The 56,404-nt window shown below is 73.2% G+C and carries 52 protein-coding genes (2 of these 52 cut by a window edge); 20 read left to right on the forward strand and 32 right to left on the reverse strand.

Annotated elements, in window-relative coordinates; all coding sequences use genetic code 11:
* A protein-coding gene (locus GFH29_RS14980) for an endonuclease/exonuclease/phosphatase family protein (protein ID WP_153324605.1) crosses the window boundary here: on the reverse strand, window positions 1-251 show its beginning. Its footprint begins 709 nt before the window's first position; 251 of the gene's 960 nt are visible here — the first part of the coding sequence; the start codon lies at window positions 249-251; its stop codon lies beyond the left edge, outside the window.
* Between the two features lie 229 nt (window positions 252-480).
* Between GFH29_RS14980 and GFH29_RS14985 the strand changes: the two genes are divergently transcribed.
* From GFH29_RS14985 to GFH29_RS15000, 4 genes are read left to right on the forward strand one after another with little or no spacing between them, the layout of a single operon-like run.
* Window positions 481-1,728, forward strand: coding sequence for a magnesium transporter MgtE N-terminal domain-containing protein (locus tag GFH29_RS14985; RefSeq protein ID WP_153324606.1), 1,248 nt, complete (start codon window positions 481-483; stop codon window positions 1,726-1,728).
* On the forward strand, window positions 1,721-2,314 hold the full coding sequence (locus GFH29_RS14990) for a DUF1003 domain-containing protein (RefSeq protein WP_228387523.1): 594 nt from the start codon (window positions 1,721-1,723) through the stop codon (window positions 2,312-2,314). The genes GFH29_RS14985 and GFH29_RS14990 overlap by 8 nt, the downstream gene beginning before the upstream one ends.
* A gap of 11 nt (window positions 2,315-2,325) precedes the next feature.
* Window positions 2,326-3,489: an Mrp/NBP35 family ATP-binding protein gene (locus GFH29_RS14995; protein ID WP_153324607.1), complete on the forward strand. Its 1,164-nt coding sequence runs from the start codon at window positions 2,326-2,328 to the stop codon at window positions 3,487-3,489.
* Between the two features lie 3 nt (window positions 3,490-3,492).
* The gene (locus GFH29_RS15000; RefSeq protein ID WP_153324608.1) at window positions 3,493-3,822 is read left to right on the forward strand and encodes a sec-independent translocase; all 330 of its coding nucleotides are present in this window, start codon (window positions 3,493-3,495) and stop codon (window positions 3,820-3,822) included.
* A gap of 18 nt (window positions 3,823-3,840) precedes the next feature.
* On the opposite strand, the gene GFH29_RS15005 is transcribed toward GFH29_RS15000, so the two are convergent.
* Window positions 3,841-4,383 carry a hypothetical protein gene (locus tag GFH29_RS15005; protein ID WP_153324609.1) on the reverse strand — a complete coding sequence of 181 codons (543 nt, stop codon included), beginning with the start codon at window positions 4,381-4,383 and terminating at the stop codon, window positions 3,841-3,843.
* A 145-nt stretch (window positions 4,384-4,528) separates the two neighbouring features.
* Between GFH29_RS15005 and GFH29_RS20835 the strand changes: the two genes are divergently transcribed.
* On the forward strand, window positions 4,529-4,657 hold the full coding sequence (locus tag GFH29_RS20835; protein ID WP_267128522.1) for a hypothetical protein: 129 nt from the start codon (window positions 4,529-4,531) through the stop codon (window positions 4,655-4,657).
* A gap of 19 nt (window positions 4,658-4,676) precedes the next feature.
* Here the strand turns inward: GFH29_RS20835 and GFH29_RS15010 are convergent, their stop codons facing one another.
* Genes GFH29_RS15010 through GFH29_RS15030 form a run of 5 tightly spaced genes read right to left on the reverse strand, consistent with a single transcriptional unit; the run spans window position 4,677 to window position 10,268 of the window.
* The gene (locus GFH29_RS15010; protein WP_153324610.1) at window positions 4,677-6,338 is read right to left on the reverse strand and encodes a class I adenylate-forming enzyme family protein; all 1,662 of its coding nucleotides are present in this window, start codon (window positions 6,336-6,338) and stop codon (window positions 4,677-4,679) included.
* On the reverse strand, window positions 6,335-7,810 hold the full coding sequence (locus GFH29_RS15015) for an aldehyde dehydrogenase family protein (protein WP_153324611.1): 1,476 nt from the start codon (window positions 7,808-7,810) through the stop codon (window positions 6,335-6,337). The genes GFH29_RS15010 and GFH29_RS15015 overlap by 4 nt, the downstream gene beginning before the upstream one ends.
* A 6-nt stretch (window positions 7,811-7,816) precedes the next feature.
* Window positions 7,817-8,200 carry an FmdB family zinc ribbon protein gene (locus GFH29_RS15020; protein WP_153324612.1) on the reverse strand — a complete coding sequence of 128 codons (384 nt, stop codon included), beginning with the start codon at window positions 8,198-8,200 and terminating at the stop codon, window positions 7,817-7,819.
* A gap of 5 nt (window positions 8,201-8,205) precedes the next feature.
* The gene (locus GFH29_RS15025; protein ID WP_153324613.1) at window positions 8,206-9,501 is read right to left on the reverse strand and encodes a hydroxyacid-oxoacid transhydrogenase; all 1,296 of its coding nucleotides are present in this window, start codon (window positions 9,499-9,501) and stop codon (window positions 8,206-8,208) included.
* Window positions 9,498-10,268, reverse strand: a complete 771-nt coding sequence (locus GFH29_RS15030; RefSeq protein ID WP_153324614.1) for an N-acyl homoserine lactonase family protein — start codon at window positions 10,266-10,268, stop codon at window positions 9,498-9,500. The genes GFH29_RS15025 and GFH29_RS15030 overlap by 4 nt, the downstream gene beginning before the upstream one ends.
* Window positions 10,269-10,512: 244 nt before the next feature.
* Between GFH29_RS15030 and GFH29_RS15035 the strand changes: the two genes are divergently transcribed.
* Together GFH29_RS15035 and GFH29_RS15040 are read left to right on the forward strand one after the other, a co-directional pair.
* Window positions 10,513-11,184: a LysM peptidoglycan-binding domain-containing protein gene (locus GFH29_RS15035; protein ID WP_153324615.1), complete on the forward strand. Its 672-nt coding sequence runs from the start codon at window positions 10,513-10,515 to the stop codon at window positions 11,182-11,184.
* A gap of 26 nt (window positions 11,185-11,210) precedes the next feature.
* Complete coding sequence (locus tag GFH29_RS15040) at window positions 11,211-11,798, forward strand: Rv3235 family protein (protein ID WP_153324616.1); 588 nt, start codon at window positions 11,211-11,213, stop codon at window positions 11,796-11,798.
* A 92-nt stretch (window positions 11,799-11,890) separates the two neighbouring features.
* Here GFH29_RS15040 and secA read toward each other — a convergent pair whose 3' ends face one another.
* The 9 genes from secA to ahcY form a co-directional block, all read right to left on the reverse strand.
* The gene (secA, locus tag GFH29_RS15045) at window positions 11,891-14,704 is read right to left on the reverse strand and encodes a preprotein translocase subunit SecA (RefSeq protein ID WP_153324617.1); all 2,814 of its coding nucleotides are present in this window, start codon (window positions 14,702-14,704) and stop codon (window positions 11,891-11,893) included.
* A 90-nt stretch (window positions 14,705-14,794) separates the two neighbouring features.
* Window positions 14,795-16,015, reverse strand: coding sequence for a winged helix-turn-helix domain-containing protein (locus tag GFH29_RS15050; protein WP_153324618.1), 1,221 nt, complete (start codon window positions 16,013-16,015; stop codon window positions 14,795-14,797).
* Window positions 16,016-16,021: 6 nt separating this feature from the next.
* Window positions 16,022-16,711: a response regulator gene (locus GFH29_RS15055; protein ID WP_153324619.1), complete on the reverse strand. Its 690-nt coding sequence runs from the start codon at window positions 16,709-16,711 to the stop codon at window positions 16,022-16,024.
* Between the two features lie 120 nt (window positions 16,712-16,831).
* Window positions 16,832-17,452 carry a ribosome hibernation-promoting factor, HPF/YfiA family gene (hpf, locus tag GFH29_RS15060; protein ID WP_153324620.1) on the reverse strand — a complete coding sequence of 207 codons (621 nt, stop codon included), beginning with the start codon at window positions 17,450-17,452 and terminating at the stop codon, window positions 16,832-16,834.
* Between the two features lie 435 nt (window positions 17,453-17,887).
* A complete protein-coding gene (locus GFH29_RS15065) occupies window positions 17,888-18,604 on the reverse strand; it encodes a ComF family protein (protein WP_228387524.1) in 717 nt (238 codons plus the stop codon).
* 64 nt (window positions 18,605-18,668) lie between these two features.
* On the reverse strand, window positions 18,669-20,477 hold the full coding sequence (locus tag GFH29_RS15070) for an LpqB family beta-propeller domain-containing protein (RefSeq protein ID WP_153324622.1): 1,809 nt from the start codon (window positions 20,475-20,477) through the stop codon (window positions 18,669-18,671).
* Complete coding sequence (gene mtrB, locus GFH29_RS15075) at window positions 20,474-22,114, reverse strand: MtrAB system histidine kinase MtrB (protein WP_153324623.1); 1,641 nt, start codon at window positions 22,112-22,114, stop codon at window positions 20,474-20,476. The genes GFH29_RS15070 and mtrB overlap by 4 nt, the downstream gene beginning before the upstream one ends.
* 9 nt (window positions 22,115-22,123) lie before the next feature.
* On the reverse strand, window positions 22,124-22,849 hold the full coding sequence (mtrA, locus tag GFH29_RS15080) for an MtrAB system response regulator MtrA (protein ID WP_153324624.1): 726 nt from the start codon (window positions 22,847-22,849) through the stop codon (window positions 22,124-22,126).
* 47 nt (window positions 22,850-22,896) lie between these two features.
* Window positions 22,897-24,348, reverse strand: a complete 1,452-nt coding sequence (gene ahcY, locus GFH29_RS15085; RefSeq protein ID WP_153324625.1) for an adenosylhomocysteinase — start codon at window positions 24,346-24,348, stop codon at window positions 22,897-22,899.
* A gap of 265 nt (window positions 24,349-24,613) precedes the next feature.
* Here ahcY and GFH29_RS15090 point away from each other — a divergent pair, with 265 nt between their 5' ends.
* The gene (locus tag GFH29_RS15090; protein ID WP_153324626.1) at window positions 24,614-25,777 is read left to right on the forward strand and encodes an HNH endonuclease signature motif containing protein; all 1,164 of its coding nucleotides are present in this window, start codon (window positions 24,614-24,616) and stop codon (window positions 25,775-25,777) included.
* Window positions 25,778-25,889: 112 nt separating this feature from the next.
* Here the strand turns inward: GFH29_RS15090 and GFH29_RS15095 are convergent, their stop codons facing one another.
* The 8 genes from GFH29_RS15095 to GFH29_RS15130 all read right to left on the reverse strand — a co-directional run bounded on the left by GFH29_RS15095 (window position 25,890) and on the right by GFH29_RS15130 (window position 31,760).
* Window positions 25,890-26,156, reverse strand: coding sequence for a hypothetical protein (locus GFH29_RS15095; protein ID WP_153324627.1), 267 nt, complete (start codon window positions 26,154-26,156; stop codon window positions 25,890-25,892).
* A 59-nt stretch (window positions 26,157-26,215) separates the two neighbouring features.
* Window positions 26,216-26,587: a hypothetical protein gene (locus GFH29_RS15100; protein WP_153324628.1), complete on the reverse strand. Its 372-nt coding sequence runs from the start codon at window positions 26,585-26,587 to the stop codon at window positions 26,216-26,218.
* Window positions 26,588-26,657: 70 nt separating this feature from the next.
* Complete coding sequence (locus GFH29_RS15105) at window positions 26,658-27,602, reverse strand: DUF808 domain-containing protein (protein ID WP_153324629.1); 945 nt, start codon at window positions 27,600-27,602, stop codon at window positions 26,658-26,660.
* Window positions 27,599-28,735: an acyltransferase family protein gene (locus tag GFH29_RS15110; RefSeq protein WP_153324630.1), complete on the reverse strand. Its 1,137-nt coding sequence runs from the start codon at window positions 28,733-28,735 to the stop codon at window positions 27,599-27,601. Before GFH29_RS15110 ends, GFH29_RS15105 begins: the two co-directional genes overlap by 4 nt.
* A gap of 49 nt (window positions 28,736-28,784) precedes the next feature.
* Window positions 28,785-29,816 carry an SIS domain-containing protein gene (locus tag GFH29_RS15115; RefSeq protein WP_153324631.1) on the reverse strand — a complete coding sequence of 344 codons (1,032 nt, stop codon included), beginning with the start codon at window positions 29,814-29,816 and terminating at the stop codon, window positions 28,785-28,787.
* A gap of 7 nt (window positions 29,817-29,823) precedes the next feature.
* Window positions 29,824-30,009 carry a Trm112 family protein gene (locus GFH29_RS15120; protein ID WP_153324632.1) on the reverse strand — a complete coding sequence of 62 codons (186 nt, stop codon included), beginning with the start codon at window positions 30,007-30,009 and terminating at the stop codon, window positions 29,824-29,826.
* Window positions 30,009-31,382 (reverse strand): phosphomannomutase/phosphoglucomutase, encoded by a 1,374-nt coding sequence (locus GFH29_RS15125; RefSeq protein WP_153324633.1) that lies wholly within the window; start codon window positions 31,380-31,382, stop codon window positions 30,009-30,011. The genes GFH29_RS15120 and GFH29_RS15125 overlap by 1 nt, the downstream gene beginning before the upstream one ends.
* 18 nt (window positions 31,383-31,400) lie before the next feature.
* Window positions 31,401-31,760 carry a DUF3499 domain-containing protein gene (locus GFH29_RS15130; RefSeq protein WP_153324634.1) on the reverse strand — a complete coding sequence of 120 codons (360 nt, stop codon included), beginning with the start codon at window positions 31,758-31,760 and terminating at the stop codon, window positions 31,401-31,403.
* A gap of 49 nt (window positions 31,761-31,809) precedes the next feature.
* On the opposite strand from GFH29_RS15130, the gene GFH29_RS15135 reads away from it, so the two are divergent.
* Window positions 31,810-32,262, forward strand: a complete 453-nt coding sequence (locus GFH29_RS15135) for a metallopeptidase family protein (RefSeq protein ID WP_228387525.1) — start codon at window positions 31,810-31,812, stop codon at window positions 32,260-32,262.
* Here GFH29_RS15135 and GFH29_RS15140 read toward each other — a convergent pair.
* The 3 genes from GFH29_RS15140 to GFH29_RS15150 form a co-directional block, all read right to left on the reverse strand.
* Window positions 32,244-33,692 carry a DUF5719 family protein gene (locus GFH29_RS15140; RefSeq protein WP_153324635.1) on the reverse strand — a complete coding sequence of 483 codons (1,449 nt, stop codon included), beginning with the start codon at window positions 33,690-33,692 and terminating at the stop codon, window positions 32,244-32,246. The two genes, GFH29_RS15135 and GFH29_RS15140, sit on opposite strands and share 19 nt — an antisense overlap.
* On the reverse strand, window positions 33,689-36,583 hold the full coding sequence (locus GFH29_RS15145; protein ID WP_153324636.1) for a glycosyltransferase family 2 protein: 2,895 nt from the start codon (window positions 36,581-36,583) through the stop codon (window positions 33,689-33,691). The genes GFH29_RS15140 and GFH29_RS15145 overlap by 4 nt, the downstream gene beginning before the upstream one ends.
* A 103-nt stretch (window positions 36,584-36,686) precedes the next feature.
* Window positions 36,687-36,941, reverse strand: coding sequence for a WhiB family transcriptional regulator (locus GFH29_RS15150; protein WP_153324637.1), 255 nt, complete (start codon window positions 36,939-36,941; stop codon window positions 36,687-36,689).
* Between the two features lie 150 nt (window positions 36,942-37,091).
* Here GFH29_RS15150 and cofD point away from each other — a divergent pair, with 150 nt between their 5' ends.
* From cofD to GFH29_RS15165, 3 genes are read left to right on the forward strand one after another with little or no spacing between them, the layout of a single operon-like run.
* Entirely contained in the window at window positions 37,092-38,087 is a 996-nt protein-coding gene (gene cofD / locus GFH29_RS15155) for a 2-phospho-L-lactate transferase (protein ID WP_153324638.1), read from the forward strand.
* Window positions 38,084-39,091 carry a coenzyme F420-0:L-glutamate ligase gene (cofE, locus tag GFH29_RS15160; RefSeq protein WP_228387526.1) on the forward strand — a complete coding sequence of 336 codons (1,008 nt, stop codon included), beginning with the start codon at window positions 38,084-38,086 and terminating at the stop codon, window positions 39,089-39,091. The genes cofD and cofE overlap by 4 nt, the downstream gene beginning before the upstream one ends.
* A 57-nt stretch (window positions 39,092-39,148) precedes the next feature.
* Window positions 39,149-39,913, forward strand: a complete 765-nt coding sequence (locus GFH29_RS15165) for a DUF3105 domain-containing protein (protein WP_153324639.1) — start codon at window positions 39,149-39,151, stop codon at window positions 39,911-39,913.
* A gap of 89 nt (window positions 39,914-40,002) precedes the next feature.
* On the opposite strand, the gene GFH29_RS15170 is transcribed toward GFH29_RS15165, so the two are convergent.
* Complete coding sequence (locus tag GFH29_RS15170; RefSeq protein WP_153324640.1) at window positions 40,003-41,094, reverse strand: mannose-1-phosphate guanylyltransferase; 1,092 nt, start codon at window positions 41,092-41,094, stop codon at window positions 40,003-40,005.
* 50 nt (window positions 41,095-41,144) lie between these two features.
* On the opposite strand from GFH29_RS15170, the gene GFH29_RS15175 reads away from it, so the two are divergent.
* Complete coding sequence (locus GFH29_RS15175; RefSeq protein ID WP_153324641.1) at window positions 41,145-41,885, forward strand: TIGR03089 family protein; 741 nt, start codon at window positions 41,145-41,147, stop codon at window positions 41,883-41,885.
* Window positions 41,886-41,900: 15 nt separating this feature from the next.
* On the opposite strand, the gene GFH29_RS15180 is transcribed toward GFH29_RS15175, so the two are convergent.
* Complete coding sequence (locus GFH29_RS15180) at window positions 41,901-44,672, reverse strand: FG-GAP-like repeat-containing protein (protein ID WP_153324642.1); 2,772 nt, start codon at window positions 44,670-44,672, stop codon at window positions 41,901-41,903.
* A 251-nt stretch (window positions 44,673-44,923) separates the two neighbouring features.
* Window positions 44,924-46,948, reverse strand: coding sequence for a glycosyltransferase (locus GFH29_RS15185; protein WP_228387527.1), 2,025 nt, complete (start codon window positions 46,946-46,948; stop codon window positions 44,924-44,926).
* Between the two features lie 151 nt (window positions 46,949-47,099).
* Here GFH29_RS15185 and GFH29_RS15190 point away from each other — a divergent pair, with 151 nt between their 5' ends.
* Window positions 47,100-48,425 carry a hypothetical protein gene (locus GFH29_RS15190; protein ID WP_153324643.1) on the forward strand — a complete coding sequence of 442 codons (1,326 nt, stop codon included), beginning with the start codon at window positions 47,100-47,102 and terminating at the stop codon, window positions 48,423-48,425.
* 10 nt (window positions 48,426-48,435) lie between these two features.
* Here GFH29_RS15190 and GFH29_RS15195 read toward each other — a convergent pair whose 3' ends face one another.
* Entirely contained in the window at window positions 48,436-49,473 is a 1,038-nt protein-coding gene (locus tag GFH29_RS15195; RefSeq protein ID WP_153324644.1) for an iron-containing alcohol dehydrogenase family protein, read from the reverse strand.
* Window positions 49,474-49,478: 5 nt separating this feature from the next.
* Window positions 49,479-50,213, reverse strand: a complete 735-nt coding sequence (locus GFH29_RS15200; protein ID WP_153324645.1) for a sugar phosphate nucleotidyltransferase — start codon at window positions 50,211-50,213, stop codon at window positions 49,479-49,481.
* A gap of 140 nt (window positions 50,214-50,353) precedes the next feature.
* On the opposite strand from GFH29_RS15200, the gene GFH29_RS15205 reads away from it, so the two are divergent.
* The 6 genes from GFH29_RS15205 to GFH29_RS15230 form a co-directional block, all read left to right on the forward strand.
* Window positions 50,354-50,629 carry a DUF6752 domain-containing protein gene (locus GFH29_RS15205; RefSeq protein ID WP_228387528.1) on the forward strand — a complete coding sequence of 92 codons (276 nt, stop codon included), beginning with the start codon at window positions 50,354-50,356 and terminating at the stop codon, window positions 50,627-50,629.
* A 50-nt stretch (window positions 50,630-50,679) separates the two neighbouring features.
* Window positions 50,680-51,777, forward strand: a complete 1,098-nt coding sequence (locus tag GFH29_RS15210) for a hypothetical protein (protein WP_153324646.1) — start codon at window positions 50,680-50,682, stop codon at window positions 51,775-51,777.
* Between the two features lie 65 nt (window positions 51,778-51,842).
* Window positions 51,843-53,048 (forward strand): hypothetical protein, encoded by a 1,206-nt coding sequence (locus tag GFH29_RS15215; protein WP_153324647.1) that lies wholly within the window; start codon window positions 51,843-51,845, stop codon window positions 53,046-53,048.
* Window positions 53,045-54,721 carry a class I SAM-dependent methyltransferase gene (locus GFH29_RS15220; RefSeq protein WP_153324648.1) on the forward strand — a complete coding sequence of 559 codons (1,677 nt, stop codon included), beginning with the start codon at window positions 53,045-53,047 and terminating at the stop codon, window positions 54,719-54,721. Before GFH29_RS15215 ends, GFH29_RS15220 begins: the two co-directional genes overlap by 4 nt.
* The gene (locus GFH29_RS15225) at window positions 54,718-55,899 is read left to right on the forward strand and encodes a hypothetical protein (protein ID WP_153324649.1); all 1,182 of its coding nucleotides are present in this window, start codon (window positions 54,718-54,720) and stop codon (window positions 55,897-55,899) included. The genes GFH29_RS15220 and GFH29_RS15225 overlap by 4 nt, the downstream gene beginning before the upstream one ends.
* A gap of 149 nt (window positions 55,900-56,048) precedes the next feature.
* Window positions 56,049-56,404, forward strand: the start of a protein-coding gene (locus GFH29_RS15230) for a phospholipase D-like domain-containing protein (protein ID WP_153324650.1). 1,033 nt of this gene lie beyond the right edge of the window; only the first 356 of its 1,389 coding nucleotides appear in the window; it begins with the start codon at window positions 56,049-56,051; the stop codon falls past the right edge of the window.

The raw sequence follows: 56,404 nt of genomic DNA on the forward strand, positions 1-56,404 counted from the left end.
TTGAAGGAGCTGACCCGGAAGCTGAACTGCTGGTCGGCCAGCGCCTCGGCCTCGGCGAGGCGGCGCAGCTCGCGGGCGCGCCTCTGCTTCGCCGGGTCCGGGGCGCGGACGAAGCGCACCCCGGGCACGATGCGCTGAGGCGGTGGCGGACCGGCGCTCTCGCTGGGGCTCGAGGGAGCATCGGGCGCGGGCAGGACCCGGGCGACGTACTCCTCCGGGGCGCTGCCGCGACTACCGGCCCACACCAGCATCCCCAGGCAGATGCTCGCGACGAGGAGGACGACGAGCGCCGTTCCCGCCGACCGGGCACCGCGTCCCGGATGGGTACTGCGCCTGCGTCCTGACATCCCGTGCACTTCCTCCCGAGCCCCCGCTGCGGAGCCTCACTCTACGTGGCGCGCCGCACCCTCGTCGTGGCCGGCGCGGGACTCGCGCCGGGGAGCGGCGTCCATGCCGCGCGGACCGGTAGCCTGACGCCCTGTGAGCACCACGCCCTCCCGCGTCTATGCGGCACGTCTGGTCGGACTGCCGATCTTCGACCCTCGGGGCGACCAGGTCGGCAAGGTGCGCGACCTCGTGGTCTCGATCCGCTCGGAGGCACACCAGCCCCGTGTCCTGGGCATGGTCGCCGAGGTCTTCGGCCGGCGGCGGATCTTCGTCCCGATGACCCGGGTCACCAACATCGATGCCGGGCAGGTCTACACCACCGGCCTGCTCAACATGCGTCGCTTCGAGCAGCGCTCCACCGAGACGCTGGTGATCGGGCAGATGCTGGACCGGCAGGTGCGGGTGATCCCCACCGGCGTCGTCGGCACGGTGTACGACGTGGCGATGGAGCAGGCCCGCAACCGTGACTGGGTGCTGAGCCGGGTCGCCGTCCAGGAGCCCGCCAAGGGGCTGCGCCGACGCGGCCAGACCTACATCGTGGACTGGCGCGACCTGGAGGGGCTCACCCGCCGCGACGACAGCCAGGGCGCGACCCAGCTGCTGCTGGCCCTCAACGAGATGCGTCCCGCCGACGCCGCGAACACGATCCACGCGCTGCCCGCCGAGCGGCGCGCCGCGGTCGTGGCCGCCCTCGACGACGAGCGGCTGGCCGACGTCCTCGAGGAGCTCCCCGAGGAGGACCAGGTCGAGATCCTCAGCCGCCTGGAGGACGAGCGGGCCGCCGACGTGCTCGAGGAGATGTCGGCCGACGACGCCGCCGACCTGATCGCCGAGCTGCCCCCGGAGACCGCCTCCGCCCTGCTGGAGCTGATGGAGCCCGAGGAGGCCGAGGACGTCCGGCGGCTGATGTCGTACCTGGAGAACACCGCCGGCGCGATGATGACCCCGGAGCCGGTGATCCTCGGCCCGGACGCGACGGTGGCCGACGCGCTCGCCCACGTGCGCAACCCCGACCTGACCCCCGCGCTGGCGGCGCTGGTCTATGTCTGCCGTCAGCCGCTGGAGACCCCCACCGGGCGCCTGCTCGGGGTCGCCCACATCCAGCGGCTGCTCCGCGAGCCGCCCTCGACCCTGGTCGCGGGCGCCCTCGACGACTCGATGGAGAACCTGCGCCCCGCGGCCACCATCGACGAGGTCGCCGCGCACCTGGCGACCTACAACCTCGTCGCCGCGCCGGTCGTCGACGAGAACGGCCACCTGCTCGGCGCGGTCACCGTCGACGACCTGCTCGACCACATGCTGCCCGAGGGCTGGCGCGACCAGGCGGTGCGCCGTGGCTGAGTCCCGCGGCACCCGCTCCGCTCGCCTGGACACCCCGCGCGAGACCCGGCGGACCCTGATGCGGCGCCCGTCGTACGACTCCGACACCTTCGGGGTCTTCGCCGAGCAGTTCGCCCGGTTCATGGGCACCGCACGGTTCCTGATCTGGATGACGGTCTTCGTCTCGGTCTGGATCTTCTGGAACTGGCTGGCCCCGGACTCCTGGAAGTGGGACAGCTATCCCTACATCTTCCTCACCCTGATCCTCAGCCTGCAGGCCTCCTACGCGGCGCCGCTGATCCTGCTGGCGCAGAACCGCCAGGAGGCCCGCGACCGGGTGATCGCCGAGCAGGACCGGCAGGCCGACGCGCGCGCACACGCCGACATGGAGTTCCTGGCCCGCGAGGTCGCCTCGCTGCGGATGGGCGTCAGCGAGGTCGTCACCCGCGACTACCTGCGCTCGGAGCTGCGCGCCCTGCTCCACGAGCTCGACGAGCGCGCGGACGAACGCGCCGACGACCAGGCCGGGGACCGCGACGAGGACCGGGGCGGCCCACCGGGATCGGTGCAGCGCACCAATGACGGCGCACAGCCGCCCACCACCTAGAATCGGGGATCATGAGCACCTCTCTGCTGGAGCAGGTCCGTGCCGCGCTCGCCACGGTCAACGACCCCGAGATCAAGCGGCCCATCACCGACCTCGGCATGGTCGACGCCGTCAGCGTCGACGACACCGGCAGGGTGGACGTCAAGGTGCTGCTGACCGTCGCCGGATGCCCGCTGAAGAGCACCATCGAGCGTGACGTCACCGCCGCGGTCACGAAGGTGCCCGGCATCTCCGGGGTCGCCCTCGAGCTCGGCGTGATGGACGACGAGCAGCGCGCCAACCTGCGCACCGTCCTCGCCGACGGCAAGGCGCAGCGGGAGATCCCCTTCGCCCAGCCCGGCTCGCTGACCAAGGTCTTCGCGATCGCCAGCGGCAAGGGCGGCGTCGGCAAGTCCTCGGTCACCGTCAACCTCGCGGTCGCGATGGCCGGTCTCGGCCTCAAGGTCGGCCTGGTCGACGCCGACATCTACGGCCACTCGGTCCCGGCCATGCTCGGCATCGCCGACGCCCGGCCCACCCAGGTCGAGGACCTGATCATGCCGGTCCCGACGCCGAGCGGCGTCTCGGTGATCTCCATCGGCATGCTCAAGCCGCGCCGCGACCAGGTCGTGGCCTGGCGTGGCCCGATGCTCGACCGGGCGCTCGTGCAGATGCTCGCCGACGTCTACTGGGGCGACATCGACGTCCTGCTCCTCGACCTCCCGCCGGGCACCGGCGACATCGCGATCTCGCTGGGCCAGCACCTCCCCAGCACCGAGGTGGTCGTGGTGACCACCCCGCAGGAGGCGGCCGCCGAGGTCGCCGAGCGCGCCGGCACGATGGCCTCGATGATGCACCAGCGCGTCGTGGGCGTCGTGGAGAACATGAGCTACCTCCCCTGCCCGCACTGCGCCGAGGAGGGCAAGGACCACCGCCTGGAGATCTTCGGCTCCGGCGGCGGCGAGCGGGTCGCCGCGACGCTGTCGCAGCGCGTCGGCGCCGACGTGCCGCTGCTCGGCCGGATCCCGCTGGACACCACCCTGCGCGAGGGCGGCGACGCCGGCAAGCCGATCGTGGAGAGCAACCCGACCGCCCCGGCCGCGCTCGCGCTGAGCGCCATCGCCGAGCGGCTGGCAGGTCGTGGCCGCGGTCTCGCCGGACTCCAGCTGGGGCTCACCCCGACCAGCAAGTTCTGAGCCGTGTTCGGGGTCGGGCTGGCCGAGGCGGCCGTCATCGCCTTCGTCGCGGTGATCGTGGTCGGCCCGGAGCGTCTGCCGATGCTCGCGAAGCAGGCCGGGCAGATGCTGCGCAAGGCGAAGACCTTCGCCAACGCCGCACGCGATGAGCTGCGCGAGGAGCTCGGCCCGGAGTACGCCGACCTCGAGCTGACCGACCTCGACCCCCGGGCGATCGTGCGCAAGCACATCGTCGAGGCCATGGAGGACCCCGCCCCCGCGGCCCCGAAGCGCCGGGGGCTGCGCCCGCTGGCCGCCGGCGAGCTCCCGCCGTACGACGCCGAGGCGACCTGAGCCCGGATCCCCCGGGACTCAGTCCTCGGCGCGGGCGCGCACGACCGCGAGCCCGCTGAAGGCCAGCAGCCGCACGCGTCCCGCCGCGCCGGTCTCGACCTCGACGAAGTCCGCCCCGACCCGCCGCAGCCTGCCGTCGTACGTCGCGGCGCCGCGCGTCACCAGCACACAGCACTCCCCCGCCTCGGCCAGCCGGCGCAGCGCCGAGGCCAGCCCGAGGCGGGCTACCGGCGACCAGGCGACCTCGGGGACCGCTCGCTCCGAGAGCCCCTCCGCCGCCTCGACCGCGTCGAGCACCACCAGCCGGTCCTGGCCCGGCGCGGACACCAGGCACCACGTCGGCCCCACCCGCGCCAGCCGGCCGGTCACCACCCCCGCCCCGGCCACCTCCAGCACGACCTCGTGGTCCAGCGACGCCATCAGCCGCCCAGCCAGGGTCACCGAGCGGTACTCCGCACGCGCGCGGTCGGCGAGCTCCGGGGCCCGTTCGGCGTCGTACAGCGCGCCGGCCTGCTGCTCGAGGTCCTCGAGCATCGCGAAGAGCTCGTCCTCCCAGGCCATGTCCGGCTCCTCCCCCGGCGTGATCTTCGGCAAACGGCTGTCGCCGGGGATTGCCCACGGGGCGGTCGGGCACCGGTCAGGGGCTGCACGGTGTCCCGGGCCGACGCCCGGGGCCTCACCCAGACCCCGACACCCAGGAGAGACCATGACCTCCCCCGCGCTCGAGCGCTCCGATCCCGCCTCCGCTGACGGAGTCGGTGAGGTCTCGGCGCTGGTGCTGTTGTGGCTCGTCCCCGCGGTCTCGCTGGTCCTCGCCATCCTCGGCGCCGGCTGACCCCTCCCCGAGTCGGCGGTCAGGTGGTGCCGTCGCGCAGCTGGCGGCGCAGGATCTTGCCGGTGGTCGTCTTCGGCAGCTCCTCGAGGAACTCCACCGAGCGGGGGTACTTGTAGGCCGCCATCCGCTCGCGCGCCCAGTCCACAAGCTCCTCGGCGCTCAGGGTGGCGCCGGGCCGCAGCGAGACGTACGCCTTGACGCTCTCGCCTCGGTAGTCGTCGGGCACCCCGACGACCGCCGCCTCCTGCACCGCGGGATGGCCGTAGAGCACGTCCTCCACCTCGCGGGGCCAGACCTTGTAGCCGGCCGCGTTGATCATGTCCTTGAGCCGGTCGACGAGATAGAACCACCCGGCCTCGTCCATGAAGCCGACGTCGCCGGTGCGCAGCTCGCCGCCCGGCAGCGACTCGGCCGTGGCGTCGGGGCGCTCCCAGTAGCCGGGCACCACGCCCGGCCCTGAGGTCGCGATCTCGCCGAGCTCCCCGACCGGGGCCTCGCTGCCGTCCGGGGCGAGGATCCGCACCGTGGTGTCGAAGACCGGCACCCCCACCGACAGCGCCCCCGAGCGCGGGTCGACCGGCGCCCGTGTGCCCAGCGGTACGGCGTGCGACGGACTGGTGGTCTCGGTGAGCCCGTAGATGTTGTGGATGTAGAGCCCCGTCTGCTCCTCGAAGCGGTCGGTCACCGCGGGCGCGATCGGCGCCCCGCCGGAGTAGACGGCACGCAGCGAGGACCAGTCCTCCCGGGTCGAGCCCTCGGCGCCGCCCAGCGCGAGGAACACCGTGATCGCACCGACCGTGAACGTCGGGCGGTGCTCGCGGATCGCCTCGAGGACCACCTGCGGCTCGAAGCGGTGGGTGAGCACCAGGGGGCAGCCGGTGAGCAGCGCGACGCACAGGTGCCCGACCATCCCGGTGATGTGGAACAGCGGGGCGACGCCCAGCACGACGTCGTCGGTGTCGAGGCCGACCCAGTCGCGGTAGGTCTGGGCGTTGAAGGCGAGGTTGGCCTGGGTGTTCACCGCCCCCTTGGGCCGCCCGGTCGTGCCGGAGGTGTAGGTCAGCACGGCCACGTCGTCGGGTCCCGGGGCGGGCAGCGTCGGGGCGGCTCCGGCGTGCTCGGCGAGCAGCGCGCGCAGGTCGAGCGTGCCGACCGGGCGCGCGACGTCGTCGGGCAGCACCCGCGGGTCGTCGCGGGTCTGGTCCTCGCGCGGGGAGCAGGTGATCACGGTGCGCACCCGGTGCTCCTCCTCGGCCAGCACCTGCGCGGCGACGCTCTCGTGCAGCTCGGCCAGGCACAGCAGCGCGGTGGCGCCGGAGTCCTGCAGCAGGTAGGCCAGCTCACCGTGCCGGTTCATCGGGTTGACCGCCACCGCGGCGCCGCCGGCCTTCCAGGCCGCGAGGTAGCCGACCGCGAGCGCCGGGTCGTTCTGCAGGTAGACAGCGATCCGGTCCCCCGGCTCGAAGCCACGCGCGAGGAGCGCGGCGGCCAGGGCATCGGAGCGCGCGTCGAGCTCGGCGAAGCTCAGCGCACCGTCGAAGTAGCGGATCGCGACCGCCTCGGGGTCACGCCCGACGGTGGCCCGGAACGCCTCCAGCACCGTGCGGTGCTCCGGCACGATCGAGGCCGGGGTGCCCTCGCGGTACAGCGAGAGCCACGGCCGCTCGGCGGCGGCGCTCACCGCGCGTCCGGATCGGGCGGGTCGCGGCGAGGCGGGACCCGCACCACCACGGTCTTGGTCTGGCACATCTCGGCGAGCGCCTCGAAGCCCTTCTCCCGTCCGTAGCCGGACTTGCCGAACCCGCCGAACGGCAGCTCCACCCCGCCGCCCGCGCCGTAGGCGTTGACGTAGACCTGCCCGGCCCGCAGCTCGGCGACCAGGTGGTGGGCGGTGTCCAGATCAGTCGTCCACACCGCCGCGATCAGGCCGTACGCCGTGCCGTTGGCCAGCGTCACCGCCTCCGCGGCGTCCTTGAACACCGAGGTCGCCAGCACCGGGCCGAACACCTCCTCGCGGGCGATCTCAGCGGCCGGGTCCACCCGGTCGAAGACGGTCGGCGGGAAGAAGAAGCCCTCGGCGGGGGTCGGCACCCGCCCGGGGCCGCCGATCCGGGGCTCCGCGTCGCCCGCGGCCACCTCGACCATGCCCCGCACCCGCGCCAGCTGCCGCGCCGAGATCAGCGGCCCGAGGTCGAGGTCCGCGGGCCCGGGCCCGATGCGCACCGCCGACAGCGCGGCGTCCAGGCGCTCCATCAGCTGCTCGTGCACCTCGACGTGGACCAGCAGCCGCGAGCCGGCCGAGCAGGTCTGCCCGGCGTTCTGCAGCAGCGCCCGCACCACCGTCGGCACCACCAGGTCGAGGTCCGCGTCGGGCATGACGACGTGCGGGGACTTGCCCCCGAGCTCGAGGGCGACCGGCACGATGTTGCGCGCCGCGGCCGCGGCCACCTCCTCCCCCACCGGGACCGAGCCGATGAAGGAGAGGTGGTCGATGCCGGGGTGGGCGGCCAGCGCGGCACCCGCCTCCGCCCCGAGCCCGGGCACCACGTTGAGCACACCGGGCGGGAGGCCGGCCTCCAGGGCGAGCTCGCCGATCCGCAGCACGCTCAGCGGTGCCTCCTCGGCCGGCTTCACGACCAGGCAGTTGCCGACCGCGAGCGCCGGCGCCATCGTGCGGGCGCCGATCTGCAGCGGGTAGTTCCACGGGATGATGTGCCCGGTCACGCCGTACGGCTCGTGCCGCGTCCAGGCCAGGTAGCCGTCCAGGTCGGGCAGGGTGTGGCCGAAGAACGCCTCCACGACCGAGGCGTAGTACTCGAAGTAGCGGGCGGCGACGGCCGCGTCGGCGCGCGCTTGGGCCAGCGGTTTGCCGGTGTCGTGGCTCTCCAGGACGGCCAGGTCCTCGAGGTCGCGCCGGATCAGCTCCCCGGTACGCCGCAGCACCCCCGCCCGGGCCTCCGCGCTCCGAGCACGCCAGCCGGGCGACGCCGCGCGGGCCGCCGCGACCGCGCGGTCGATCTCTTCGGCGCCGCCGCGGGCCACCCGGTCCAGCAGCCGCCCGGTCGAGGGGTCCAGCACGTCGATCGCCTCGGCGGTCGGCACCGCCACGCCGTCGATCAGGCAGGGCCGCGGGTCCGCGCCGGGCGCCCTCATCGCCGCTCAGTCCTCGCTGGTCGGCGCCGAGGCGGGCAGCGGGGTGTCGCCGGCCCGTAGCGGCGCGTCGTGGTAGCGCCCCTCGTGGGCGACCACCGGACGCCGGTCCCCGGCCAGCTCGGGGTACTTCTCCTCGAGGCGCTGGCGCCCGTCCCACTGCCGGCGCAGGTGCCGGACGTACTCCCGGTCCGCCCCGCCCGTGCCCTTCCAGGTCTGCGGCATCTGCTCGCGCGAGAGCCCGGCGCTGGCGACCCCACCGATCGCCGCTGCCCCGGGCAGGCGGGTCCCGGTCGCGCCGCACGCCGGGCAGCACTGGCCGTCGCGGTCGCTGATCGGGACCAGCCGCTCGAAGCGGTGGCCGTGGCCGCAGCGGTAGTCGTAGGTGGGCACGCGGGCTACCAGTTCTCGATCGAGCGGGTGAAGATCGCCGCGATGTCGTCCTCGGTCACCGGCCGCGGGCAGGTCGCGAGCAGCCGCTGCTGCTTCATCGTGCCCGGGACCAGGTCGGGGATGTCGTCCTCGGTGTAGCCCACCGCACCGATGCCGTTGGGGATCCCGATGTCGCGCATCAGGCTGGTGAGCACCGCCGGCAGCTGCTCGGTGGCGTCGTCGAGGCGGTCGTGGCCGGGGTCGAGCAGCGAGGCGGCGCGCAGGTGCCGCTCGGGGGCGCTCACGAAGCTGAACCGGAACGCCTCGGGCGCGGTGAGCGAGACCGACTGGCCGTGCGGGACCATCGCCTCGTCCTGGGGGTAGCCGGCCGGCCGGTAGTCCTTGACCATGCCCGCGATCGGATAGGCGTTCGCGTGCGGCACGTGCACCCCGGAGTTGCCGAAGCCCATGCCCGCGAAGGTGGCCGCCAGCATCATGTTCGAGCGGGCCTCGAGGTCGTTCCCGTCGTGGACGGCGGTGCGGAAGGACTGCGCGAGCAGCCCCATCGAGCGCTCGCACCACAGGTCGGAGATCGGGTTGGACCCGCAGTAGGTCACCCGCTCCTCGGGCTGCTTGCGGTCGAAGGTCTGATACCAGCGCGCGGTGTAGGACTCCACCGCGTGGCACACGATGTCCATCCCGGCGGCCGCGGTGACCTCCGGGGGCAGCGACAGCGTCACCAGCGGGTCGATCACCGCGAGGGTGGGGCGCAGCCGCCAGTGGCTGATGCCGGTCTTGACCTTCATCGACAGCACGTCGAGCACGCACATCGCGGTGCTCTCCGAGCCGGTCCCGGCGGTCGTCGGCACTGCGATCAGCGGCTTGAGCTGGCCCCGCGGCGCGGTCGCCCGCCCGATCGGCTTGTTGAGGTAGTCCATCAGCTCGCCACCGTCGGTGGTCATCAGGTTGACCGCCTTGGCGGTGTCGATCGCCGAGCCTCCGCCGACCGCGACGAACCCGTCCCACGGCCCCTGCTCGCGGGCGTAGCCGGCCGCCTTGTCCATGCTGTCGTCGGTCGGCTCGACGTGGACGCCGTCGAAGACCTCGGAGGCGATGCCCTGCGCGGAGAGCGAGTCGGCGATCCGCGCGGGGATGCCGGTCGCGTTGACGGTCGCGTCGGTGATGATCAGGACGCGGCGTACGTCGTGCTGGGACATCTCGAAGCCGATCTCGTCGATCGCCCCCGCGCCGAACTTCAGGGGCGGCGCACCCCAGGTGAAGATCGTCTCCTCGGTCAGCTCCTGCGCCTGGCCCGCGCTCATCGGTAGCTCCCGGTCGGCGCCACCCGCAGCTGGCGGATCTGGCCCGGGTCGTGCCCGAACACCACTGTCGCCTCGGACTCCGCGGCGATCCCGCGCAGCTTCTCGACCGAGGCGTACCACTGCTCGAGGTTGTTGACGATGGCAGCGGGCACCGACGGGGGTCCGAAGCTGTCGCCCATGTAGATCGCGTCGGCGGTGAAGATCATCGTCCCGGTCTCGGGGAGGTCGACGCGCATGGACATGCTGCCGGGGGTGTGGCCGGGGGTCTGGATGAAGCTGACACCGGGCAGGAACTCCACGTCGCCGGAGACGGTCTCGAACTCCAGGTCCTCGTAGTCGGCCTTGAGGTGGGCGCCGGTGAAGGCTCCCTCGAAGCCGAAGGCGAACTCCTTCTCCACGTCGCTGCAGATCAGCCGGGCGTCGGTCTCCTTGAACAGCTGGGCGTTGCCGGCGTGGTCGAAGTGCAGGTGGGAGAAGACCACGAAGTCGATGTCCCCGGGGGTCAGGTCGAGCTGCTTGAGGCGGGAGTCGAGGTATTCGTCCTCGGAGACCTTGTCGTAGGGGAAGAAGTCCTGCAGCCCGGTGGGCTCCCAGCGCTCCTCCCAGTCGCGCGGGCAGCTGGTGTCCCACAGCAGCTTGCCCTCGGGGGTGTTCACCAGCACGCAGTGGCTCGGGACGTCGGTCCACTCCGCCGGCAGGTGCTTGTTGTGCCGGGTGCGGATCGCTCGCCCCGGCGCCAGGAGCAGCCAGGTGAGGTCGGCGGTCATCGCCCCGCACGGAAGGATGCTGACAGTCGTTCCTGTGGCCACGGATTCGCTCCCTGCTGCCGGGGTGGTTCGCCGCACCTTTCTCTCGCGCCCGACGCCTGTCAACCCCCGACCGTGACGCCGCTCACATCCACGCGCCGTCGCCGCCGCCTCCCACATCTTGTGGAGACGGCGTTGACCGAGGCATCAAAGCGGCGTTGTCTGACGCAAACGCAAGCAAACGCATGGATTGCGAGGACTCGCGATGCGCCTCTCTTCGAGCTCCCCGGACGCGCTCAGGCGCGGGACCCGCGCCCTCGTCGTCTGGGCGAGCGCCACCGGCCTCGCCCTCCTCGCGCACCGGACCCTGGCGAGCGAGGTCACGGCCGCGCTCCGCCACGCCCCGGAGCGGTCCTTCGAGGAGCTGCTGGTCGGCTGCTGCGCGGGGCTCCTGCTCCTCTGCGCGGCCTGGGCCTGGCTGGTGACCACCGTAGTGAGCGTCGAGGCGCTCGCGGGGGTCCGGCTCTCCGCCGTGCCCGGGGTGCCCCGCGTCGCGCGCCGCGCAGTGCTGGCCGCCTGCGGGGTCGTGGTCGCCGGCGGGCTCACGGTCCCGGCGGGGGCGGCCACCGCCGACCCGGGGCCCTCGGTCCCCGCCACGCTGCTCGCCGGCCTGCCGCTCCCGGACCGCCCCAGCGGCGGCGTCCGCCCCGAGCGCGCCGGCGACCCGGTTCACGCGAGCACCCAGCACACGGTCGTGGTGGCGCCCGGGGACACGCTCTGGTCGCTGGCCCGCGCCGACCTCGCGCGCACCACCACCGCCCCCAGCGAGCGCGCCGTGCAGGCACACGTGCGAGCCCTGCATGCGCTCAACCGGGACCGGCTCGGCCCCGACCCCGACCTCATCCATCCCGGACAGCGACTGCGGATGCCGCGCTGAGCCCACCACCTGCGAAGGAGAGCACCATGTCCTACCCCTCGTCACACCCGTCGTTGTCGCAGCCTCCGCAGGCCGCGGTCCGGGCCCTCGGCACGCCCCGCGCGGTCCCGGTCGCGAGCGTGCAGGGCACCTTGGCCCTCGACCTGCTGCCGGCCAGCGACCCGCCGGCGCCGACCCCGCTCGCCCGCTACGAGGCCGCGCCGGGAGCCGGCGGTCCCGGCGGCGAGGTGGTCCCGATCGACCTGCACTGGCGCCGCGAGGTCGAGCAGTGGTCACACCGCTTCGCCCAGGCCGCGGTCGAGATCGTCGGCGGCGACCGCCCCGCCACCCAGCTGCTGCGCTGGACCACCCGGTCGGTGTACGCCGACCTGGAGCGTCGCGCGCTGCTGGTGGCCCGTGCGGGCGGTCACGAGCCCGGCACGGCCCGGGTGCAACCCGTGCGGCCCCGGGTGCTCAGCGTCCGCGCCTGCTTCGTGGAGCGCACGGTCGTGGAGACCGGCATCCACGTGCGCTACGGCGAGCGCTCGCGTGCGGTGGCCGCGCGCTTCGAGCTGCGCCGTCCCCGCCACGAGACCCGGGCCCGCTGGCTGTGCACCGCCCTCGACTTCTCCTGACCCACCGACGAGCCACGGCGCGGGCCCGGCCTCGTGGCCGGACCCGCGCCGTGGCGTGAGGTGCTGCGTGCTGCGTCAGGTGTGCGAGCGGCTCAGCTGACCCGCGCGGTGAGCCCGGTGGGACCGCCGGGGCGGCCGTGGCACTGCTTGAACTTCTTGCCCGAGCCGCACGGGCAGGCGGCGTTGCGCCCGACCCCGGCGTACTCGTCGTCGACGGCCTCCGCGTGGACCTCGGCCTCGCCGTCCTCGGACGGCGCGGAGTAGGTCAGCTGCTGGGGCGCGCGGGGGGCGTCGAGGCCCTTGGCCTTGATCTGCGGGGTCTGCTGAGCGGGGACCTCGGCCGGCACCGGCTGACGCATCGGCTCCTCGACCTCGACCTCGTCCTCGACGGCGCCGTCGGGCTCCTCCTCGACGGTGACCTCGAGGTTGAACAGGAAGCCGACGGCCTCCTCCTTGATGCCGTCCATCATGGCCGCGAACATGTCGAAGCCTTCGCGCTGGTACTCCACCAGCGGGTCGCGCTGGGAGTAGGCGCGCAGGTAGATGCCCTCGCGCAGGTAGTCCATCTCGTAGAGGTGCTCGCGCCACTTGCGGTCCAGCACCGAGAGCAGCACGCGACGCTCGAGCTCGCGCATGACCTCCTCGCCGACCTCCGCCTCGCGGGCGTCGTACGCCGCGTGGGCGTCGGCCTTGAGCGTCTCGATCAGCTCCTCGCGCTGCAGCGCGCCCTGGTCACCGCCGACCTCGGCCAGCAGGTCCTCGCGGGTCAGCGAGACCGGCCAGATCTGCCCGAGGTCGACCAGCAGCTGCTCGAGGTCCCACTCCTCCGCGAACTCCTGGGTGGCGCCGGTGACGACACCGGTGACCACGTCGTCGAGGAACGAGCGGATCTGCTCGCGCAGGTCGGCGCCCTCGAGCACCTCGCGGCGCTCGGCGTAGATGACCTTGCGCTGGCGGTCCATGACGTCGTCGTACTTGAGGACGTTCTTGCGGGACTCGAAGTTCTGCGACTCGACCTGGCCCTGGGCGTTGGCGATCGCGTTGGTGACCCGCTTGTTCTCGATCGGCACGTCGTCGGGGATCTTGAGCATCTGCAGGACCCGGTCGACCCACTCCGACTTGAACAGCCGCATGAGCTCGTCCTCGAGGGAGAGGTAGAACCGGGACTCACCCGGGTCGCCCTGACGACCGGAACGACCGCGCAGCTGGTTGTCGATGCGGCGCGACTCGTGGCGCTCGGTGCCGACGACGTAGAGGCCGCCGAGGGCCTTCACCTCGTCGTGCTCGGCCTCGACCTGGGCGCGGATCTGCTCGACCATCGACGGCCAGGCGGCCTCGTAGGCCTCGGTCCTCTCCCCCGACGGCTCCAGGCCCTGCTTGCGCAGCTCCTGGTCGGCGAGGAACTCCACCGCGCCGCCGAGCATGATGTCGGTGCCTCGACCGGCCATGTTGGTGGCGACGGTGACCGCGCCGCGGTGACCGGCCATCGCGACGATCTTGGCCTCGTCGGCGTGGACCTTGGCGTTGAGCACGTTGTGCGGGATGCCGCGGGTGCGCAGCAGGTCGCTGAGCAGCTCGGACTTCTCCACCGACACGGTGCCGATCAGCACCGGCTGGCCGTTGGCGTGCCGCTCGGCGATGTCGTCGGCGACCGCCTCGTACTTCGCCTTCTCGGTGCGGTAGACGAGGTCGGGCTGGTCGATGCGCTGCATCGGCTTGTTGGTCGGGATCGGGACGACGCCGAGCTTGTAGGTCTTGTCAAACTCGCTGGCCTCGGTCATCGCCGTGCCGGTCATGCCGGAGAGCTTCTCGTAGAGGCGGAAGTAGTTCTGCAGGGTCACGGTGGCGAGGGTCTGGTACTCCTCGCGGACCTGGACCGACTCCTTGGCCTCGATCGCCTGGTGCAGGCCGTCGTTGTAGCGGCGCCCGGACAGGATGCGGCCGGTGTGCTCATCGACGATGAGCACCTCGCCGTTCATGACGACGTACTCCTTGTCCTTGCGGAACAGCTCCTTGGCCTTGATGGAGTTGTTCAGGAAGGAGATGAGCGGGGTGTTCACCGACTCGTAGAGGTTCTCGATGCCGAGGTGGTCCTCGACCTTGGTGATGCCGGGGCCGAGCACCGAGATCGTGCGCTTCTTCTCGTCGACCTCGTAGTCGACGTCCTTGTCGAGCTTGCGCGCGATCCGCGCGAACTCGCCGTACCACTTGACCTCGTCCTGGGTCGGGCCGCTGATGATGAGCGGGGTCCGTGCCTCGTCGATGAGGATCGAGTCGACCTCGTCGACGACGGCGAAGTAGTGGCCGCGCTGCACGCACTCCTCGATCGAGCCCGCCATGTTGTCGCGCAGGTAGTCGAAGCCGAGCTCGTTGTTGGTGGCGTAGGTGATGTCGCAGGCGTAGGCCTCGCGCCGCTGCGCCGGGCGCATCTCGGGCAGGATCACGCCGACCGTGAGCCCGAGGAAGTGGTGGATGCGCCCCATCTGCTCGGACTGGTACTTGGCGAGGTAGTCGTTGACCGTGACGACGTGGACGCCCTTGCCGGTGAGCGCGTTGAGGTACGACGGCAGCGTCGCGACGAGGGTCTTGCCCTCACCGGTCTTCATCTCGGCGATGTTGCCGAGGTGGAGCGCGGCGCCGCCCATGATCTGCACGTCGAAGGGGCGCATGCCGGTGACCCGCTTGGAGGCCTCGCGCACCGTGGCGAAGGCCTCGGGCATCAAGTCGTCGAGGTCCTCGCCGTCGGCGAGCCGCTTGCGGAACTCATCGGTCATCGCGCGGAGCTCGGCGTCGCTCATCGCCACGAAGTCGTCCTCGATGGCATTGACCGCCTTGGCGACCGCCTCGAGCTGACGGAGGATCTTGCCCTCTCCGAGACGGAGGAGGCGGTCGATGATGGCAGGCACGAGTGGGTAGCTCCTTGGGATGGTTGCGGCGCGCTGCGCCACTCTACCCAGCCGAGGTGAGCGTCCCTAACCATTCCGCCGGACTCGCGGTCACGATCCGCCCGACCCGCGCAGGGCCGTGGCCACCGCGACGGCGAGATCGCCGCGCGGAGCGACCGCCACCGGATCGGCCGCGTCGAGGCCCAGCCAGCCCGCCAGCACCCGCAGCTCGGCGGCCAGCTCGACGGCGGTGCGCGCCGGCGCACCGGGCTCGGCGTACGCCGCCTGGACCAGCAGCCGACCCGCCCGCCGGTCGGCCTTGAGGTCGACGCGGGCCACGAGCTCCTCGCCCAGCAGGAACGGCAGCACGTAGTAGCCGTGCACCCGCTGCGCGGCCGGCACGTAGATCTCGATGCGGTAGCGGAACCCGAAGAGCCGCTCGGTGCGCTCGCGCTCCCACACCAACGGGTCGAAGGGGCTCAGCAGCGCCCGCGCCTCCACCCGGCGCGGCAGCCGGGCGTCGCGGTGCAGGTACGCCGGGCGCCCCCAGCCCTCCACCCGCACCGGCTGCAGCTCTCCGTCCTCCACCAGCTCGGCCACCGCGGCGCGCGCATCGGCGACCGGCATCCGGTAGTAGTCGCGCAGGCACGGCAGCGTCGCCACGCCGTGGGAGCGCGCCGCGCGGCGCATCAGCTCGCGCGCCGCCTCGGCGCGCGAGGGCACCGGCGCGGCCAGCACGTGGGCGGGCAGGACCCGCTCGGGGAGGTCGTAGCGGACCTCGAAGGCGGGGTTGCGCCCGGCCACCGCCAGCTGGCCGCTCATGAACAGGTGGTCGAGCACCTTGCGGGTCTCCGACCAGTTCCAGCCCCAGTGCTCGCGGGTGCGCGGGCCGCCGCCCAGGATCGCGTCGATCTCCCGGGCCGTCGAGGGGCCGCGGGCGGCGACCTCGCGGCGTACGGCGTCCTCGAGGTCGTGGTCGGCGCCGAAGCCCCACTTGCCGCGCTGCTCGCGGTAGCCGGCCATCCGGTGCTGCATGTGCGGCCACAGCTCGACCGGCATCAGCGCCTGCACGTGGGCCCAGTACTCCACCAGCCGGCGCGGACGCTGCTCGGCGGCGCGGGTCAGCAAGGCGGTGTCGTAGGGCCCGATGCGGGAATAGACGGGCATCAGGTGGGCGCGCTGGAGCACGTTGACCGAGTCCACCTGGAGCACCCCGGTGCGGGCGACGGCCCGGGTGAGGGTGCGCATGGAGGGTGCCGCGTGCGCGGGATCGAGGAAGCCCTGGGCGGCGAGTGCGACCCGGCGGGCCTGGGCGGAGCTCAGCGAGTCCATCGGGAGTCAGGGCAGGTCGAGCAGCTTCTCCTTGACCGCGTACATCACGGCCTCCATGCGCGAGTGCAGCTGCAGCTTCTCCAAGATGTTGCGCACGTGGTTCTTCACGGTGTTCTCGGAGATGTAGAGCTCCTTGGCGATCTCGCGGTTGTTCATCCCCTTGGCGACCAGCCGGAGCACCTCGAGCTCGCGGTCGGTGAGCCGCAGCCCCGGGACCGGGTCGCGCTCGGGGCGCGACATCTGCTTGAACTCGTCGAGCAGCTTGACCGCCATCGAGGGGCTGATCAGCGACTGGCCGTCGGCGACCACGCGCACCGCCTGGGCGACCTCATCGATCGAGGAGTCCTTGAGCAGGTAGCCCGAGGCCCCGCTCTTGACCGCCTCGTAGAGGTCGCTCTCCTCGTCGGAGACGGTGAGCATGATGATCTTGGCCGACGGGACGGCGTTCTTGATGGCCTGGCAGGCCTCGATCCCGGACCGGCGGGGCATCCGCACGTCGAGCAGGACGACGTCGGGGGCCGTGGTGGCCGCCAGGTCGGTGCCCTCGAGCCCGTCGCCCGCCTCGCCCACGACCTCGATGCCTGACTCGATGGTCAGGAGCATCGTGAGTCCTCGGCGGAAGAGCTCCTGATCGTCGACCACCAGCACCCGCACCGGCTCCTGGCCGGTCACCGTTCCCGTCACAGTCCCCGTCATCTCGGCATCATGACATGCCACCGGGCGTTCTGACTGCCCCCGAACTGCCCATCTGTGCGGACACGACGGCGGGGTGGCCCGATCCGGGCCACCCCGCCGCACGGTCGGTCTCGGTGCTGCTCAGCCCTCTTCGACGTCGAGGGAGATCACGCCGTAGTCGTAGCCGCGGCGGCGGTAGACCACCGAGGGGCGGTCGCTCTCCTTGTCGACGAACAGGTAGAAGTCGTGGCCCACGAGCTCCATCTCGTAGAGCGCTTGGTCGAGGGTCATCGGGGTGGCCGGGTGGGTCTTCTCCCGGACCACCAGCGGACCGTCACCGGTGACCGTGATCGGCCCGACCTTCCGCTCGGCCGGATCGGCGGCCTCGGGCTCCTCGGGCTCAACGGTCGGCATGGCCGCGAGCGCCTGGCCCACGGATGCGGGCGCCTTCGCGCCGCGGTGCACGCGGCGACGGTCGGCCGCCTTGCGCATCTGCGAGGCCATCTTGTCCAGCGCCAGGTCGAGCGCCGCCATCTTGTCGGCGGCGGCGGCCTCGGCACGGATGACCGGGCCCTTGGAGAACGCGGTCAGCTCGAGCCGGACGCCCTGTTCCTGCTGGCGGCGGTTCGGCTCACAGTCCACCTCGACATGCATGCGCATGATCCGGTGGTCGTGCTTCTCCAACCGGGCCAGCTTGTCCTCGCAGTGCTCCCGGAATCGATCCGAGATCTCGCAGTTGCGTCCAGTGACCACAACTTCCATGTGAACCTCCCGTTGCACAGTTGGTTGCCTTCATCGAGACCCGACCCTCCTGCGGGCAGGCCGGGACGCCGGCCGCACGGCGGACGTCCCGGAGCGGGTCGGGGAGGGTGGAGTCCGCCCGGCCGACCTGGTCTTCGTCCCCACAATCGCCTGCTGAGACGTTCGCAGCTTCTCTGCCACTACTGGCCTTCTCCCGGGGCACGCCGCATCTGACGGCGCGAACGGGGCAGGACTTACTTCTAAGCCGCACCGTGATCGTCCGTCCTCGCGGACGGACTTACGTGGACCGTTTCGCCTGCGACTGGCATCGGCTTGTCGGGGACACACAGGTGTGCCGCCGACGCAACCACGGACCCGGGCGGACTCCATGACTAGACGGTAGTCAGTCCGGGGGTCGCACAAAAGGAGGGGGGTCCCTCCGGCCGGGTGGTCTCACTAGGTGGTCACACCGACGCCCGGAAACCGGCGCCGGGTGGCTGCCACGACGGCCACCCCGACCACCGCCAGACCGACCGACTCCAGCGCCCGCTGGGCCTCCCGGGCGCTCGAGCCGGTGGTCAGCACGTCGTCGCACACGACCACGCGCGCGCTCGGGGTGCGCAGCGCCAGCCGGCGCAGCCCGGTGCTCGGGCAGGCCATCGAGCCGGCCAGGTTGGCCGCCCGCTCCGAGGCGCCGAGGCCCGACTGGTCCACGACCCCGGGGCGGGAGACCAGCAGCCGCGCCGCGAGCGCGGCGTACCCCTGGCGCCGCAGGCGGGCGGCCGCCCCGGCGGTCATGGCGTACGTCGGGTCGTGGCCGCGGCTGCGCACGCTCGCGCGCCGCGAGGGCACCGGCACCAGCACCAGCGCCCCGGGGCTCACGGGATCGCCGAGCCCCGCCGCGGCGGCGACAGCGGTCGCCAGCAGTCCGGCCAGTGGACGGCCCAGCGCGAGCATCCGGCGCTCCTTGTGGCCCACGACCAGCGCGCGGAGCAGGTCCTCGTAGGCGCCGGTCGCCCACGGCGTCACCAGCCCGGGCGGCACGGGGCTGGGCCACGCGGGGTGGGCGGAGCCGGGCAGGGTGTCGCGGCAGCCGAGGCACAGCAGTCGTCCGGGCCGTGCGCAGCCCACGCAGGCGCTGCCGAGCAGCAGGTCGCTCACCGCGTCGCGCACCCGCCCAGCCCAGCACCGGGACGGGCGGCCGGGCAAGCACCGGGCGCGCGGTTGTGGACCGATCTCAGCCCACGTAACCCAGGTCGCTCACCTCGGGATCGATCGTGAGCGTGCGCGCGATGGCGCCGGAGATGTCGATCGCCTCGTCGTCGCCGGTGACCACGAACATCCCGGGTCCCACGCCCGGCGAGCCGGCGATGCTCAGCACCCGCCCCTCCAGGGTGGCGACGCTGTCGATGCTCGAGGCGGCGCCGTCCACGGACACGGTGCGGACCTCCCACAGCTGTCCGGCCACCCGGGTGAGCGCCGCGACGCGGGCCGGGCTCTCCCACGCGATGTCGCGGATGCGCGGTGAGGAGTCGGGGTCCATCCGGATCAGCCGCGCCCGGGTGCCGCCCAACGGCGTGCCCTGCTCGTCGTGGCGCAGCCGGCTCACCGCGAGCACGTCGGCCCGGCCGCGTCGTACGACGGCCACCAGGCGCGAGGAGTCCCGCGAGACGAGGAAGGAGGAGACGTCGGCGCCGGTGATCCCCGGCACCACGACCTCACGCACCCGGCCACCCGCGACCTGCCGCACCCGGGCGCCCGAGGACGTCCGGTCGATCAGCCAGAGCCGGCCGGCGAAGTCCCAGACGGGGTCGAGCAGGTCCTCACCGTCCGACACCAGGGTCCGCACCGAGGCGACCGTGTCGGACCCCTCCCCCTCCTCGGGGTCGCCGGGCTCCTCGGCCTCGTCCTGCTCGCCCTCGCTCACCGGGGCGGACAGCGCCCGGGTGCCGTCGGCGGTGACGGCGGCGGCGGTGCGGGCATCCAGGTCCACCGACACGCCGCGCAGCCGGTAGTCGGTGACACCGAAGGGCCCGGTCACCGGTCCCAGTGCATCCGGGAGCCCCGAGACCAGCCGGCCCGCGTCCAGCCCGAAGACCGCGGCGCTCGCGCGGTAGCCGGCCGGGTCGAACTCGGCGCCGGACTCCACGGAGAACACGGTGTCGCCGTTGGGCAGCTGCACCGGGACGTCGCCGACGCGCAGTCGGAACGCCTCGATCCCCGGCACCTGACGCAGGGTCCAGGCCAGCTGGGTGACGAGCCGGGTGAGCGACTCGGGCGCCGGGCGCCCGGCGGCGCCGACCAGCGCGATGTCGGCGACCCCGTCGGCGACCGGGACGGAGAGCCCCGCATCGAGCCCGGCGGGCACGAAGCTGCGCATCACCTGCTTCAGCCCGGGTGCCGGGCCGGCGAGGAGACCGTCGACCAGGGTCGTCGCCAGCTCCTCGCCGCCGGGGACGAAGACCGGCTCCGGGACGAGGATCTGCGCGGTCGGGTCGAAGTAGTAGAGCGCGACGCTGCGGAAGCGCTGCTGGAAGAACTGCTCGGAGACGATCATCGCGTTCGGCGCGCGGGCGATGCGCCACTCGCCGTTCTCGATGACCACCTCGAAGTCCAGGCCCCGGCGTGCCGGGCCCAGCGAGCCGCGCCAGGCGCCGCGAGAGTCGTAGATGTCGCCGCCCGCGGGCAGCTCCACCTGCAGGCGCGAGCCGTTCCCGACCGGCGCGCCGCGCTCGACGTAGGTGATCGTGGCCCGCTCCGGGCTCCAGGACGCCTGGGCGTCCTGGGTGAGGAACTGGCGCGCGGAGTTGGCCTGGATCGGCGCGGCCATCATCGCGTCGAGGAACCCCCGCACGACCTCCGAGGGAGTCGCGTCGGGCTGCGGCGGGAGCGGGTCGTAGGTGTAGCCCTCCCCCTCGGCGCCCACCCCGACCTCCTCGCTCTGCACGATCGGGCCGTCCTCGGGCATCTGCACGCAGGCGCTCGCCGAGGTGACCGCCAGGAGCGCGGCGAGGACCGCGGCGCCGCGTCGTACCCACTCCGTCATCGGGCCACCTCCGGGTTGGCTCGGGCGTCGGCGGGGACCAGCGGCAGCGGGCTGCGGGTGAGCGTCTGGCCGGTGTGGCGCGGCAGCGTGAGCCGGAACTGTGCGCCCTCCCCCGGACGCCCCCACGCCTGCAGCCACCCGCCGTGCAGGTGCGCGTCCTCCAGGGAGATGGACAGCCCGAGGCCGGTCCCGCCGCTGCTGCGGGCGCGCGCGGGGTCGGCGCGCCAGAACCGGTTGAACACCAGCGCCGACTCCCCCGGCGCCAGGCCGACGCCGTGGTCGCGCACCGTGATCGCGGCGGCGTGGTCGTCGCCGGCGACCTCGACCACGATCTCGTCGCCGCTGCCCGCGGTGTCGGCGTGGTCGATGGCGTTGGTGACCAGGTTGCGCACGATCCGCTCGATGCGGCGGATGTCGGCCTCGGCCAGGCACGGGTGGTCCGGCGCGCGGACGACGACGCGCACGTCTCGCTGCTCGGCCAGCGGCCGGGTCGCGTCGACCACCCGGTGGGCGATGTCGACGAGGTTGACGTCGTCGGCGTCGAGCACCGCCGCGCCGGCGTCGAACCTGCTGATCTCGAGCAGGTCGACCAGCAGCGTCTCGAAGCGGTCGAGCTCGTTCTGCAGCAGCTCGGCGGCACGCCGCGTCGTGGGGTCGAAGCTGTCGCGGGCGTCGTAGAGGACGTCGCCGGCCATCCGCACGGTCGTCAGCGGCGTACGCAGCTCGTGGGAGACGTCGGAGACGAAGCGGTGCTGCACCCGGCTGAGCTCCTCGAGCTGACGGATCTGGCGCTGCAGGTTGCTGGCCATCTGGTTGAACGACGTCGCCAGCCGGGCCAGGTCGTCCTGACCCGTGACCCGGAGGCGCTCCTGCAGGCGACCCGCGGCCAGCCGCTCGGCGACCTCGCGTGCCATCCGGATCGGGCTGACGACCTGCCGGGTGACCAGCCAGGTGACGCCGGCGACCAGGACCAGCAGCAGGCCGGCCGCGGTCAGCAGGGCGCGGGTGACCAGCCCGAGGGTCTCGCGCTGCTCGTCCAGGGGGAAGAGGAAGTAGAGGGTGTAGGTGCCGCCGTCGGCGACGAGGGTCACCTGGGAGCCGACGACGATGCCGGGCTCCTCGTCGACGACGTTGTCGTCGTCGTCGACGGTGCGGATGGTGGTGTAGGTCCACGCGGTGCCGGCGCGCTCGGAGAAGTGGTCCTCCAGCGATCCCGGCACGCTCGAGCGGTCCAGGCCGGGTGAGGAGCGTGCCCCGCCGTCGGAGATCCGGCCGGTGTTCTCGCCCAGGGGCCCGGCCAGCACGACCGCGAAGTCGCGGGCGACGCCGCGCGCGATGATCGGCTCGACCAGCTCCGCCTGCTGCGAGGTCGCGTCGGCGTTGGTGCCCGGCACCGCCTCGAGGCGGTTGCGTGCCTCCAGCATCTCGTTGCCGACCTCGGCCACGACCGCGTCGACGCGGTTGTCCAGCAGCCCGTCACGGGTCTGCTGGAGCAGCACCCACCCGACGATGCTGACCGCCACCGCGGTCAGCGCGAGCGTGCTGGCCACCACCCGGGCCTGGATCGAGCGGCGCCAGAAGGTGAGTGCGCGGCGGATCCCTGCCAGGACGGTGCGAGGGGCTCGGACCCGAAGCACGCCGGCCTGCTACTGACCGGCCTTGTACCCGACGCCCCGCACGGTGAGGACGACCTCGGGGTTCTCGGGGTCGTGCTCGACCTTGGAGCGCAGGCGCTGGACGTGCACGTTGACCAGGCGGGTGTCGGCGGCGTGGCGATAGCCCCACACCTGCTCGAGCAGCACCTCGCGGGTGAAGACCTGCCACGGCTTGCGGGCCAGGCAGACGAGGAGGTCGAACTCCAGCGGGGTGAGGTTGAGCTGCTGACCGTCGCGGGTGACCGCATGGCCGGCGACGTCGATGACCAGGTCGCCGATGGTCAGCGACTCGTGGCCGGCGGTGCTGTCGTGGCGGCGTACGCGCGCCCGGATGCGCGCGATCAGCTCCTTGGGCTTGAAGGGCTTCACGACGTAGTCGTCGGCACCGGACTCCAGCCCGACGACCACGTCGACGGTGTCGCTCTTGGCGGTGAGCATCACGATCGGCACGCCGGACTCGGCGCGGATCTCCTTGCACACGTCGATGCCGTCCTTGCCGGGCAGCATCAGGTCCAGCAGCACCAGGTCGGGCCGGTAGTCACGGAACTCGGCGAGCGCGAGGTCGCCGCGCGTGCACATGCGGCTGTCGAAACCCTCCTGGCGAAGCACGATCGTCAGCATCTCCGCCAGGGCCGCGTCATCGTCGACGACGAGGACGCGGCCCTTGGTGGTGTAGTCGCTGGGCACGTGGGCAGCACTCCCGGCGGACTGGCTCATGGGCTCAATCCTGCCACTAGTCGCTCACGTGGCCTGATCCGTACCGCTCAGTAGCGGTACTGCTCCGACTTGTACGGCCCCGCCGGGTCGACGCCGAGGTAGGAGGCCTGGCGGTCCGAGAGCGTCGTCAGCTTCACGCCGAGGGCGCCGAGGTGGAGCCGGGCGACCTCCTCGTCGAGGTGCTTGGGCAGCACGTAGACGCCGACCGGGTACTCCTCGGGCTTGGTGAAGAGCTCGATCTGGGCGAGCACCTGGTTGGTGAAGGAGTTCGACATGACGAACGACGGGTGGCCGGTCGCGTTGCCGAGGTTCATCAGCCGACCCTCGGACAGCACGATGATCGCGTTGCCCTCGCCCTCGGGGAACGTCCACAGGTCGACCTGCGGCTTCACGTTCTTGCGCACGACGCCCGGGTAGGCCTCGAGGCCGGCCATGTCGATCTCGTTGTCGAAGTGGCCGATGTTGGCGAGGATCGCGTTCTGCTTCATGCGACGCATCTGGTCGATCGACACCACGTCGCGGTTGCCGGTCGCGGTGATGATGATGTCGGCGGTCTCCACGACGTCGTCGAGGGTCGTGACCTGGTAGCCGTCCATCGCCGCCTGGAGCGCGCAGATGGGGTCGATCTCGGTGACGATGACGCGCGCACCCTGGCCGCGCAGCGACTCCGCGCAGCCCTTGCCGACGTCGCCGTACCCGCAGACGACGGCGACCTTGCCGCCGATGAGCACGTCGGTGGCGCGGTTGAGGCCGTCGACGAGGCTGTGGCGGCAGCCGTACTTGTTGTCGAACTTGGACTTGGTGACCGAGTCGTTGACGTTGATGGCCGGGAAGAGCAGCGTGCCCTCGCGCATCATGTCGTAGAGACGCAGCACGCCGGTGGTGGTCTCCTCGGTGACGCCCTGGATCGCCGCGGCGATCTGGGTCCAGCGGTCCGAGCTCTCGGCGAGCGAGGCCTGGAGCGCCTCGAAGATGATCCGCTCCTCGACGCTGCTGGCGCTCGCCGGGTCGGGGGCCTGACCGGTCTTCTCGGCCTCGACGCCGAGGTGGACGAAGAGGCTCGCGTCGCCGCCGTCGTCGAGGATCATGTTCGCGAAGCGGGGCTCACCGTCGGGGCCGGCGGGCCAGCGCAGGATCTGCTGGGCGCACCACCAGTACTCCTCCAGGGTCTCGCCCTTCCAGGCGAAGACCGGCACGCCGCGCGGGTCCTCGGGGGTGCCCTCTGGGCCGACCGCGATCGCGGCGGCGGCGTGGTCCTGGGTGGAGAAGATGTTGCACGAGGCCCAGCGCACCTCGGCGCCCAGCGCGACCAGCGTCTCGATGAGCACGGCCGTCTGGATGGTCATGTGCAGCGAGCCCGCGATACGCGCGCCACGCAGCGGCTGCGCGTCGGCGTACCGCTCGCGCATCGCCATGAGGCCCGGCATCTCGTGCTCGGCGAGCAGGATCTCCGTGCGTCCGAAGTCTGCCAGGCTGAGGTCGGCGACCTTGTAGTCCATCGCGTGCTCCTGAAGGTTGGGTGCGCGGGTCTCGACAGGCTAGGCCGCGCCCCGCACCGATCGGGAATCCTCGCCGAACCCTGGCCCATTCGGGTGAGGTCGGCCGGCGGCCGTCGGCCGGGGGCGTCGAGACCAGTGGCGCTGTTCCCTCGGCCGAGGCTGTCGAGACCAAGGCCGACGGCACCCCCCCCCCGTCACTGAAGTCTTTACCTTCCAGTCTCGCGCGACTTCTGCTCCTCGAACACATGTTCGAGTAGAATGAGGCATGGCCTCCCCCGAACTCCCCGACTGCGACACCCCAGCCGCCGTGCTGGCGTTCGCACAGCGCCGCCGGGCTGCCGCCCAGCGGGCGGAGATCGACGTCGTGGAGGCCGCTCTAGGCATGTCCACCGATGCGGCCAGGTCGCTGGTCGGCGACGCACTGGAGCTCGCGCATCGCCTCAAGCGCACCTGGAAGCTGGTCCGCGCCGGCAAGGTCCCGCTGTGGAAGGCCCGGCGACTCGCGCAGCTGACCACCACCCTGCCCCTCGACGGGGCCGACTCCGTGGACCGCCAGCTCGCCGCCTTCGCGGGAAAGATCAGCTGGGCCGGGATCGAGCGGCTCGTCGACCAGTCCCGACTCGCCTTCGACCCCGAGGGTGCGGAGAAGCAGCGCCGGGAGGCTGCCGACGGGCGCCGCTTCGACGTCCACACCGACCAGGCCACCCACCACGGCACCGCCCACGTCGAAGGCATCCTCGACCTCGCCGACGCGATCGACCTCGACACCGCAATCTCCCAGGGCCCGGAGGAGCTCGCCGCCCTCGGCTCCGCCGAGGCATTCGACGTACGCCGCTCGATGGCCGCCGGCGAGCTTGCCCGGCGCCAACTGGCCTTCGACCTCCGGGCTGAGGCTAGCGACGGAGCCGCACCCGTGGTCAAGGCTCGCCAGGTCGTCATCCACGTCCACCTCTCGCACGCCGCGATCAGCCGTAACGAGGCCGGCATCGCCCACGTCGAGGAGACCCGGTCGATCGTGCCGACCGATCAGGTCCGCGACTGGTGCAGCGGCGAAGGCCAGGTGGTCATCAAGCCGGTCATCGACCTCGAGGCCCACCACCACACCGACGCCTACGCGATCCCCGACCGGCTCGTCGAGCAGACTCGTCTCGCCCAGCCGGTCTGCGCGTTTCCCTGGTGCGATCGGCGCGCCCGGCGCTGCGACACCGACCACGTCGTCGCCCACGGCACAGACCCGAGCGGCGGCCCGACCTGCTCCTGCAATCTGGCGCCGTTGTGCCGGCGACATCACCGGGCCAAGACCCACACTGGGTGGACCTACGACAAGACCGACGCCGCGACGTACCTCTGGCGCTCGCCCCACGGCCTGCACCTGATCAAGGACGCTGGCACCACGCGCCTCGTCACCGCGAACCCGCTGGACGAGTAGATCCACCGCACCGGACCCCGCCCGCACCCCGCCGGCGGGGCCACACCCCCTGCCTGGGTCTCGACAGGCTCGACCCACGGCCGGGCCTTGTCTACGACACGTTCACCGGGGCTCAGCCCGCACCGGCGGGTGGTCCCGCGCGGCGACCGGGGGCGAGGACGAAAAGGCCGATGATGGCACCGACGATCGGAAGCAGCAGCGCGAGCACGATCACCACGAGGCCGACCGTCGTGGTGCAGCGTCGCCGGCGGATCTGCACGATCGCCAGGACCACCGTCGCCACGGTGAGCACGAGGGAGATCAGCGACGCGACCACGACGGTGATCTCGAGGGCGGAGGGCACCGCCGCGTCGAGCTCGGTGCTGAGCAAGGACACCATGGACCGACGCTAACGGCCCCCACCACGTCGCGCACCGGATCCGGCCCGCCGGCCTCGCCTCACGCGCCGGCGTCGACGCGCTGCCAGCCCTCGGGGAGCTCCTCGTCGTCGGGGTAGCAGTCGGGCTCACCGCCCGAGCCGGCCTCGGCCGGGACCACCTGCACCCAGCCCCAGCGGTCCTCGCACTGCAGGGGCCGGTTGCCGAGGGGGTCCCAGTGTGCGCCCGCGGGCAGCTCACGACCCTCGACCTCGCAGAACGAGCCCGGTTCGTCGTCCCACAGCACCGGGGCCTCGCCGTCCTTGCACTGCCACTCATCGATCAGCGGCGTGCCGCTGATCGCGAGGTAGGCCGCGAAGGCGCCGACCGAGAGCGCGGTGAGGGCGAGCAGGCCGCCGAGGATCGAGAGGGTGAGGACAAGAGGCTTCTTCATGTGCCCATCCTCGACGCCCCGGCTGCCGGAACGCATCGGTACGCGTACTCAGTCGTCGGGCCGGTCGGATTCAGTGCGCCGCCGGCTTCTTCGAACGCGACGGCAGCAGGTGCACGACCGCCACCACGACCGCGCCGACGACGATCCCGAAGACCGCGGAGCAAGCCGTGTTGACCAGCCAGCCCAGGACGGCGCCGATGCCGGACACCGCGTGGTGGACGTCCTCCTCGAGGTGGTGCACGAACTCGTACGGCGGGTGCCAGCCGAGGTCGTCGAGACCGACGAGCAGGATGTGCCCGCCGACCCACAGCATCGCGACGGTGCCGACGATGGAGATCACCGAGAGCAGCATCGGCATCCCGCGGACGAGCCCACGACCCACGGACTGGGCCAGGGCGGAGCGGCGCTGCGCCAGGTGCAGGCCGACGTCGTCCATCTTCACGATGAGCGCGACCACGCCGTACACGACGGCCGTGATCGCGAACGCGACCACGAGCAGGATGATCAGCCGCGACCAGAACCCCTCCGCCGCCACCTCGTTGAGCGAGATCACCATGATCTCCGCCGAGAGGATCAGGTCGGTGCGGATCGCACCGGACACCATCGTCTCCTCGGCGTCCTGCCCGGCGACCGCGGCCGGCGCTGCGTGATGGTCGTGACCGCGCACCCAGCCCCAGACCTTCTCCGCGCCCTCGAAGGCCAGGTAGGTGCCGCCGAGCATCAGGATCGGGGTGAGCAGCCAGGGCAGGAACTGGCTGAGCAGCAGTGCCACCGGCAAGATGAACAGGATCTTGTTGCGGATCGAGCCGATCGCGATCCGCTTGATGATCGGCAGCTCGCGCTCGGCGGCGACGCCGTGCACGTACTGCGGGGTGACCGCGGTGTCGTCGACGACCACGCCGGCGGCCTTCATGGTGGCGCGTCCGGCGGCGGCGCCGACGTCGTCGACGGACGCGGCGGCCATCCGGGCCAGCACCGCGACGTCGTCGAGGAGCGCGAAAAGCCCGCCGCTCACGATCGGCGGTCCGGGTTTCGGCGGGCGGCGAGGTCCTCATCGTGCATGGGCCGAACAGTAGCGCCGTCCGGGAGGACCGCCTCCAGCACCGCCTCCGCGATGACGTCGGCGTCCTGACGGGCGGCGGTGGCGTCGAGGGCGCGGTCCACCTGCCGCTGCGCCGAGGCGAACGGGTCGACGGCGTGGTTGAGCAACGCCGCCACCGGGCGCCAGGCGAGGAGGAAGGCCACGGCGACCGCCGCGAGCGTTGTGACGGTCATCGCCACGGCGGGACCGGGGAAGGCCACCTCGCCCCAGCCGGCGTAGTCCGCGCCCTTCACGGCGAACCCGTGGAAGAGGTAGACCACCAGCGACCAGGCGCCCATCTGCGCGAACCAGCCACCACCGCGCGGCACCAGCGCGAAGAACGCCCAGGCGCCCAGCGTGCCGATCACCAGCAGCAGGGCGCGGGTGAGGGTCGCCTCGACGGTGGTGTCGGCGACGTCGTCGTACAGCGAGCGGTAGTAGAACCACTCCGTGCTCGCCCAGGAGTCGGTCCACCGGGTCGCGACCAGGATCGCGAGCAGCACGAGGACCCCGCACACCCGCGCCCACCGCTGGCGCAGCAGCTCGAGGCGCTCGGGGTTCGCCTTGAGCCCCATCACGAAGAACGGCAGCAGCCCGAGCACCCGGGCGATGTCCAAGGTGTCCCCCGCCCAGTTGCCGGCCAGGAGACTGATCGCCACCGCCACCACCAGGCCGCCGCGCAGGTCGACGAAGACCGGGGTCAGCAGCCGCCAGAAGAAGAGCGCGGCGAGGTACCACATCGGCCAGTGCGGGTCGCGGAAGAGGTTCTCCATCTCCTCTCCCCCGACGTGGATGCGGAAGAGCGCGATCGCGCACTCGAACACGACGTAGGGCACCGCGACCGTGCGCACCAGCTGCCACAGCCGGCGCCGCTCCCAGGTGAAGGAGCGCGAGAGGTAGCCGGTGACGAAGACGAACGCCGGCACGTGCCAGGCGTAGAGGAAGTCGTAGAGGTGGTCGCGCAGCGGCGACGGCTCGAGCAGCACCCAGGCGTGCCCGACGACCACGAGGGTCACCAGCGCCATCTTCGCGTTGTCGAACCACGGGTCGCGTGCAGGTGGACTCACAGCGGTCGGTGCATCCCTCACCGTGGCTCGGTACCCGGGCCCCGGGCGACTAGTCCTCGACCAGGCCCAGGCGCAGGTACTCCGCGGCGTACGTGCCGCTCAGCAGCAAGGAGGCATAGCGTGCCACCTCGCTGGGTGCCTCGGTTGTCAGCGTCTCGACGCGTACGCCGCGGGCCGCCGCCGCGGCGAGCAGACGGGCGCGCTGCTCCAGGACGGCCGGCTCCTCGGTCCCGTCGTCGAGCACCAGCAGCGTGGGGTGCCGGTCGACGCCGGCCCCGTCGACCGGGTCGGCGAAGACGTCGCGCTGGCGGGCCGCCTCGATCACCGGGAGCAGGTGCTCGGCGTCACCGGCGAGCGCGGTGCGTCCGCTGGTGCGGCGGATCGACTCCGCCACGCGGCGCGCGGCACGGGCCGCCAGCACCGAGCCGCCCCACACGAGGGGGCTGGAGTCGGCCAGCGCGATCGCGAGCATCTTGGCCGGGTTGACGGCGAGGTCGCGGTGCGGCGAGCAGGCGATCGCGACCTCGTCCAAGGCGCTCGCGACCTGCTCGGCGTCGGTGCGCGGGCCCAAGGAGACGCCGTCGAGGTAGGTCAGCATCACCACCGCGGTGGCGAGCTGGTCGCTGGTGGTCGTCGGCAGGACCGTGGTCCAGCGCCCGGCCGCGTGCTCGGCGACGAGCGACCCGGGCCGGGTGGCGACCACCGTCTGGCAGCCGCGACGGGCGGCCTCGGCGACTGCGGAGGCGCTCCCGGAGTCCGACCCCTCGGGGCACAGCACGACGACCAGGTCGAGGCTCCCGGCCCAGCCCGGCAGCGCCGGCCCCGGCCAGGCCACGAACGGCACCGGGCACCACGGCTCGAGCACGGCGCGCAGCAGCCGCGAGTCCGGGCCGGCGGCGATCACCGCACGTGGACGGGACTGCTCCGAGCTGCGCTGGACCGCCTCGGCGACGGCCGAGGCCGCGTCTCCGGCCTCGCGGCGCACCCGTGCCCCGGTCTCGGCCAGGGTGCGCAGCCGCAGGTCGGCGGCGCCCAGCGCGATCTCGTCGTCCAGGCGGGACTCGTCGAACCAGGTCGCCATGACGGGCTCAGGCCGGCTTGCGGGCTTCGTCGACGAGCAGGACCGGGATGCCGTCGCGGACCGGGTAGACCAGGCCGCACTCGCCGCGGCAGGCCAGCTCCAGGTCGGCGTCGGTGGTGACCTGCTCCAGGTCGCCGTGGCAGCCCGGGCACACCACGATGGCGAGCAGGGCGGGGTCGAGGGAGGTGCTCATCAGTTGCTCCGGATCTTCGCGAGGACCTCGTCGCGGACTGCGGTCATCGTCGCGAGGTCCTTGCCCTCGGCGTTCAGGCGCAGCAGCGGCTCGGTGTTGGACGGCCGGACGTTGAACGTCCAGTCGGGGTGGGTGACGCTCAGACCGTCGAGACGGTCGGTGCTGACCTGGTCGAGGCCGGCGTACTCGGCCTCGAGCGCGGCGATCACCGCGGCCTGGTCGGCGACCGTAGAGTTGATCTCCCCGCTGAGCGGGTAGCGCTCGTAGGCCGCGAGCAGCTGCGACAGGGTCTGGTCGGTCCCGGCCAGCGCCGCCAGGGTGTGCAGCGCGGCGAGCATGCCGGAGTCGGCACGCCAGAAGTCGCGGAAGTAGAAGTGGCCGCTGTGCTCGCCACCGAAGATCGCGTCGGTCTCGGCCATCCGCGCCTTGATGAAGGAGTGCCCGACGCGGGTGCGGACCGGCGTGCCACCGAGCTCGGTGACGATCTCGGGCACCGAGCGGCTGGTGATCACGTTGTGGATCACCGTGGCGCCCGGCTCCTTGGCCAGCTCGCGGGCCGCGATCAGCGCGGTCAGCGTGGACGGCGAGACCGCCTCGCCGCGCTCGTCGACGAGGAAGCAGCGGTCGGCGTCGCCGTCGAAGGCCAGGCCGACGTCGGCGCCCTCGGCGAGCACCCGGGCCTGCAGGTCACGCAGGTTCTCGGCCTCGATCGGGTTGGCCTCGTGGTTCGGGAAGGTGCCGTCGAGCTCGAAGTACATGGGCACGACCTCGAGCAGGTCGCCCAGGCCTCCGAGCACGGCGGGCGCGGTGTGCCCGGCCATGCCGTTGCCGGCGTCGACGACGACCTTGAGCCGGCGCCCGGTGACCGGTGCCAGGGTGAGCAGGTGCTCGGCGTAGGCGCTCAGCACGTCCTGCTCGGTGATGGTGCCGGGGATCGTGCCGGCGGCCGGTCCGGCCCCGGACAGCACCCGGTCGCGGATCTCCGCGAGGCCGGTGTCCAGGCCGACCGGCTGGGCGTGGGAGCGGCACAGCTTGATGCCGTTGTACTGCGCGGGGTTGTGGCTCGCGGTGAACATCGCGCCGGGGTGCCCGAGGTGGCCGGAGGCGAAGTAGAGCTGGTCGGTGGAGGCCAGACCGATCTTGATCACGTCGGCTCCGGCCGCGGCCGCGCCCTCGGCGAACGCCGCGGCCATGCCCGGCGAGCTGGGGCGCATGTCGTGGCCGACCACGACGGTGCTGGCTCCCACCACCTCGACGAACGCCTGGCCCGTCGCGCGGGCGAGCCGCTCGTCGAGCTGGTCGGGCACGGTGCCACGCACGTCGTACGCCTTGAAGATGGCGTGCACGGACTGCGGGTCGAGGGTGTCGGCCATGCGCCAGACCCTAGTGCCTCAGTCGTTGCTGAGGACGCGGAGGTGGCCCCGACGGGTCACCTCGCGTCCGGTCTCCTGCGCGGGCGCGGGTCGCTGCGGCGGCAGCGGACGCGCTGCCTCGCGGACCGCGTCGGCCAGGGCGAGCAGGTCGTCCTCGGTGGGACCCTGCGCTGCGGGGTCCGGCGCCAGGCGCAGCACCTCCCACCCACGAGGCGCCGACAGCCGTTCGCTGTGCACGTCGCACAGGTCGTAGGCGTGCGGCTCGGCGTAGGTCGCAAGCGGACCCAGCACGGCCGTCTGGTCGGCGTAGACGTAGGTAAGGGTGTTGACCGCCGAGCGAGCGCAGGCGGTGCGCGAACAACGACGGCGGGAACTCACAGGCCTCAACCTACCGCCCGGGTCGGACGGATCGGGCTAGGCTCGCGGCGTGGATGAGCGGACTCTTCCGGAGAGGTCCGCGCGGCCGCGGCGCCGGGACCGGCGCGGGCGCGGGATGCGTGGCCCGGGAGTGCTTCCCGTCACTCCCGGACGCCCGGCGCTGCGCACCGGCCGCGAGCGTTTCGACGCGATCGCGCTGAGCGTGGTGGCCGACGTCGAGCGGCGCTGGCAGGACCGCCTCGGCCCGATCGAGTACGCCGTGGAGGACGCACCCGACGTCCCCGACGACTGGGACGGCGCCGGCGTACCGCTGTCCGCGCTGGTGCGCGGCACCGGTGGCGACCCGACCCGACTGGTGCTGTTCCGCCGACCCATCGAGCACCGCTGCGAGGGCCGCGACGAGCTGGAGGCGCTCGTGCTCACGCTCGTGGTGGAGCAGCTCGCCGAGCTGCTCGGGCTCGACCCGGCCGAGGTCGACCCGCGCTACGACCCCGGCGACTGAGCCCCGGCCTGCTCCGGCAGACCGGGTCGTACGTCGGGGACCAGCCCGGCGCGCACGAGCGGGGAGAACCCCGCGATCGCGGTCCCGTCGCCGCTGACGACCACCGCGGCCAGCACCGAGGTGCCGCGCGGGGCGACGCTGACGAACGCCGCGGCGTCCGGCAGGCCGACGCTCGCGCCGCGGTCGCGCTCGACCTCCACGGTCCGCGCCGCCAGCTGGCGGCCGCGGTCGTCGCGCACGACGACGCGCACGCTGCCGGTCGCCTCCGCGTCGGCCAGCAGCAGCCGGGTGGCGCCGCGCGGCACCAGCACCGCACTCGGGTCTGCGATCCGCTCGAGCGGCACCGCGTGGGTGAGGTCGCCGTCGACGGCCTGGCGCAGCGAGGCGGTGACCGGCGCGGAGGAGTCGAGCTCCAGGCCGATGGCGCCCTCGGCCGCGTCGGAGGCCAGCAGCGCACCGACGGAGACCCGCACGACCGACTGCGGCGGCACCCGCACGTCGTCGAGGTCGCGCGGGGCGAAGGTGGACTCGGGGGTCACCAGCCGGATGCTCGTCACGGCCTCGCTCTCGCCGGGGTTGGCCAGCACGAGGGTGCGGGAGCCGTCGCCGCCGGCGAGCCCGAGCAGGGTGCTGCGGCGCTGCGGCGAGTCCTGGCCGGGCAGCCAGTCGCGGACCGCGGCCTCGGAGCCGATCCGGTCGACCACGTCGAGCACGGAGGCCGAGACCCGGCCGCGGGTGGTCACCACCCGCACGGCGAGGTCGTCGGTGCGCGGCAGCAGCTTCGCCAGGTCCAGGCGCACCCGGTCCCCGCCGGGGACGACCACGCCGAGGAGCTGGTCGGCCTCGATCGGCCCGTCGGAGCCCAGCACCGAGACGTCCGCGACCGCACGGCCGCCGCCGGGGTTGATCAGCTCGAGCACCGAGGAGTGCTCCGGCCCCGCGCCCACGCCGGTGAACCAGGTCTCGGCGCTGGGGCTCGCGCACTGCGCGGCCCCGAGCGGCGAGCCGCCGACGCGGCCGGCCACCAGCCCGGGGGCCAGCTCGCCGTCGGCACGGACCGTCACCGGGGCGCGGGAGGTGTCGATGCCGATGCTCTCGGGGCCGACCTCGACGTTCTCGGCGTCGGCGCCGCGGCCGACGCGCACCTCGCCCGTCGCCTCGCCGTCGGTCGCGACCAGGACCCGGTCGCCGTCCTTGCGCCCCTCGGGGCAGCCGAGGGCGGCCGTGCGGAGCGTGGTCTCCTTGGGGGCGCCGAGGTCGGCGACCTCCTGCTCGGCGCCGCCGAGCAGCAGGAGGGACCCGGTGAGGACGGGCGCGAGCACCGCGAGCACGGCAGTGACCTCGAGGCGGCCGCGCCGCGTCGCGCTGCGTCGGCCAGTGGGTCGGCCAGTGGGTCGGCCAGTGGGCTGGCCGGTGGACGGGTGGCTCATGAACGCCTCCGGTTGGTCGTCGGGGCACACAGGACGAGCACCCACAGCAGGGCGACGCCCTGCACCACCAGCAGCGCGACGCGCAGCCAGGACGTGGGCCCGGCCACCGCGTCGGCGCGGAGCGGCCGGTCGACCTGCCAGGCCCGGGTGGTGCGGTCCTCCGCGCTGGCGGCGAGCAGGCCGCCGGTCGCGTCCAGCGAGGCCGCCACGTCGCCGTCGGCGGGCGCGGGCAGCACGACGTACTCGATGCCGCGGTCGGCCAGGTCGGTGACCAGCTCGGGGGTCGGGCTGGAGGCCAGCTCGCGCACCGCGTCGGTGAGGCCGGCGTCCTCGGGGCTCAGGTCGAGGATCTCGTCCTCGCCCAGGGTCACCCCGTCACCGCGGCGTACCTCGTAGGTGAGGCCGTCCTCCACGGTCCCGCGCACGACCAGGATGCCGTGCTCGGGCCCGGTCTCCGCGCTCTGCAGCATGTACGCCGGGATGCCGCCGGCCGGGTCCTCGTCGAGGTGGGCGTCGCCGCCGGCGACGAACCAGGCGAGACCGGCCGCCGGGACGACCGCCGCGACCGCGGCGAGCACCGCGATCGCGCCGCGGGCGACCGGGGCGGCGCCCTGCGGCCCGGCGACACGGGCCAGGAAGCCCTGGGCGCCGATCACCGCCGCCACGACGAACGAGCCCTGCAGCAGCACGAGCAGGAAGCCGGTGCCGGGGCTGACGGTGACCGCGGCCAGGTCGAGCGACACCGCGCCCAGCGCCGCGGCGACGGCGGCGGTCACCACCGCCACCAGCCAGCACACCAGCACCGGCACCCGGGTGGCACGCGGGACGAGGGCGAGCACCGCGAGGACGGCGGGCACCAGGCCGAGGGCCAGCGGGGCGCCGAGGTCGGCGAAGCGGCCGGCGAGCAGCCCGATCCCCTCGACCGTGGCGCCGGGCAGGCGGCCGACGTCCAGCAGCAGCCCCTCGGCGGCGGACTCCAGGACCGCCGGGATCCACCACGGGGCGAGCAGCAGCGGCACCAGGGCGACGGCGGTCGCGGGCGGGCCCCAGACCGAGCGCTCGCGCACCGCCGAACGCACGACGAGGGCGGCGGCGCCCAGCACGACCAGGCCCACGGCCACGGTCACCAGCCAGGCGACGGGGGTGAAGGCGGAGATCAGGGCGAGCAGCACGCCGGTGCGCCACGCGGCGCGCCAGCGGCGCTGCGGTGCGGGATCGGCGAAGCCGAGCGCGGCGTGGGCCAGCCACGGCAGCGTGGCGGCGGACACGACGACACCGAGGCGCCCGTCGCCCCAGGCCCCGCTCGTCACCGGCACCAGGGCGTACGTCGTGGCGCCGAGCAGCACCAGCCAGCGCGAGGCGCCCGCCGGCGAGATCAGCCGGCCGACGACGCGCAGGAAGCGCCAGGCACCCCACAGCGCGACCGGCACGGCGAGCACCATCACCACCGTCACGGCCGCCTTCGCGCTGCCGAGCAGCAGGGTGGCGAGCAGCGCCAAGGCCACGACGTAGGCGGGGGTCGGCACCGCGGTGCCCGAGCCGATCTCGTGCCAGCTCGACAGGTAGAGCCGCCACCACTCCCCGGCCCCCGAGGGCACCGGGGAGAGCCCGCCGCCGACGAGGGTGCCGAAGGCCGCGCGCGCGCCGACCAGCGCGAGCAGCACGAAGGCGGAGAGGAGCAGGGCGACCGGGTTGGTGACGAACCGCGCCACGATCCCGGAGTCGGCCTCCAGGGTGTCCTCGTCGTAGGAGTCGCTGGGCGTGGGCCGCCGGGCGGCGAAGGAGGACGGGTCGGCCTCGGCGGCGGCGAGGCGGCGCCGCTCGGCGACGTCGGAGGCCTGGAGGCTCAGCGCCGAGACCAGGTCGCCGAGGAAGTCCAGGCCGTGGCGGTAGGGCAGCCAGCGCGGCGCGAGCAGCTCGCGCACGTCGACCGGCGGGCCGTCGCGCTGCTCGCGGCGGCGGCGCCGGGCGGCCCGCACCTCGCCGGGGTGGGTGTAGACCGAGATCAGGGCGGCCAGCTCGTCGAGCGACTCGCCGACCGCGCGCACCAGCAGGAACCCGAGCACCCGCAGCAACGTGCCGAGGGCCAGGCGCACCGTGCGGAACGGCAGCGAGCGGGCGGGCGCGTTCGCCAGCAGCGTGAACAGCGCGGCGCGGCGCTCCTGGTAGTGGGTGTGGCGCCCGGTGAGCGGCGTACGACGCAGGCCGCGGTGGGCGGCCTCGGCATGGAAGACGACCGCCTGCGGCACCACGATCGTGCGGTGCCCGGCCTCCGCGGCGCGCCAGCCGAGGTCGATGTCGTTGCCGAACAGCGGGAGCGCCTCGTCCAGGCCGCCGAGGGACTCCAAGACGCGGCGGCGCACCAGCATCCCGGCGGTGTTGACCGCCAGCACGGTGCGGACCCGGTCGTGCTGGCCCTGGTCGTACTCGCCACGCTCCAGCCCGGTCTCGCGGCGACCGGTGGCCGAGATCGTCACCCCGAGCTCGAGCAGGCGGCGCAGCGAGGGCCACTCGCGCAGCTTGGGGCCGAGCAGGTCGGCGCCGGGATCGGCCTCCGCGGCCGCGAGCAGCGCGGCCAGGCAGCCGGGGTCGGGGTTGGCGTCGTCGTGCAGCAGCCAGACCCACTCCGGGTCCAGGCCGGCCTCGGCGACGGCGTCGAGGCCGAGGCGTACGGCCGCCGGGAAGGAGGTCGTGCCGGGGGCCCGCAGCACCTGCGCGACACCCGGAGCGTCCTCGAGCAGCGCGACGCTCGAGTCCTTGCTGCCGGTGTCGACGGCGAGCGCGTGGTCGACCGGGTGGGTCTGCGCGGCGAGGCCCTGGAGCACCGCCGGGAGCCAGCGTTCGCCGTCGTGACTCACGAGCAGGGCGACGACAGACTGGGGAGCGGACACGGCGCCCCACCCTAGACCCGGGGTCGGAGGGCGGGCGAAAATGCGAGAGGGCCCCGGCCTTTGACGACCGGGGCTCCCTCTCGGCGGATTCAGCTGCCGTCGCTCAGACGGCCTGCTTCTTCAGCTTGCGACGCTCCCGCTCGGAGAGGCCGCCCCAGATGCCGAAGCGCTCGTCGTTCTCGAGCGCCGACTCCAGGCAGTCCTGGCGGACCTCGCACGTCAGGCAGACCTTCTTGGCCTCCCGCGTCGAGCCGCCCTTCTCAGGGAAGAACGCCTCCGGATCGGTCTGTGCGCAGAGCGCGCGCTCCTGCCATCCCGCATCCTCGGCGTTGCTCTCGAGGAGAAAGAGTTCTCTCACGGCACTCGCCCTTTCGACCCGGTTGTGCACTGTCCCGTTCAGTGACTAACACTGAGGGAATTACATGCCTGTCGTACACCGGAAGTCAAGCGCGGATCTGGTATGACCCCCACCGGTCCACACGGGTCGGCGAACGGGCAGAGTAGGCGCATGCAGAAGATCACGGTGCTGTCCGGAGGCATGGGCGGCGCACGATTCCTCCAGGGCCTTCTCCACGGCGTCGCGACCGGCGCGCTGCCCGGGATCGCGCCCGACGCGGAGGTCACCGTCGTGGCCAACACCGCCGATGACATCTGGGTGCACGGCCTGAAGGTCTGCCCGGACCTCGACACCGTGATGTACACCCTCGGCGACGGCATCGACCTGGAGCGCGGCTGGGGCCGGCGCGAGGAGACCTGGAGCGTCAAGGACGACCTCGCGGCGTACGGCGTGGAGCCGACCTGGTTCGGCCTGGGCGACCGCGACGTGGCCACCCACCTGGTGCGCACCCAGATGCTGGACGCCGGGTTCCCGCTCTCGGCGGTGACCCAGGCGCTGTGCCGGCGCTGGCAGCCCGGCGTCACCTTGCTGCCGATGTCCGATGACCGGGTCGAGACCCATGTCGTGGTCGCCGACCCCGACTCCCCCAGCGGCCGCGCCGTGCTGCACTTCCAGGAGTACTGGATCCGGCTGCGCGCCAGCGTCCCCGCGCTCGACCTGGTCTTCGTCGGCATGGACAGCTGTACGCCGGCCCCCGGTGTCGTCGAGGCGATCCGCGACGCCGACCTGGTGCTGCTCCCGCCGTCGAACCCCGTGGTGAGCATCGGCACGATCCTCGGCGTCCCCGGCATCCGCGAGACGCTGCGCGCGACCTCGGCCCCCGTCGTGGGCCTGTCCCCCATCGTCGGCGGCGGGCACGTGCGCGGCATGGCCGACCAGATGCTCGCCGCGATCGGCGTGGAGGTCAGCGCCGAGGCCGTCGGTCGCCACTACGGCGCCCGCTCGGCCGGCGGCGTCCTCGACGGCTGGCTGGTCGACGAGCGTGACGCCGCCGCCCTCCCCGCCCTGCAGGAGGCCGGCCTCGCGGCGCGCGCCGTACCCCTGATGATGAGCGACGTCGACGCCACCGCCGCCATGGCCGCGGCGGCGGTGGAGCTCGTCCGGTGACGCTGCCCGACCAGCCGCCCCGCCCGGGCGGCCGGGTCACGGCGTACGCCCCCGACGACCTGCCCGAGGTGCGCGCCGGCGACGACCTCCTCGCCCTGCTGCTCCCGCTGGTCGACCTGGCGGACGGCGACGTCCTGGTGGTGACCAGCAAGGTCATCAGCAAGGCCGAGGGCCGGGTCCGCACCGGTGACCGCGACGAGGCGCTGGCCGGCGAGACCGCGCGCGTGGTCGCGCGACGCGGGCCGACGACCATCGTGCGCACCCACCACGGCCTGACCATGGCTGCCGCCGGCATCGACGCCTCGAACGTCGAGCTCGGCTCGATCGTGCTGCTCCCCGAGGACCCTGACGCCTCCGCCCGCGCGCTGCGGGCCGCGGTCCGCGCGCGCACCGGACGCAACGTCGGCGTCGTCGTCACCGACACCGCCGGCCGTGCCTGGCGCGAGGGCCAGACCGACATCGCGGTCGGTGCCGCCGGCCTGGTGGTCGCCGAGAGCTTCGCCGGACGTCACGACGCGCACGGCAACCCGCTCGCGGTCACCGCACCGGCCGTCGCCGACGAGATCGCCGGCCTCGCCGAGCTGGCCCAGGGCAAGCTCGGCGGGCGCCCGGTCGCCGTCGTGCGCGGGCGCGCCGACCTGGTGCTCCCGGTGGGTGAGGACGGTCCGGGCGCCGCTGCGCTGATCCGCCCCGAGGGCGGCGACCTGTTCGGGTACGGCGCGCGCGAGGCCGTCGTACGCGCCCTGCGCGGCGACCCCGGCGACCAGCTCCCGTTCGGCTCGCCGGTCTCCCCCGAGGAGCTCGCCGCGGCCATCGAGGAGGTGCTCGGCGCCCGCGCCGACGCCCGGGCCGAGGCGGACTCGGTGCTGGTGCACGACGCCGTCGTCGGGCCGGTGCTCGCGGCGCTCGTCTTCGCCCACGGGTGGCGCGTCGAGGACACCCCGGTCCGGTCGACCTCGGGCGAACCGCGTGGTCTGGCCCGACTGCGCCCCGCCGGTCCGTAGACTGCCCACGGCGTCCGCGCCCCATCCGTCCACACCGACCGCGAGGAAACCTCACCCGTGGCCAAGAAGTCACCCAAGTCCGACCGCCAGGCGGTCATCGACGAACTCCGTCGCAAGCAGAAGGGCGCCGAACGGCGCCGCGGCTACGCCATCGTCGCGGTCTGCGTGGTCGTCGCCCTCGCCGTCCTCGCCTACCCGGTGTGGTCGATCGTCGCCGACAGCCGTGAGAAGTCCCAGTACTCCGACGTCGCGCTCGCCGACATCGGCGCGCCGGCCTCGGTCTGCCAGGACATCGTCACCAAGCCCGCGCAGGGCAGCAACGAGCACCGCCCCAGCGGCGAGCAGGTCACCTACACCGAGTCGCCCCCGGCGTTCGGCCCGCACTGGAACGAGGCCAACCTCGCGCCGGACCCGATGGGCCGCAAGTTCTACACCGCGGAGGACCGTCCCGAGCTCGAGTCGCTGGTCCACAACTCCGAGCACGGCTACAACATCATCTGGTACGACGAGACCGCCGCCGAGGACGACGAGACCATCGCGCAGATCCGCGCGATCGCCGACAAGTTCTCCGGCACCACCAACCTGCGCAACAAGTTCAAGGCCGTGCCGTGGACCGCGGAGGACGACGCCGAGCACGGCGGCGAGTGGCCGAAGGGCACCCACGTGGCCTTCACCCACTGGTCCGCGGGCGGCGCGGGCGGCACCGACGCGTCCAAGCAGGTCGGCGTGTGGCAGTACTGCTCCGACATCAGCGGCGAGGCCTTCGACGGCTTCGTGCAGGAGTACCCCTACCTGGACTCCCCCGAGCCCAACGCGATGTGACGCCCCGGCGCTCCGGCGCCGCAGGCACGACGTAGGAAGGGCCGGCTCCCCCGCGGGGGAGCCGGCCCTTCGTGCGTCGTAGGGAAGCCTCAGGTCAGGTCGGCGCGGCCGACGTCCTTGAGCCCGCTGACCACCTGCTTGACCTGCTGGGCGCGGGCACGGGTGGTGACCAGGACGGCGTCGGGGGTGTCCACCACGACGATGTCGTCGAGGCCGACGACCGCGACCATGCGCCCGCCGCGTGGGATCACCAGGCCGCTGCTGTCCACGACGTGGACCAGGTCCTCATCACCCAGCACCGTGGTGCCGACCGCACCGTGCTCGCGCGCCTGGTCGAGCAGCGTCGCGAGGGAGTCGAAGTCGCCGATGTCGTCCCAGCCGAACGCCGCCGGGACCATCGCCACCCGGCCGGCGGCGGCCGCGGGCTCGGCGATCGCGTGGTCGAGGGCGATCTTCGGCAGCGTCGGCCAGATCTCCTCGAGCCGCGAGAGGTCCGCGGCGAGCTCGCGCAGACGGGCGGCGAAGACCGGGTGCCACTCGGCGAGCAGGTCCAGGAGCACCCGCGGCCGGACCACGAACATGCCGGCGTTCCAGCGGTAGCTGCCGGTCTCGAGGTAGCCCTGGGCGACCTCCACCGAGGGCTTCTCGACGAACTCGCGCACCGCTGCGGCGCCCGGGTGCGCCTCCAGCGGCTCGCCCACGGAGATGTAGCCGAAGGCGGCGGAGGGGAACGTCGGCTCGATGCCGAGCGTCACCAGCCAGCCGGCCCGGGCGACCTCGACGGCCGTGCACACCGCCTCGGCGAAGACGGCCGGGTCGTCGATCACGTGGTCGGCGGCGAAGGAGCCCATCACGGCCTCGGGGTCGGTGCGCTCGAGGATCGCGGCGGCCAGCCCGATGGCGGCCATCGAGTCACGGGCGGAGGGCTCGGCCAGGATCGCCTCCGGCGCCAGGTCGTCGAGCTGCGCGGCGACCGCCTCGCGGTGTGCCGCCCCGGTGACCACCAGGAACCGGTCCTCGGCGAGCGGGACCAGCCGGTCGTGGGTCTCCTGGAGCAGCGTGCGCCCGCTTCCGGTGAGGTCACGCAGGAACTTGGGCGAGGACTGCCGCGAGAGCGGCCAGAGCCGGGTGCCGGCGCCGCCGGCCGGGATCACGGCCCAGAAGTGGTCGATGGCTGGCATGGGCCGACCCTATCGATCGCCGTCCCCACCCCCGTCCCTAGTCTCGGGGCATGACGATGACGTTCTCGAGTGTCCTCGCCGGGCTGCTGCGCCACGACGCCGGCCGACCGCTGGTGACCTACTACGACCACGCCAGCGGCGAGCGGGTGGAGCTCTCGGTCACGACCTACGCCAACTGGGTCGCCAAGGCCGCCTCGCTGCTGGTGGAGGAGCACGACCTGGAGCGCGGCGACCGGCTCCGCATCGACCTGCCGCCGCACTGGCTAGGCACCGTGTTCCTGGGCGCCGCGTGGAGCGCGGGACTCGCGGTGACGGAGGATGAGGACCCCGACGCGGTCATCACCGGTCCCGACGGCCTGGAGCACTGGGCGCCCCGTGCGGCCTCGCTGCCGGTGCTCGCCTGCTCGCTGCTGCCCCTCGGCGTACGCTTCCGCGACCCCCTGCCGCCGCACGTCCACGACGTCGGGGTGGAGATCTGGTCCCAGCCGGACTCCTTCATCGCGCTGGACCCGCCCCAGCCGGGCGACGTCGCGACCGCGTTCAGCGCCGGTCAGGTCACCCAGGCCCAGATGTGGAGCACGGCCGCCGCCGGTGCACTGCTCACCGACGGCGGCCGTCTCCTCTCGGAGGCGAACCCGGCTTCCCCACCGGGGATCGCCACCGTCACCGAGCCGTTCGCACGGAACGGCTCGTTGGTCCTGGTCACCCACGCCGAGCCGGAGCAGCTCGAGGCGACGTACGCCGCCGAGCGTGCCACGGCCCGCTTCCCGCGCCACGAGCACCAGGACTGATCGAGACCGACGGGCTCAGCCCGCCAGGTCGTAGACCCCCATCCGCTCGCCGAGGAGCCGCGGCTTCCCGGTGCCCGCCGCGAGCAGGTAGAGCCGGCCGTTGCGCTGGAAGCGGGCCACCGTGTCGCGGGCGCCGACGCCGTCGACCTGGCGCTCGGTCAGCACCCAGTCGTAGCCGGCGAGGGTGCTGCCGGTGCGCCTGGTCAGGCTGGCGGGGGCGGGCACGTTGCGACCGAAGCCGGCCAGGCCCTTGCCGAGGTAGACCCGCAGCGAGCCATCGGCGGCACGCCCGACGAGATCCGGGAAGCCGTCGCGGTCGACGTCGCCGACCGCGCGCAGCTCGCTGACCGCGCCGAAGGCGTTGGAGATCCGCTTCGGCTTGGCCAGGCGGCCGGTGCCGTCGCCGCGGCGCAGGAACAGCTTGCCGGTGCCGCCGGTGCGGGTGATCACGTCGACGTGGCCGTCCTTGTCCCAGTCGCCCACGATGAGCAGGGTGTCGATGGCTTTCGCGGAGTACCCGGTGTCGATGGGCCGCTCGAGCTCGACGGTGCCGGCGTGCTGGACCACCACGAGGTCGTCGCCGACCCGGCCGACCAGGTCGGGCTCGGCGCTGCCGAGCACCTGGCCGCCGCTGGTGAGGCCGCGCACACCGCGTACCTCCTCGACCATGCCGAGCCGGGGGCCGAAGGTGCCGTCGCCGCGGCCGGGGTGCACGAAGCCGCGCCCCTTGCCCGACGTACGCACGAACAGGTCGCGGTGGCCGTCGCGGTTGTAGTCGCCGTAGCCGGTGATGGTGTCGTAGGGGCTCCAGTCACCGGCGACCGCCACTCGCGTGGCGAAGCCGCCGCCGGCGGTGCCGCGGTGCAGCCACAGCTTGCCGTCGGCGTCGCGGGCCAGCAGGTCGGGCCGGCCGTCCCCGCTGACGTCCCCGGCGCCGACGAGGCGGTCGTAGGTGTCCCAGTACCAGCCCTTGACCACGCGGGCGCCGAACCCGCCGCGCCCGTTGCCGCGCACGATCGTGAGCTTGCGCTTGCCGGGCACCCGGCCGACCAGGTCGTTGCGCCCGTCCGCGTCGAGGTCGCCGACGGCGGTGATCAGGTCGAGGTCGCGGAACAGCGGGCTCCAGCGCACGACCTTGACGAAGCGGCCCGAGGCCAGGCCCGGGCGGACCCCGGCGCGGCCGTCGCGGGCACGGACCAGCAGGTCGGTCCGACCGTCGCCGGTGAGGTCGGGAGAGGCGAGGACCGCGTCGTAGCGGGCGAAGTTGCGGGTGACCGCACGCGGCGCCAGGAACCGGGTGAGGCCCCCGGTCGGCACCACGAGGAGCCGCCCGTCGGCCGCCCGGCGCACGACCAGGTCGTCCGCGGAGGTGCCCGCGAGATCGGCGTCCACCGTGGCCGGGGTGATCGTCGGCGTGGGCGGGGCCGGAGGAGTCGGCGGGGTGGGCGGGGTGGGCGGCGTGGGCGGGGTCGGCGGCGTCGGGGCCTTCTTCTGCGCGGCGACGGCGGCGGTGCGGATCGCGCCGAGCTTGGCGTAGAGGTAGCGGCCCGGGCAGGCCGTCGCACCGGCGTCGCGGTGTCCGTTGATGGCCGGGAAGGTGCGCCCCGCCACCTGCTGGCGCATCGAGCCGGCGTCGACCCCGTGGATGCCGAGCTTCCAGGCGAAGAGCGCGCCGTAGGCCTGCACGACCGCGGCGCTGGGCTGCGCGGTCTCGAAGTTGCCGATGGCCGACATCGCGAACGACGACTCGTTGTAGCCCAGGGTGTGCGCCCCGACCACGGCCTTGGTCACGCCGCCGGCGCGACCCTCCCAGATCCGGCCGAAGCGGTCGACCAGGAAGTTGTAGCCGACGTCGGACCAGCCGCGTGACTGGGTGTGGTAGGCGTAGATGCTGCGGATGATCCCGGGCACCTGCTCCTTGGTGTAGCTGTTGGCGTTGACCGTGTGGTGCACGAAGCCGGCGGTGACCTTGCCGTAGCTCAGCGACCCCTTGTCGCGCAGGTTCTCGTTGGCACCCCACTGGGCGCGCGAGTAGATCGTCGGGCGCGGGGCCGTGGTGGAGGCCTGCAGCTCCAGACCCTCGGTGCCCTCCTCCGCCGCGTCGTCCGCGGTGGTCGGGTCGATGGCGGCGCGCTCGGTCCGGGTCTGGGCCGCCTCGCCCGGGTCGATGACCGCGAGGCGCATGTCGGCGGGCAGCTCGCCGGTGGCGGCCACGGCCTGCACCTGCACCTGGTCCACCTCCCCGACCAGCAGCTCGTCGGTGCCGGGACGCACCCGGGAGTCCTCGAGGCTGCCGGCGTCGGGTCCGTGCTCGTCGTGGTACTCCAGCGGGGTCCACTCCGACCAGCGCTCACCCGTGCGGGTGCGCGCCGAGAGCTCCAGCTCAGACTCCCCCAGTGCCGCGTCCGCGGCCCAGGTCACGCCCACGGCGCCGTACCCCTCGACGTCCTGGGGCGTGCTGGTGAGGACCGCGGCGCCCTGGGACGTGCGCTCCTGCTCGGCCTCGACCTGCGGGACCGCGGCGCGGCCGTGGACGGCGACGCTCGGGGCGGTCAGCGAGAACTCCTCGACCGTCGCCTCCACCGGCTCGGCCGGGACCAGCGAGGCCTCGGCGGAGACCCGGGCGTACGCCGCACCGGCGGCCCCAGCGGGACCGGCGGTGTCAGGGTCGCGGTGCACGACGTCGAGGGAGATGACGGCGGCGGCGGGGGTCAGGACGGCGAGCACGGCACCCAGTGCCAGCAGCTGCTGGCAGGCGGTGACGTAACGGCTCTTGTTCGAAGGCATGCAGGCTGCTCCAGTGCGCGGGGAAGTTCACACGTTGCGCAACTTTCACACGAGTCACAGGAGTAACGCCAGACCTCGTGAGTAACTACAACGTTGTAATTTCCACTCGCCACGCCGAGGCACCACGAACTTTATGAGATTCGCCATGGAATGCATCTTTGACACGCCATGGCGCCGACTCGGCGCAACCCCAGACGCCCCGGCCGAGGCCGGGGCGTCTGGGGTGGAGCGGTGCAGCCGTGCGGTGGTGCTCAGTCGCGGTAGGTGTCCTCGAGGCCCTCGAAGGTCTGCTTCCAGGTCTCCGGGGAGGTCAGCTCGGGCATCGCCTCGCGGTAGCGCTCGGCGAGGGCGGGCCACTCCTGGCGCAGCCGGGCGTGCAGCTTGGCCGAACGCAGCATCTGGCTGCGGAACTCGGCCGGCTGACGGCGGTACCAGGCCGCGGTCATGCCATCGGCCGACGACACGACCGCCGAGTCGAGCTGGGCCAGGCGCCACCAGCGCTGGTCCACGTGCGGGATGATCGTCTCCGGGTGCTCGTGAGCGAGCTCGCGCACCGGACGGACCTGGCGCAGCAGGCCGACCGCAGCGGTCTTGACCTTGCCGACGGTGGTGGTCGGCGAGACGACCGCACGGCCCTTCCGCGGGGGCTTCTTGCGTCGCGGGGCCGGGAACTCGTCGAGACCGGGCTTGGCCACGCCGTCGCCGTAGCGGGCGCGGATCTCGCGGATCTCCTTGACCCGGTAGGTCATGTCGCGGTGCATCCGCTCCGGGCCGGCCAGGACGTCCTCGAGGGCCAGCAGGATGGTCTCGCCGGTGCCGTACTGCATCGAGACCATGCGCTTGGCGTGGTTCTCGAAGCTCTCCATGACCAGGCGGCCACCGCGCTCGTACGGCGAGTGCAGCAGGCCGGAGACGAGGCGGTTGCGCTCGTGGAAGTAGGCCTGCCAGTCGAGCGTGTCGTCCTTCTCGGTCCACGGCACGTGCCAGACCGCGACACCGGGCATGGTGACGGTCGGGAAGCCGGCCGCGCGGGCACGCACGCCGAACTCGGCGTCGTCCCACTTGATGAACATCGGCATCGACAGGCCGATCTCCTTGATCACCGAGGTCGGGATCAGGCACATCCACCAGCCGTTGAAGTCGACGTCGACACGGCGGTGCAGCCAGGAGGTCGAGCGCAGCGAGCGCTTCGCGAAGTTGTGCCCGTGCACGGTCGACGGCGCCGGGCCCCAGAACCACTTCCACGGCGCCAGCGTCTCGCCGTAGGCGTGCATCACCGAGCGGTCGTAGAGGCTGAACATCTGCCCGCCGACGATGGTGGGGGTCTTGTTGAGGTCGGCGAAGGCCACCGCGCGCAGGATGCCCTCGAGCTCGCACACGACGTCGTCGTCGAGGAGGAGGACGTAGTCGGAGGTGCCGCGCTCGACACCCTCGTTCATGGCCCGCGAGAAGCCGCCGGAGCCGCCGAGGTTGGCCTGCTTGATCACGCGCAGCTTGGCGCCCAGCGCCCTCGCGGCCCGCTCGAAGTCGGCGTTGTCCTCGACCTGCTGGGTGCCCTGGTCGACGACGATGACCTCGTCGAGGATCTCCAGGACCGCCGGGTCGGTGGCCAGGTTGAGCAGCTGGTCGACGCAGAACTGCGGGCGGTTGAACGTCGTGATGCCGATGGTGAGGCGGCCCGGGGTGGTCTTCTCGGTCTCGAAGCCCCAGTTCGCGTCCTCGAGCACCAGCTCCTCGTCGCCGGCCTCCAGGTCGAACCAGTACCAGCCGCCGTCGATGAACGGCTTGAGCTCGAGGTCGACGACCTTGGTCTCCGCCACGTCGGTGTCGACGTTGATCGACCGGGCGCGCAGCACGTGGCCCTTGGAGGTGGAGCGGTAGACCACGATCGAGCCGCGGCCGCGCACGCGCAGCGTCAGGCGCACGGACTCGAACTCGGTCCAGCGCCGCCAGTAGCTCGCCGGGAACGCGTTGAAGTACGTGCCGAGGGTGAGCCGCTTGGCGGGCTCGGCGACGGCGTGGCCCACGGCGCTGACCCGGCCGAAGCCGGTCATGCCGCGGTCGGCCTCGTAGGACGCGGCGCTGTCGTCGTCGTCGCCCTCGTGGTCCTTGCCCGACTGGCGGGTCTCGGACTCGCCGCCGCCGAAACCGGACACACCACCGAGGTAGAGGGCCTGGACGTCGAGCTCCTGGTCCGGGCGCATGAGCACGCGTTGGACGATGCGGAACCCGTCCTGCCCGGTGCGCACCTCTTGTTCTGCGGGGGCGTTGGTCACGCTGTGTTCCTTTGCCTTGCACGGGTCTGGATGGACCGGCCCACGGTAGCAGCGGGGCACCGCGCTGCGGCATCCCGCGGCGCGCAGCCGGCGGGGTCCGCGGCCCGTAGACGGGCGGCCCGCGCCGAGCGCGGCTGCTAACCTGCCGCCCATGCGGTTCGATCTGGGTTGGCGTCGGTCGAGCCCCTCGAGGCCCCGCATCTACCTGCACATCGGCACGATGAAGACCGGCACCACGTTCCTCCAGGGGATCTTGGAGCAGAACCGCGAGCAGCTCGCCGCCTCCGGCTGGCTCTTCCCCGGAGAGCACTGGGTCGACCAGGACCGTGCGGTCTCCTCGATCCTCGAGGCCCACCGCATCCGCCGCGCCGGCGCTCCCCCGGTCGAGGTCGACACCTCTCCCTGGTACGCCATGGCGCAGGAGATGACCGCGCACCGCGGCCGCGGCTCGATCCTGTCGATGGAGTTCCTCAGCTATGCCGAGCCGGCGCAGGCCGCGGCGATCATCGACTCCCTCGGCGACGCCGAGGTCCACGTCGTCCTCGCGGTCCGGGACGCCCGCTCGGCGATCCCGACGCAGTGGCAGACCAGCGCGCGGGCCGGCAGCGCCGTGCCGTGGCGCAACTTCGTCCTCGCCGTCGAGAACGCCCTCGACCCCGAGGCCACCGCCGAGACCCCGGCGCAGCGGTTGTTCCAGCGCACCCAGGGCGTCCCGCGGATGCTGGAGGTCTGGGGCGGCCTGGTCGGCTCCCGCAACCTGCACGTGATCACGATGCCGCCGCCGGGGTCGGACCCGATGCTGCTGTGGAAGCGCTTCGCCAAGGTGGTGGGGATCGGCCTGAGCCACCCCGAGCTCCCCCCGCACACGGTCAACCCCTCGCTCGGCCACGCCTCCGCGGAGCTGCTGCGGCTGATCAACATCGAGCTCGGCCCGCTGGACCGGGCGACGTACGACGGGGTGGTGAAGTCGCAGCTGGGGCGGCGCACCCTCGGCCCGCGGGCCTCGATCGAGCGCAAGATCACCCTCAACCGCCGCGGGCTGGCGCTGGCCGCGCGCTGGAACCAGCGGGTGCGCGACGCGATCGGCGAGAGCGGCGCCCACATCGTCGGGCGCCCCAGCGACCTGCCCGTCGACCCGCCCCCGCCCGAGGCCCCGGTCGCGCTGGCCCACCCCGAGCGCGCCGAGATGCTGGACGCCGCGGCGACCGCACGCGACGGGCTGCTGGACCTCCAGCACCGCTGGCGTGCGGAGATCGACGCCCCGCCCGGCACCGTCATCGTCGAGGACGACCTGTTCTGCGGCGCGCCGGTCACCAGCCCCGAGCGCTGGGTCGGCGAGGAGCGCCCGGTCCTGGCGGCCGTCACCGAGCTGGCCGCGATGGTCCGCGAGTGCATCACGCTGCGCGAGCAGGTGATGCTCCGGCGCCATGCCGAGGCCGAGCTGGCCGCGGCCGCCGAGGCGGACGAGCCGGCCTGAGCCGGGCAGGTCAGCCGATGCGGGCGGCGTACGCCTCCACGGCGGCGCGCAGCGGCGCGGGCTCGAGCGCGAGGTGCTCGAGGATCGTGTAGCGGTCCGGGCGGGTGCGCGGGGCGTGCTCGACGGCGCGGGCGAACTGCTCGGTGCTGAGCCCGACGTCGGCGGGCGTGCGGGGCAGGCCGTGGCGGCCCAGGCAGGTCGCGAGCCGCTCGAGCAGCACCTCGTCGCCGCGCAGGTAGGTCGCGAACAGCGCGCCGAGCCCGGCGAGCTCGCCGTGGTCGGCGGTGCCGGGGAACAGCTCGTCGACGGCGTGGATGATCTCGTGGCACGCGCCGCTGCACGGGCGCGAGGTCCCCGCGACCGACATCGCCATGCCGGAGAGCACCAGCGCCTCGGCCAGCACCTCGAGGAACTCGTCGCTCTCGATGCCGTCGGGGTGGTGCAGCAGCGCCTCCGCGGCGGAGCGGGCGAAGGCGACCGCCAGGCCGTCGACGTGCTCGCCGCGCTGGGTGGCGGCCAGGTCCCAGTCCGCGATCGCGGAGAGGTTGCTCAGCGCGTCGCCGATCCCGGCGCGGACCAGGCGCGGCGGCGCGGCGCGGACGTAGTCGAGGTCGACCACCACGCCCAGTGGCATCGCGACGCCGTAGGAGCCCTTGCCGTGCGGGTGCTCCAGCGAGGCCACCGGCGAGCAGATCCCGTCGTGGGCCAGGTTGGTCGCGACCGCGACCATCGGCACCGCGGCCCGGGTCGCGGCGTACTTGGCCACGTCCAGGGTGCGTCCCCCGCCGATGCCGACCACCGCGTCGTAGCCGCGGGCACCGAGCGCCTCCTGCAGCAGCCCGGCGGAGGCCAGGCTGGCGTCGGGCACGGTGAACAGGGTGGCGTTCGGCAGCCCGTCGGCGATCCGGGCCCAGATCGCCTCCCCCTGGGAGGCCCCGACGGCCACCAGCACGCTGCCGCCGTTGGAGATCCGGCGCTCCTCCAGGAGGGTCGCGAGGTTGTCGACCGCGCCGCGGCGTACCTCCACGAACAGCGGGCTGGCGAGCATCCGCGCTAGTAGCGGCACGCGATCTCCCGTGCCCGGGCCAGGTCGGCGGCGTTGTCGACCTCGACCCACTCGGTCCCGGCGGGGATCGCGACGGTCGCGACCTTGTCGCCGCGGTCGACCATCTCCTGGTAGCCGTCCTCGTAGTAGAGGTCCGGGTCGCGCTCGAAGGTCGCCTGGAGGGCGTCGGCGAGCCGCGGCACCGCGGCGGCCTCGATCAGGCTGGCGCCGATGTACTCGCCGTACGCCGTGGCCGGGTCCATCAGCTTGGTGATCCGGGTGACGTTGCCGGAGGCGTCCACGCGGACCTTCATCTCCTCCTCGGCGAGCACCTTCTCGGTGTCCAGCGCGAGCAGCACCTCGGGGCCGCGGGCCTCGAGCATCGCCTCCTCGACCGACACCGGGTGCACGGTGTCGCCGTTGACCATCAGCACGCCGTCGCTCATGTGCTCGCGTGCCACCCACATGGAGTAGGCGTTGTTCCAGATCTCGGCCTTGTCGTTGTGCACCAGCGTCAGGCGCACGCCGTACTTCTTCTCCAGCGCCGCGCGCCGGGCCTCGACGGCCTCGGCGAAGTAGCCGACGACGACCACCACGTCCCGCAGGTCGACAGCGGCCAGGTTGCGCAGCGAGATGTCGAGGATCGTGGTGTCCCCGTCGACCGGGACGAGCGCCTTCGGCAGCGCGTCCGTGTGCGGTCGCAGGCGACGGCCCCAACCGGCCGCCAGCACCATTCCGATCATGGGGTTCCCTTCGTGCTCGGGTCGCACCCGGACGGGCGGACCGGGCAAGGCTAGCGCCGAGCGGGGCGGCGCGAGGGCCCGGGACGTCCGCGCGTCCGTGTAGCCTGACGGCCCCAAGCACCACGGAAGGCGAGACCTCGATGAACGCTCCGCACGACCCCTCGACACAGGCTCCCCGCTCGGGCCGATCGGGCGGCTCGCTGGGCCGGGTGCGCGAGGCCCTTACCCGTGGACGCGCGATCGCGGAGCTGCACGCCCGCATCGACGAGCTCGAGGCCGAGGTCCAGGAGACCCGGAGGCTGCACCGCCGCGTCGCGGAGCTCACCGATATCGTCGAGGAGCTGCTGGTGCCCGTTGCCCAGCGCGACGAGGCGAAGCTGCGCGAGTCACTGGAGAAGTACTCCGCATCCTGGTGACGTCCTCTGCTCCACGACGATCTTCAGCGCGATCAACAGGAGGACGTGCCATGGCACGCCGGGTGTTCTTCCACGTCGGTGTCCCCAAGTCGGGGACGACGTTCTTGCAGACGACGATGTGGAACAACCGCGACCAGCTGCGCGCCCAGGGGTTCCTCTACCCCGGCCGGCGGCGGATGGACCACTACCACGCCTCCCAGGTCGTCCGCGGGGCGTCGCCGTCCGCACTCGGCGAGAACGGCGCGAGCTGGGAGCGGATCGTGCGCGAGCTCGCCGCCTGGTCCGGCGACGGCGTCGTCAGCCACGAGTTCTTCTCGATGGCCACCGCCCGGCAGGCACGGGCGGCGGTCGAGGCGCTCGCCCCCGCCGAGGTGCACGTCGTGGTGACCGCACGCGACTACGTGCGCCAGTTCCCCGCCGTGTGGCAGGAGGCGCTCAAGATGGACTCCACCGACTCCCTCGATGAGTTCATGCGCCGGGCCTTCGCCCACGACCTGCCCGGCGCCTGGAGCTGGAACAGCCAGGACGTCCCGGCGATCCTGCGCGCCTGGTCCAGCGCGGTCCCGGTCGAGCGGGTCCACGTGGTGACAGTCCCCCCGCCCGGCGCCCCGCGCGACCTGCTGTGGCGACGCTGGTGCGAGGTGACCGGCATCGACGACGGCGACTTCGACATGGAGCAGGTCTTCGACAACCAGTCCCTCGGCGCGGTGCAGGCCGCCCTGCTGCACCGGCTCAAGCCGCACCTGACCGGCCCCCTCCAGGAGCGCCCGGTCCAGCACCGCTGGGTGCGCCAGTACTTCGGCCACGAGGTCCTCGGCCCGCAGCGCGGCGAGCGCTTCGGGCTGCGCGACGAGGACGCCCTGCGGCTGCGCCGCCGCTCGCGGCGGATGGTCCGGGCGATCAAGGAGGCCGGCTACCCGGTCGTCGGCGACCTCCGGGACCTGATCCCGCCCGCGGAGCAGCCGGCCCGGCCGCACCCCGACGACGTCACCGACGCCGAGATGCTGGACGCCGCCGTCGTCGCCATCGAGCAGATGATCCGCGACGTCCGCGAGGTCAGCGGCGAGCGCGACGCCCTGGCCCGGCGGACCCCGGCCGCGCTGGCCCGCCGCACCCTGCGCCGGGCGCGGCGCCGACTGCGCCCCTGACACGTCGTACGCCGGGACGGCCCCGCGTGTCCGTCCGGGCGGCGACCGGCCGTTACGGTATGCCGGTGAGTGACCGGATCTTCCTCCACATCGGCGTGCCGAAGAGCGGCACCTCCTACGTCCAGCGACGCCTGCTGGCCAACAAGGAGCAGCTCGCGCAGGAGGCCGGTCTGCTGTTCCCCGGGCAGAACTGGGGCGACCAGGTGCTCGCGGTCCGCGACCTGCGCCGGATCCGGGGCGGACGGGACCGACGCGGCGCCTGGAAGCGGCTGCGCCAGGAGATGGCCGCGTGGCCCGGTGCGTCGGTGGTCTCGATGGAGTGGCTGTGCGCGGCCGACGAGAAGACCATCGAGCGGATCGTCGCCGATGTCGCCCCGGCCCAGGTCGAGGTGGTCATCACCGCCCGCGACCTCGGGCGCACCGTCGCCGCCGCCTGGCAGGAGTACCTGCAGAACCGCCGCGAGTGGGCCTGGCAGGACTTCCTCACCCAGCTCGGCTCCCCGACCACGCGGGAGACCCCCGCCGGCAGCCACTTCTGGGCCCAGCAGGACCTCACCGACATCGTCACGCGCTGGTCGGGCATCGTCGGCGCCGAGCACACCCACGTGGTCACCCTCCCCCACCCCGGCGCCGACCCGGGCGTCTTGTGGGAGCGGATGGCGCAGGTGCTCGGCTTCGACGCGGCGCGCTTCGCCGAGGAGGGCGAGCGCGACGCCAACGAGTCCCTCGGGCTCCAGTCGGCCGAGCTGATGCGCCGGGTCAACCCGCTCACCCGCCGCGACGGCCTCGGCTACACCGAGTACCGCTCCGGCTTCAAGCAGGCCCTCGGCAAGGACGTGCTCGCCCACCGGCGCCGGCTGGAGTCGCGGGTCGCGGTGCCGGCCGACCAGCAGGGCTGGATCCGCGAGGTGGCCGCCCGCCACCAGGCCTCCATCGCCGCCTCCGGGGCGCACGTCGTGGGCGACCTCGGCGACCTCGCGCCGATCTTCGCCGACGGGCGCCAGCCCGCCGAGGTCCCGGCCGAGGAGATCCTCGACACCGCGGCCGAGGCACTCAACGAGGTCGCCCAGCGCTGGCTGGCCACCCGCACCGAGCTGCGCCACGCCGAGGCCCGCGAGCGGGAGCTGAGCGCCGCGCTCGCCGCCGCGCAGGCGCGCGTCGCCGAGCTGGAGGCGCAGCCGGTGCGCTTCGCCGTACGCCGAGGGGCCGAGGGGCTGCGCGAGGTGCCCGACCGGGTCCGCGCCCGGCTGCGGGGCGGGGCCGAGCGATGAGCACCGCCCAGGAGTTCCAGACCACCGACGGCATGGCCGCCGACGACGAGTGGCTGCTGCTGCCCGCCGGCCTCGACCCGGCCACGACGTACGACGTGCTCATCAACGGCGACCACGTCTGGTCGCTCACCCCCGCGCAGGACACCCGTGGCGCCCGCCGGGTGGCCTGGCCGAAGGCGATCCAGCGCCGGCTGCTCGGCCGCGCGGAGATCGTGCTGCGCGAGCACCTCAGCGGCACCGAGCGCGGACGCACACGCCACGTCTTCGGCGGCCGCGACGACCTCGAGGTGCGCATCGTCGACTCCGACGGCCACGCGCTGATCCTCGACAAGTGGGGCCAGCTGATCCGCCCGCTGTCCAGCGAGTCCGGCTCGGTCATCGACGAACTGATGGACCACACCGCGCGGCTGCTGGAGGACCTGCAGGAGAAGGCCGGGGTGCCGGCGTTCATCTGCTACGGCACGCTCCTCGGCGCGGTGCGCAACGGCCGGCTGATCGGCCACGACAACGACATCGACGTCGCCTACCTCAGCGAGCACCCCACCCCCGTCGACGTGGTCCGCGAGGGCTACCGCGTCGAGCGCGCGCTGCGCGAGGCAGGCTGGCTGGTGCGGCGCGGCTCGGGCGTGCGGCTCAACGTGCGGCTGCGCCTCAGCGACGGCTCCTCGCGCTTCATCGACGTGTTCACCGCCCACTGGGTCGAGAGCAGCCTCTACATCCCCTCCGACACGGGCTTCCCGATGCCGCGTGAGGCGATCGTGCCGCTCGGGAGCGTCGAGCTGATGGGCCGCAAGCTGCCGGCGCCGGCCGACCCCGAACGGCTGCTCGCCGCGACGTACGGCGAGGGCTGGCTGGTCCCGGACCCGTCGTTCCGCTACGAGACGCCGCGGGGGCTGACGCGTCGCCTGGGCGGTTGGTTCGGCGGGCTCGTGAGCCACCGCAAGCACTGGGACTCCTTCGACTCCCAGCAGCGCCACACCGTGCCGAAGCGGCCCACGCCGTTCGCCCGCTGGGTCGCCAACCACTACCCCAGCACCCGCCCGATCGTCGACGTGGGCGCGGGCACCGGCCGCGACGCGATCTTCTTCGCCAGCGAGCGCGGGCGGCGGGTCCTCGCCCTCGACTACGTGGTGAGCGCGGTGCGCAGCGGCCAGCGGATCGCGGAGAACCGCTCGCTGCCGATCCGGTGGGACCTGGTCAACCTCTACGACACCCGCGAGGTGATGGCGTACGGCGCGCGGCTGAGCCGCCTGCCGGAGCCTGCCGACGTCTTCGCGCGCTTCCTGCCCCACAACCTCGAGCCGCACGGGCGCGAGAACCTGTGGCGCCTGGCCTCGATGGCGCTGCGCCGCGGCGGGCACCTCTTCGTGGAGTTCCGCACGCCCGAGGACCGCGATCGACCGCACGTGTACGGCCAGCACCCACGCAACTTCCTCGAGCCCGACGACGTCGTCGCCGAGATCGAGGCGGCCGGGGGCACCGTCGTCCACCTGGTCTCGGGCAAGCCCGGCCTGGCCAAGCTCCGCGAGGAGGACCCGGCCGTGTGCCGCATCATCGCGCGCTGGAACGACGTCGACCTCGACGCCACCGGGGAGACCCAGGACGCACCCGCACCGGCAGCTGCCGACCAGGCCGCCGGCGCCGGAGGCCCCGCCGCTACGGTGACGCCGTGAGTCAGAGCAGTGCGGCTGCGCCGCAGGGTGGTCCCGTCTTCCTCCACGTCGGCAGCCCGAAGACCGGCACCACGTTCCTCCAGAACGTGCTGTGGGACCAGCGTGCCCTCGCCGCGGAGCAGGGCCTGCTGCTCCCGGGGCGCCGCTTCCACGACCACTACCTCGCCACCCTCGACGTGCGCGGCCTGGCCACGTCGCCGACCGCGCCCCCGGAGGCCGCCGGCCGCTGGGCCGCGCTGGTCGCCGAGGCCGAGGGGTGGACCGGCAACACGCTGATCTCCCACGAGCTCTTCGCCTCCGCCACCGCCGAGCAGGCCCGCCGCGCGGTCGCCGCGTTCGGCGACCGCGAGGTCCACATCGTGCTCACCGCACGCGACCTGGTCCGCCAGGTGCCGGCCGAGTGGCAGGAGCACATCAAGCACCGCTCCACGGTGACCATGGAGCGCTTCCTCGACGACCTGCGCGCCGACCGCGCGCACCGCACCTGGTTCTGGCAGGTCCAGGACTTCGCCGACGTGCTGCGCCGCTGGGGCGCCACCGTCCCCGCCGAGCGGGTCCACGTCGTGACCGTCCCGCCGCCGGGCGCCGACTCCGGGACCCTGTGGAACCGGTTCGCGACGCTGCTCGGGGTCGACCCCGCCTCCTTCGACACCAGCGCCTCGCGCTCCAACTCCTCCCTCGGCCTCGAGCAGGCCGAGCTGCTGCGACGGGTCAACGCCGAGCTCGGCGACCGGGTCCCGCTGCCCGGCCCCTACCCGCAGCTGGCCAAGAACGTGCTGGCGCACCGGCTGCTCGCGGGCCGACCCGGCACCCGCCTGGTGCTCGACGAGGCGGCCGACACGTTCGCCCGTGAGCGCTCGGCCGAGATCGTCGCCGATCTGCGCGAGCTGGGGTACGACGTCGTGGGCGACCTCGACGAGCTCGTGCCCGCCCCCGCCGACGCGCCCGCCGCCATCCCGACACCCAGCGAGGCCGACCTCGCCGCCGAGGGGGTCGCCGCGATCGCCGGGCTCCTCGACGAGATGGCCCGCCGCCTCGTCGCCCTGCGCCGGGCCGAGGAGGTCGCGCGCACGGCCCGCGAGAAGCCGGTCCGCTACATGGTGGTGCAGACGGCGAAGCGCAACCGCGCGGTCGGCGCCGCCCACCGTGCCTATCGGCGGGTGCTGCGGCGGGGCTGACGCCAGGAGGGCCTCGAACCGGCACCTCGAGATGGTCTCGGCTGTTAGTGTCGATCGAGGTGCCGCAGGTCCGTCGACCCGGCCCCACGCACCACCGGAACGACTCTCCCAGGCCCCTCTCGTCGGGGCGAGCAAGGAATAACGGTTTCATGAAGCTCTCGTCCCGTCTCGTCGCGCTCCTCACCACCCTCGTGATGGTCCCGGCCCTGCTGGTCGGCACCTCGACCCAGACCGCCCACGCCGAGGGCTGGCAGCCGAAGGGCGGTGGGGTGTTCAACGACCCGCTCGCCGACCACGCCGCGAAGTGGCGCATCGTCAACCACGTCGACGCAGCGGTCGCCAACGCGCGCAAGGGCTCGCGCATCTACATCTCGACGTACCTGATGGACGCTCGCGACTCCGTCGACCACCTGCTGCGCGCCCACAAGCGCGGCGTGCAGGTGCAGATGGTCCTCGACGGCGTCTACGCCAACAACGCGCAGTCCCGGCGCCTGGCCACGGCCTT

This window comes from Nocardioides sp. dk884, assembly GCF_009557055.1.
GTDB lineage: Bacteria > Actinomycetota > Actinomycetes > Propionibacteriales > Nocardioidaceae > Nocardioides.

Excerpts from the sequence above, each read along its gene's own strand:
- GFH29_RS14995 (WP_153324607.1), top strand. The coding sequence starts at position 2,326 with ATGAGCACCTCTCTGCTGGAGCAGGTCCGTGCCGCGCTCGCCACGGTC.
- GFH29_RS15005 (WP_153324609.1), bottom strand. The coding sequence starts at position 4,383 with ATGGCCTGGGAGGACGAGCTCTTCGCGATGCTCGAGGACCTCGAGCAG.
- GFH29_RS20835 (WP_267128522.1), top strand. The coding sequence starts at position 4,529 with ATGACCTCCCCCGCGCTCGAGCGCTCCGATCCCGCCTCCGCTGACGGA.
- GFH29_RS15015 (WP_153324611.1), bottom strand. The coding sequence starts at position 7,810 with ATGAGGGCGCCCGGCGCGGACCCGCGGCCCTGCCTGATCGACGGCGTG.
- GFH29_RS15025 (WP_153324613.1), bottom strand. The coding sequence starts at position 9,501 with ATGAGCGCGGGCCAGGCGCAGGAGCTGACCGAGGAGACGATCTTCACC.
- GFH29_RS15030 (WP_153324614.1), bottom strand. The coding sequence starts at position 10,268 with ATGACCGCCGACCTCACCTGGCTGCTCCTGGCGCCGGGGCGAGCGATC.
- GFH29_RS15035 (WP_153324615.1), top strand. The coding sequence starts at position 10,513 with ATGCGCCTCTCTTCGAGCTCCCCGGACGCGCTCAGGCGCGGGACCCGC.
- GFH29_RS15040 (WP_153324616.1), top strand. The coding sequence starts at position 11,211 with ATGTCCTACCCCTCGTCACACCCGTCGTTGTCGCAGCCTCCGCAGGCC.
- GFH29_RS15050 (WP_153324618.1), bottom strand. The coding sequence starts at position 16,015 with ATGGACTCGCTGAGCTCCGCCCAGGCCCGCCGGGTCGCACTCGCCGCC.
- GFH29_RS15055 (WP_153324619.1), bottom strand. The coding sequence starts at position 16,711 with ATGACGGGGACTGTGACGGGAACGGTGACCGGCCAGGAGCCGGTGCGG.
- hpf (WP_153324620.1), bottom strand. The coding sequence starts at position 17,452 with ATGGAAGTTGTGGTCACTGGACGCAACTGCGAGATCTCGGATCGATTC.
- GFH29_RS15070 (WP_153324622.1), bottom strand. The coding sequence starts at position 20,477 with ATGACGGAGTGGGTACGACGCGGCGCCGCGGTCCTCGCCGCGCTCCTG.
- mtrA (WP_153324624.1), bottom strand. The coding sequence starts at position 22,849 with ATGAGCCAGTCCGCCGGGAGTGCTGCCCACGTGCCCAGCGACTACACC.
- ahcY (WP_153324625.1), bottom strand. The coding sequence starts at position 24,348 with ATGGACTACAAGGTCGCCGACCTCAGCCTGGCAGACTTCGGACGCACG.
- GFH29_RS15090 (WP_153324626.1), top strand. The coding sequence starts at position 24,614 with ATGGCCTCCCCCGAACTCCCCGACTGCGACACCCCAGCCGCCGTGCTG.
- GFH29_RS15095 (WP_153324627.1), bottom strand. The coding sequence starts at position 26,156 with ATGGTGTCCTTGCTCAGCACCGAGCTCGACGCGGCGGTGCCCTCCGCC.
- GFH29_RS15100 (WP_153324628.1), bottom strand. The coding sequence starts at position 26,587 with ATGAAGAAGCCTCTTGTCCTCACCCTCTCGATCCTCGGCGGCCTGCTC.
- GFH29_RS15115 (WP_153324631.1), bottom strand. The coding sequence starts at position 29,816 with ATGGCGACCTGGTTCGACGAGTCCCGCCTGGACGACGAGATCGCGCTG.
- GFH29_RS15120 (WP_153324632.1), bottom strand. The coding sequence starts at position 30,009 with ATGAGCACCTCCCTCGACCCCGCCCTGCTCGCCATCGTGGTGTGCCCG.
- GFH29_RS15125 (WP_153324633.1), bottom strand. The coding sequence starts at position 31,382 with ATGGCCGACACCCTCGACCCGCAGTCCGTGCACGCCATCTTCAAGGCG.
- GFH29_RS15140 (WP_153324635.1), bottom strand. The coding sequence starts at position 33,692 with ATGAGCCACCCGTCCACCGGCCAGCCCACTGGCCGACCCACTGGCCGA.
- cofD (WP_153324638.1), top strand. The coding sequence starts at position 37,092 with ATGCAGAAGATCACGGTGCTGTCCGGAGGCATGGGCGGCGCACGATTC.
- GFH29_RS15170 (WP_153324640.1), bottom strand. The coding sequence starts at position 41,094 with ATGCCAGCCATCGACCACTTCTGGGCCGTGATCCCGGCCGGCGGCGCC.
- GFH29_RS15175 (WP_153324641.1), top strand. The coding sequence starts at position 41,145 with ATGACGATGACGTTCTCGAGTGTCCTCGCCGGGCTGCTGCGCCACGAC.
- GFH29_RS15180 (WP_153324642.1), bottom strand. The coding sequence starts at position 44,672 with ATGCCTTCGAACAAGAGCCGTTACGTCACCGCCTGCCAGCAGCTGCTG.
- GFH29_RS15190 (WP_153324643.1), top strand. The coding sequence starts at position 47,100 with ATGCGGTTCGATCTGGGTTGGCGTCGGTCGAGCCCCTCGAGGCCCCGC.
- GFH29_RS15195 (WP_153324644.1), bottom strand. The coding sequence starts at position 49,473 with ATGCTCGCCAGCCCGCTGTTCGTGGAGGTACGCCGCGGCGCGGTCGAC.
- GFH29_RS15200 (WP_153324645.1), bottom strand. The coding sequence starts at position 50,213 with ATGATCGGAATGGTGCTGGCGGCCGGTTGGGGCCGTCGCCTGCGACCG.
- GFH29_RS15205 (WP_228387528.1), top strand. The coding sequence starts at position 50,354 with ATGAACGCTCCGCACGACCCCTCGACACAGGCTCCCCGCTCGGGCCGA.
- GFH29_RS15210 (WP_153324646.1), top strand. The coding sequence starts at position 50,680 with ATGGCACGCCGGGTGTTCTTCCACGTCGGTGTCCCCAAGTCGGGGACG.
- GFH29_RS15220 (WP_153324648.1), top strand. The coding sequence starts at position 53,045 with ATGAGCACCGCCCAGGAGTTCCAGACCACCGACGGCATGGCCGCCGAC.